We start from the raw sequence: 46,936 nt of genomic DNA, 5'->3' as shown, positions 1-46,936 counted from the left end.
GCAGCGCCGGCTATTGCCGATGGCCCGGCCACGGCCTTTGTCCGCCCGCATGAATTCGCCGCTGCCCCGGCCGGCAGTGCCGGGTTGCCCGTGACGCTGCGCCGGGTGCAACGCACCGGGGCGCTGATTGCGATGGAGGCGACGACGCAGGACGGCAGTATCGTCGAAGCGGCGTTGCAAGCTGTGCCGCCAGGCCTGTCACCCGGCTCGGCTTTGGTGCTGGTGCCGCTGGCGGTGCGCGCCTATTCGGCCTGATCGCGGCCAGCCCGGCGCAGCAGCACGCGCCTGCCATCGGGTGTCGTCAGGCTGGCCTGCCCCGTCACATCGAATGTGACGCTATCCGCTGCGCCCAGCACGCCCAGCAGCTTGGTCTCGGTATCCATGCGCGCTGGTTCGCACGCCATGCGCGTTGCCATCAGCGGGCCGACCGTCAGCCGCCCGGCCTCCAGCTTCCAGGGTCCAGCCACCCGGTTGCAGCCAGCGCTGCCCGAAAGACCATCGGCGGCAAAGCGCAAGCGGGGTGCGCCGGCCGGCACGCCGCCGCCATTGAGATCGGCCACCTGCCAGTCGCCCACCAATGTGCCGATGACCAGCGGCGGTTTGCCAGCGACAAGGCGCCCCGCTTCGGCCACTTCGCGCTTGCACCCCGCCAGCGCCAAAACGGCGACAACAACGGCCAGACAGGTGTGGATACGAGGGTTCATCATGCGCCCCTATTCCACCTGTGGTGCCAGGCTGGCAACCAGATCGGTCATCGCGCGCTGGTCGATGCGGATCGATCCGCCCTGCGGCCTGTCCAGATCGAGGATCAGCACGATGGTCATGGCCAGCAGCGCAAACAACACGCCGCTGGCCAACCGGTGGCGCTGCCCGCTGGCTTCGAACACATAGCCGAGCAGGAAGCTGGCAACTTGCGAATAGAGCACCAGCAGCACCAACACTTCGCCCGGCACCCGCGCCGCCACGGCCTTTTCGCGTGTTGTCGCGGTATCGAGAACGGCGTTTACCGAGGCGATGAGCGCGGTCGCTTGTGCCGTGCTGCGGTCTGGCGCCGTCGCGGCCGCCGCCATTTGCCAGATTTCACCGCGGAGCCGGGCGCCGGCCCGCAACCGCTCGGCCTGATCGGGTGAAGGGCTTCCCACTCGTGTTCTTGCATAGGCCGCCAACCGGTCTTGCAGGGCCGCGCCCGCCGGCGTTTCCACCAGCCCGGCGCGCAGCCAGGCCGTGCCGATATCGTTGGATTCCTGCACCACCAGCGCGCGCCGTTCGTCGAACCGGCCCAGCGCCATGGAAAAGGTAAAGCCGAGCAGCAGGGCCAGCAGCAGCAGCGCCGTCGACAGCACCTGGCCTTCGTCCTGGTCGCCATCACCGCCCCGCGCGAGGCGGTGATGTGCCCAGAACCCCAGTTCCGACGCCAGCAGGAAGCTGCCGGCCAGCAGCAGTCCGATGGCGGTCAGCGGCAGGGCGTCAAGCTGCGCAGCCAGATGCGAGATCAAGACCGGGCTTTGCGCAGTTCGTCACGGATTTCCGCCAGTAGGGCTTCGCTGGGTGTCGGGCCAGCGGGCGCTTCGGGCGCGGCTTCGGCGGGCTTCATCGCCTTGTTGGCCGCCCTGACCATCATGAAGATGACAAAGGCAATGATGACGAAATTGATCGCAGCAGTGATGAACTTGCCATAGCCGAGCAGCGCGACCCCGGCTTTTTTCAGTGCCTCATAATCGTCCGGCGAGCCGGCATAGTCGGCCGGGATACTGCCCAGCACGACAAAATGGCTGGAAAAGTCTGCGCCGCCGGTGACAAGCCCGATGATCGGCATGACCATGTCCTCGGTGAAACTGGTGACGATGGTGCCAAAGGCGGCGCCGATGATCACGGCCACGGCCAGATCCAGGACATTGCCCCGCATCAGAAACGACTTGAACTCTTGCAGCATTGTCCGCGTCCCCCCTTGAAATGCCGCAAATCGCCTTATCTTGATACAGTCGGCATTGCCCCGGACAATGCCATAGCCGCCGGCCCATGCAAGCCGGCTTTCGCGGAGATTGTGCCCGATGACCGTTTCCTTGCGTCGTGCAGCCCGAATGGGGCTGATTGCCGGCCTTGCTGCCACCGTATCCGCCTGCGGCGTCAATTCGATTCCCACCAAGGAAGAGGATGTGAAGGCCAAATGGGGCGATGTCGAAAACCAGTATCAGCGCCGCGCCGATCTGATCCCCAATCTGGTCGCGACCGTGAAGGGCTTTGCCGCCCAGGAAAAGGACGTGCTCGAAAGCGTCACCAAGGCTCGCGCCAGCGCCACGCAGGTGACCGTCGATCCCACAAAGCTGTCCGATCCGGCGCAGCTTGCGGCGTTCGACCAGGCCCAGGGCGCGCTGTCCCAGTCATTGGGGCGCCTGTTGGTCACGGTTGAAAAATACCCCGAGCTGAAATCCAACGAGAATTTCCTGCAGCTGCAAAGCCAGCTTGAAGGCACCGAAAACCGCATTGCCGTGGCCCGGCGCGACTATAATATCTCGGTGCAGGGCTATAACACCGAGATCCGCACCTTTCCCTCGGTCGTTGCCGCCAAGGTCATCTATGGCAGCAAGCCGATTGCGCCGTTCAAGGCGACCACCGTCAATGCCGAAAAGGCCCCTGAGGTGAAGTTCTAATCACCAGGTCCATCGCCCTGACCGCGCCGTTGCCCGCGACCGTGCCCGCGCCCCGTCTGGCGCAGGCCTTGCGCCTTGCTGCCGTGCTGCTGTCGGCGGCGCTGCTGTGGCTGGCGCTTGCCCTGCCGGCCCATGCCGAGCCGGCGTTCCCGAAACTTGCCGGGCGCGTGACCGACGCGGCCGGCATCCTGCCGGCGGACACGGTGGCGGCGCTCGATGCCCGGCTGGCAGCACTGGAGGCGGCGACCGGCACGCAGGTCGTCGTGGCCACCGTGCCCGACCTGCAGGGCTATGAGATCGAGGATTATGGCTATCAGCTGGGCCGCAGCTGGGGCATCGGCCAGAAAGACAAGAACACCGGCGCCGTGCTGCTGGTCGCACCGCGCGAGCGCAAGGTGCGCATCGAGGTTGGTTATGGCCTCGAAGGCGTGCTGACGGACGCCGTCACCAGCCAGATCATCCGGCGTGACATCGTGCCGGCGTTCAAGGCCGGCGACATGCCTGGCGGCATCACTGCCGGCACTGACGCGCTGGTGGCCTTGTTGCAACTGCCCGCCGACCAGCAGGCCGCCACTGTCGTCAGTGCGGCCAAGGCCGGCGATGCGCGCGGGCGCGGTGGTATCGGCTTTGGCACCATCGTCTGGATCGTCATCATCGCCATCTGGCTGATCACGGCCATCGCGCGCGGCAGTCGTGGCCGGCGGCGCGGCCCGGCGATCATCTGGGGGCCGGGCATCGGCGGTGGCTGGGACAATCGGTCGGGCGGCGGCGGCTTTGGCGGCTGGGGCGGCGGCGGTGGCGGTGGTTTCGGCGGCTTTGGCGGCGGCGGCGGCAGCTTCGGCGGCGGCGGGTCGAGCGGGAGCTGGTGATGCTGTTTTCGCAGGCCGACCGCGCCCGCATCGCGGCTGCCATTGCCGATGCCGAAAGCCGTACGGCCGGCGAGATCGTGGTCATCGTTTCCACCGCGCCGCAGCGCTATCCGGCCACGGCGCTTAGCATCGCCGTGCTTGCCGCGCTGGTCCTGCCGCTCATCGCCGTGCTGCTCGGTTGGTCACCAGCGGTGCTGTTTGCCGATTGGGGTGACACAAGCGCCACGGGGCGCGCATTGCGCCAGATCGAAGCCTTTGTGGCGGTGCAAACCCTGGTGTTCGGCTTTGCGCTGGCGCTGGTGCAGTTCGGCGGCCTTGCGCGCAGGTTGACCCCGCATGGCCTGCGACGCGACCGCGTGCACCGTGATGCGACCTTGCAGTTCAAGGCGCGCGGGCTGGAGGCCACTGCCGGGCGCACCGGTATCCTCATTTATGTCGACGAGCCCGAACATGTCGCCGAAATCATCGCGGACGAGGGCATTTTCACACGTGTCGCACCCGATGACTGGGCGGATACCATCACGGCGCTGACTGATGGCATCAAGGCTGGCCGCGCTGCCGATGGCATGGTCGAGGCGATTGCCCGTGCCGGCGCCGTATTGGCGCAGCATGTGCCGGTGATGGCCGGCGATATAAACGAACTGCCGGACGGCCTGATCGAAATCTGACCCTATCGGTGGGCGGTGAACACGAACGCCGGCGGCCAGTTGCGTGGCTCGAAGCGCACGGACAGATCTGGGAAGAACCGCCGCAGTTCCTTGAGCCAGGCCGTGGAATATTGATAGCCGACGAACGGCGCGCCCGGCGCCAACACTTCCAGCGTCGCGGTCAATATGCCTGTCCGGACATGGCGCGGCATGATTGAAAACGGCAGGCTGGACACGGCAACATCGACGCCCGGTTCGACATGGCTGGCCAGGGTTTCGGCTGATGCCGGCACCACTGTCAGGCGCGGATCGGCGATGTCGCGCGCCAGATAAGCGGCAAATTCAGGGTTGATCTCGAACGCTGTCACCCGTGCATCAGGCCCCAGCCGGGCCAGCAGCGCACGCGTCACCACGCCGGTGCCTGGGCCGAATTCCACGACATGGCGCACCTGGCTCCAGTCGAGGCCGCCCAGCAGCCGGCCCACCAGTCGCGGCGATGACGGGATGACCGAGCCGACCCCGCGCGGGTTGGCCAGAAAGCCCCGGGCGAACAACAGGCGTTGCCGCGCCCTGGCCAGATTGGAAAGCGAAGGTACCAAGATCAGGCCTTGGCGCTCGGCCGCTGGCTGACGCGGGTGCACCACTGGGCCACCCATGCCGCCTCGGCAGGCGCCGGCTGGCCGACCGTGGCGCCGAATTTGACAAAGCAATACAGCAGGATATCGGCAAGGGTGAACCGGTCACCGCACACCCATTGCCGCCCGGCCAGCAAACCGTCGAGCCAGAGCAGTTTTTCGCGCGCCATCGCCTTGAGCTGCGCGGCGCCTTCTGCATCCATCAGAGTCATGCGCGGTGCAAACATCGGCCGCCCCTCGGCGGCGCGAAAGCCATTGGCCATCGGTTCGACGTAACCAAGATCGATGCGGCGCACCCACATGCGCGTCTCGCAGCGTTCCTCGGGCGTAGCGCCGATGATCGACGGGCCTGAACCGATTTCATCGAGATATTCCGACAGCGCGGTGACTTCGGACAGCACAAGACCGTTATCCAGCGCCAGCGCCGGCGTGCCGCCGCTCGGGACCTTGGCGGAATAATCGCTCTGGCGGTTCTCGCCGGCGAGGATATCGATCTTGATGGTATCGAGCGTCACGCCCTTTTCGGCCGCCGCCATGCGCACGACATGTGGATTGGGGCCAACCGAATCGTAAAATCTCATCGTCAATCTCCCGTCGCAATTGCTATCGCCACCATGGCCGGCCCCGTCAACCGGCCCCGTCAACCATCCCCGTCAATTGGCAGCGGCCAGCGCCGCCGCCGTGCGCGCCTGCACTTCTGCCGTGATTGTCCAGCCGCGCGCCAGCCATGCCGCACCGATCGCAGCAATCACCGGCGGCACCAGGAACAGGAAGATCAGGCCGGAAATGGCCGTCTGCGTGTTGCCGGTGCCGGCCTTGGCGTCAAAGCCGACCATGTCGAGCACGATGTAGGACAGCCCCACCGGAATGGCATAGCCCAGCTTTTGCACCCCGACGAGCACGGCATAATATAGCCCGGCGTTGCTTTTTCCTGTGGCAAGCGTTTCGGCATCGGTGACATCGGCCAGCATAGCGCGGATCAGAAAGGCCGGCGCCACAGCCGGAATTCCGGCCAGCAGCATGCCCCCCGCCGCCAACCAGAAATTGGTCGATGGCAGCAGTACCAGCATGACATGCAGCACGGCATAGCTGCCGATCGACCACATCACCGCCTGATGCTTGGAGGTCCGCCGCGCGAACCAGCCCCATAGCGGCGCGCCGATCAGGCCGGCGGCAAAATAGAACAGCAGCAGCAGCCGTGCCGTTTCGGCGGGAAAGCCGCGCGCCGCCTCGAAGAAGAAGATCAGCAGCGCGCCGCCAAAGCCCGGCGCCAGGCTGGCGAGCAGGTCGATGAGCAGTACGCGGCGCAGCAGCGGCAATTTCAGCGCGGACCAGATATCGCGCCAGCCGTGCGGCGAGCGGTGGCGCGGCGGCCGTTCCGGCACCATTGTCGTCACCAAAAGCAGTACGGCGGGCAGCAGCGCGATCAATACCCAGCCCATGCCATGCACGCCCAGCGCCGGGCCGGGCGTCCAACCAAATCGCGGCGCCAGCACCCCTGCCAGCGGCGGCACCGCCAGCAGGCCGAGCAGCCCGATCATGTTGCCGGCCTGCCACCAGCCGAAGATGCGGCTGCGTTCGTGATAATCGGTGCTCAGCGCCTGGCCCCAGCTGGTATGGGCCACCTGCGCCGCCGAAAAGCCGGCATACATCAGGAACAGGCCGGCAAACGCATGCAGCGGTGTCAGCCCCGGTTGGGCAAAGAACACCACGAAAAGGCCTGCGAGCATGACCAGGCAGCCACCGAGCATCCAGGGCCGGAACCGGCCCAGCCGCGTGTCGGTCCGGTCGATCTGATGGCCGAACACGATATCGAGCGGCAGGTCGAGCCAGCGCACCAGCGAGAACAAGATGCCGGTCATGGCCAGGTCCAGCCCCAGCGTGCCGGCATAATAGGGCGGCAGATAGACCACCAACGGTAGCCCAACCCCGGTCAAGGGTAGACAGGGCGCGGCGAAGGCCGCCAGCGTCCGGCGTTTCAGATGCACGATATGCTCCCTCCCCCGGGCCCTTGCGAATGTGCGTTGCCAAAGGGTCTGGCGCAAGCCCGGATGACAGCGAATAAACTTTGCGCACGCCGCCGGCAGCCGCATACAGGAAAAAAGCCGATTGGGGAGAATGGCGTGCGGATCATCGTGGGACTGTTGCTGGGTGCCGCCATTGCCGCGCCGCTGCATGCCGAGACCTTTGCCATCAAGGCCGGGCGCGTCATCACAGACGCCGCACAGCCGGCGCGCGGGCCATCGACGGTTATCGTCACCGATGGGCGTATCACCGCGATCAACGACGCTGCGGCGCCGATTCCCGCCGGCGCCGTCATCATCGACCAGTCGGCGCGCACGCTCGCGCCCGGCCTGATCGATGCGCACGTCCATCTTACCGGCGATCCGGGCACGCCCTTTTGGCGCGAAGCGGTGGACACCGATGAAAAGGCCGTGGCGGTCGGCTTGAAGAATGCCGCGCTGACGGTGCGCGCCGGCTTTACCACCGTGCGCGATCTCGGCTCGTCGCGGCTGACGGCCTTTGCCGTGCGCGATGCCATTACCGAGGGCATGTTTCCCGGCCCGCGCATTGTCGCGTCCGGCCCGGCCATTTCGATCATCGGCGGCCACGGCGACGTTTCGGGCTATCGCCCTGAAGTCAACGCCGTGCTGGGCCAGGGCAACACCTGCACGGGTCCGGACCAGTGCGCGGCGCGGGTGCGCGAGGCAAGCCAGCGCGGCGCCGATGTCATCAAGATCACCGCCACCGGCGGCGTGCTCAGCCAGCAGGGCCGGGGTCTTGGCCAGCATTTCACCGATGCCGAAATGCTGTCGATCGTCACCACCGCCCATGGCCTCGGCCTGAAAGTGGCAGCCCATGCGCATGGTGCGCGCGGCATCGAGGCCGCGGCCCGCGCCGGCGTCGATTCCATCGAGCATGGCACCTTTGCCGATGACGCCGCGATCAAGGCGATGGTCGCCAGCGGCAGCTGGTATGTGCCGACATTGATGGCGCTGGTCGGCATCGACGAACGGCTGGGCAAGGGTGTGTTTACGGCCACCGTCGAGAAAAAAGTCCGCGAGACACTGGCGCTGCGCGGCAAGGCGCTGGCGGCTGCGACCCGTGCCGGCGTCAAGGTCGCGTTCGGTACCGATACCGGCGTGTCCGAACATGGCCGCAACGGCGGCGAGGGCGCCGAAATGGTCAAATATGCCGGCATGAGCCCGCGTGCCGTGCTGGTGTCGGCCACCAGCGCTGCCGCTGATCTGCTTGGCATTTCAGGCGAAACCGGCACGCTGGCGCCAGGCAAGGCCGCCGACATCATCGCCATGGACGGCGACCCATTGGCCGACGCCGGGCAACTGGCGCGCGTGAAATGGGTGATGGCGCGAGGCCGGGTCATCGACTGATTGGCGCTTGCCCGGCGTCAAACTGACCTATAATGACAACACAGCTGATTTCCGGAGTATCTGCGATGCGCCTGCGTCTTGTTCTTGCCCTTTGCACGAGCCTCACCGCTTGCCAGCCAGCGCTGGCCCAGACGGCGCCGGCACCCGCTGCGGCTGCTGCACAAACACCCGCAATCCGGCTGCGCGCCCTGTTCGATGCCAGCGACGAAGCCAGCCTCAAGCGCAACCCATTGAACGGCATCTTTCGCGGCGACCTGCGTTATGCCGACCGGTTCGGCGATTATCTGTCCGACGCCTATCTGGCCGGCGAGAAACAGGCCGCGCAGGACGACCTTGCGGCGCTGGCCGCCATCGACAGAACGGCGCTCAGTGCCAATGACCGGGTCAGCTATGACGTGTTCGGGTGGCAGCGCTCGACGGATCTGGCGGGCTATGACCCTGCGCTGATCGCGGCCACCGTGGTGCGGCCGATCGACCATTTCTTCGGCTTCCACACATTCTTCCCGGAACTGTCGTCGGGCGAGAGCGCGGCGCCCTACAAGACCGTCAAGGATTATGACAACGGCCTGTCGCGCATCGACGGCTTTGTCGTCGCCATCGATGCCAGCATCGCCCGCTTCCGGCAGGGCATGGCGGCGGGCGTGGTGCAACCGAAACTGGTTGTCACCAACGTCATCGACCAGCTCGACAACCTGACCGCCGGCGGCACCGATGCGTCCGTCATGATGAAGCCGGTGCAGACATTCCCCGATACCGTCCCCGCCAGCGACCAGGTGCGGCTCAAGGCGGCCTATGCCGAAAAGATCGGCGGGCAGGTCAATCCGGCCATGGCGCGGCTGCGCGATTTCCTGAAAGCCGAATATCTGCCGGTGGCGCGCGAACAGGTCGGCCTGTCGGCGATGCCGGGCGGCGCCAATCTGTATCGCTATCTCATCAAGTCCACGACCACGACGGACATGACGGCTGACGAGATCCACAATATCGGCCTGTCCGAAGTCGCGCGCATCACCAAGGGCATGGAAACGGTGAAGGCGCGCGTCGGCTTCAAGGGCGACCTCAAGGCATTCTTCGATTTCATCCGCAGTGATGCGCAGTTCAAATTCGCGACCAAGGAGGCAATGCGCGACGCATTTTATGATGTCGGCAAGCGCGTCGATCTTACCGTCGGTACCCTGTTCTCGACCATCCCCAAGACCAAGCTGGAAATCCGCCCGGTGCCGGCCTTCAAGGAAAAGACCGATGCCGGCGGTTCATACCAAGGTGGCACGCCCGATGGCTCGCGGCCCGGGGTTTTCTATTTCAACAGCTATGACCTGCCATCGCGCACCACGCCAGGCACCGAAACCCTGTTCCTGCACGAAGCGGTGCCGGGCCATCATTTCCAGATCAGCCTTGCGCAGGAGAATACCGACCTGCCGCCGTTCCAGCGCTTTGGCGGCAACACCGCCTTTGTCGAAGGCTGGGCGCTGTATGCCGAAAGCCTTGGGCCGGAACTGGGCATGTTCAAGGACGCCTATCAGTTGCAGGGCCGCTATGACGACGAAATGCTGCGCGCCATGCGGCTGGTCGTCGATACCGGCCTGCATTCAAAGGGTTGGACCCGTGACCAGTCGATACAATATATGCTGGACCATAGCGCCATGGGCAAGACCGATGCCACCGCCGAGGTCGAACGCTATATCGCGATTCCCTCCCAGGCGTTGGCCTACAAGATCGGCCAGCTGACCATCAGCCGCTTGCGCGCCAAGGCGCAGGCCGCGCTGGGAAGCAAGTTTGATATCAAGGGCTTCCACGCCCAGGTGCTGATGACCGGCGCGCTGCCGATGGCGGTGCTGGAAAAGAAGATCGACGACTGGATTGCGGCGCAGCGCGGCTGACCGCAGCCCTCAGCGCGGGCGCTCGGCGTCCCGCTCCAGTTCCCGCGCCGCCTTTCTAGCGGCCTTGCGGTCGCGTTCTTCTTGCTTGCGGATGGCGCGGCCGCGATCTTCATCGGCTTCGGACCGGGTGGTGGTGGCGCTGTCGACAATAACGGCGCCGGCCTTGAACGGCGCTGTGACAATGGTCTTTGCCACGCTGACACAGCCGCCGAGCAACATCGCGCCACCCATCATGGCAAGGAATCCGCGCATCGAAGCCATGCCCCTCCCAGCCGCCACAAGCATGCCCTCAGCTGATCGCTGAAAACGCCTTGAGCCGGCGCGCTGTTACCTGTGCAGCGGCATTGTCGCCCCGCGCCAGTGCCGCTGCAAGCTGTACGCCTTGCGCGCGCATCAGCGCTTCGAAGCCGTCAACCGCCGGCAATGCATCGATGCCCTTGAGCAGCGATGCGGCGCGCTTGGCATTGCCTGCGTCCAGATCGAGCAGCGTCACGGCAAAGAACAGCCGCGTCGATGGCACGCCCGGCGCCAACCTCAGCGCCTCGGCATAGCAGCGTTCCATTTCGGCCTTTTTGGCGCCCAGCACGGCGCCGGCCATGAAGCTGCCGACACTGGCAATCGAACCGCCATGCCAACCGCCCAGCGCGCCCCAGGCGAGAGCGTTCTTCGGATCGGCCTTGCGCACCGCTTCGAAGCGTTTGCGGGCATCCTTGGCCAGGCCGATGCCGCGCGTCAGCTGCGCGCGATAGCCGATGGCGACGGCTTTTTGCAGCTGCGCATCAAGGCTGCCGGGGGCCTTGGCCAGCGCGGCGTCGAAATCCTGCTCGGCGCGGGTGACGATGGCCAGCGCGACCGCCTTGTCGCGGGTTTCATAGCCGGCGATGGACAGTTGCGCCCGGCCCGCAAGGATCAGGCTGGCCGGCGTGGCCTCGGCGCGGCCATCGCGCACGACCACTGCCCATTGCCCGGCGCGAAAGGCCGATGCGGCATCGGCCAGCGCCGGAGTGGCGATCAAAAGGGCGGCAAAAGCCATAGGCAAGCTTGAACGCAACATCACACACCGTCCTGTTTCGACACGGCATCGGCAATCAATGCCCGTGTCTGAGCGAGGCCATATAACGCAATGAACGAACCCATGCGCGGGCCTTGCGACGATCCGATGAGAATTTCGTACAGCGCCTTGAACCAGTCGCGCAGGTTGTCATAACCGGCAGCCTTGCCGGCCTCGTAAACCTCGAACTGATATTGTTCGGCGCCGGCGTCTGCCGGCAACGCCGCCAATCGGGCATCGAGATCGCCGAGCGCGCGTGCCTCGGTGGCCGTGGGCGCGCGCCGCTGAAGCAGCGGCATGACGAAATCCCGCGCATAGGCAGCGGCATGATGCACCAACCGGTCGAGCATCGGATGGCTCGCCGGGCTGGCCTGCGGCGCATAGCGGCTGACAAAGCCCCATAGCCGGGCCGGGTCATCGGTGGCAGCCACCGACGCCAGGTTGAGCAGCAGCGAAAAGCTGACCGGCAGGTCGAGCGCCGGCGGCCGGCCTTCGTGGATATGGTGCGCGGCATTGCCAAGCTGCTGGTCGAGCGGCTGGTCGGGGTAGCGCGCCAGCGCATCGGCATAATCCTCGATGGCGCGCGGAATCACGTCATAATGCAGGCGCTTGGCCTTGCGCGGGCTTTGGAACATGTACAGCGCCAGCGATTGCGGCGGGCCATAGTCCAGCCATTGCTCGATGGTCAGGCCATTGCCCTTGGATTTGGAAATCTTCTGCCCATCCGAATCGAGGAAAAGTTCGTAATTGAAGCCTGCCGGCGGGTTTTCGCCCAGTACGCGGGTGACGCGGCCTGACAGCAGCACAGAATCGATGAGGTCCTTGCCGGCCATTTCATAATCGACGCCCAGTGCTGCCCAGCGCATCGCCCAATCGACCTTCCATTGCAGTTTGCAGGCGCCGCCCGTGACCGGAACCGTCACCATGTCATGGGTGCCGGGCCGCACATAGCTGACCGTGCCGGCCGCCACGTCATGCCCCGTGATCGGCACTTGCAGCACGATGCCGCTGATGGGATCGATGGGCAGGAACGGCGAATAGGTGGCGCGGCGTTCCGGGCCCAATGTGGGCAGGATGACGTTGATGACCTCGTCATAATGCGCCAGTATCTTCAACAGCGTCGCATCGAACATGCCGGACGCATAGCAATCGGTCGATGACAGGAATTCATAGTCAAAGCCGAAGCTGTCCAGAAACGCCTTGAGCCGGGCATTGTTGTGCGCGCCAAAGCTCGGATGAGTCCCGAACGGATCGGGCACCTTTGTCAGCGGCATGCCCAGGTTGGCGCGCAGCATTTCGGGGTTGGGAATGCCGTCGGGCACTTTCCTCAGTCCGTCCATGTCGTCGGAAAAGGCGATGAGCCGCGTCGGCACGCCCGGCGCCATCGCTTCGAACGCGCGGCGCACCATGGTGGTGCGCACCACTTCGCCGAATGTGCCGATGTGCGGCAGGCCCGACGGGCCATAGCCGGTTTCGAATATCACGGCCTTGCCGGTCGGCACGCCATCGGGATAACGCGCCAGCAGTTTGCGCGCTTCCTCATAGGGCCAGGCCTTGTTGATCAGGGCTGCTGCCGCAAGTTCGGTGGCGCTTGTCATCGGTCCCGTCTATCGCTGTGTCCCATGTGCTTTGGCGGTGAACATGCAGGTGTGCAAGCAGTGAAGCGCCGCGCAAGCGGCGCGGGGCAAGCGGTGAAGCGCCGGGGCGGCTGCGCATGATCGGCATTCCCGCGCTTGTTGCCACGCACGCCGGTGCCTGGATCGCCGATGGTGATGGCGTGGTTGCCGCAGTCGGGCGCGGCGCCGCCATCGCCCGCGCCGCTGAGACCCCGCATCTGTTGCTGAACGCGCCGGTCACCGCCAGCCGGCTCGGCTATCCCGAACTGTCGGGGCTGGACCTGCTGGAATTGTTCGCATTCGTGCATCCGGCGCGCTTTGCCGTGCCAACGCCGCGCGGGCTGGCCACTGCGCTGGGCATCGACCCGCCGGCGGGGGACAGCGACGCCGGTTTTCTGGCGCGCGCTGCTGATGCGATGATCGACAGCTGCGATGATCCGGCCTGGCCGCAGCGTGCCGGCGCCTGGGCGATATTGCAGTCCTTGGGCCGCGCGCGCTGGCCATGGGCCACCATGCTCGCGCGGCGGGTCCGCCGGCCCGAGCCGCCGGAACGCAGCGTCTTTTCCAGCATCGCGCGCTGGGACGAGGCGCCGCCGCGCCCGCCGCCGCGTGCCATCACCCTGACCGATGATGACGTGACAGGGGTGCTTGGTGCCATGCTGGGGCCAGGCGCGGAACGCCGCGAGGGGCAGTGCGGCCTGGCGCTGGCCGCTGCGCAGATCTTTGCGCCGCGCGATGCTGCCGGCGCTCCGCACATGGTGCTGGCCGAAGCCGGAACCGGCATTGGCAAAACCATTGGCTATCTGGCGCCGGCCCGGGCGTGGTCGGCGGCGGCCGATGGCGCCGTCTGGCTGTCGACCTATACCAAGGCGCTGCAACGCCAACTGGATGCCGAGGCGGCGCGCGCCTATCCCGATGCCGAGGCGCGGCGCACGCGCGTGGTGGTCCGCAAGGGCCGCGAGAACTATGTTTGCCTGCTGAACCTCGAAGATGCCGTGCAGGGCGGCTTTGCCGGCCGGGCCGCCATCTTTGCCCGGCTTGCGGAACGCTGGGCGCAGTATAGCCGTGACGGCGACATGGTCGGCGGCGACCTTCCCGGCTGGCTGCCGGCGCTGTTCGGCCGCACCAGTTTTTCCGGCCTTACCGACAGGCGCGGCGAATGCATTCATGCCGCTTGCCCGCATTACCGCAGTTGTTTCATCGAGCGCGCGACCCGGGCATCCGCCGGTGCTGACATGGTCATCGCCAATCATGCGCTGGTGATGATCAATGCCGCCGGTGGCCGCGCCGAAAGCGGCAGCATGACCCGGCTGGTGTTCGATGAAGGCCATCACCTTTATGATGCCGCCGACGCGACCTTTGCCGTGGCGCTGTCGGGACGTGAAGCCGTGGAATTGCGCCACTGGCTGCTGGGACCGGAACGCAGCACGCGCGGCCGGCGGCGCGGTCTGGCGGCGCGGCTTGCCGATCTCGCCAGCTATGAACAGGCCGGCGCCGATGCCGGGTAGCACGTCATAGGCGCGGCCTCGGCGTTGCCGGCCGAAGGCGGGCTGGCGCGGATCGTGCAGGACACGCCCGAAGGCCCGATCGAGAGCCTGCTTGCCGCCGTGCGCACGCAGGTGCTGGCGCGCAGCGAGGGCTGCGCCCAGGCCGATGCCGGCTATGGGCTTGAAACCGAAATCGCCGATGTGCTGCCGGTGCTGGTCGATGCCGCCGGCGCCGCCATCGCCGCGCTGCAACGCATTTGCCAGCCGTTGCTGGCGCTGGAATCGCGCATCAAGGCGTTGCTCGACGACCCGCCCGACTGGCTTGATGGCTCGGGCCGCGCCCGCATGGACGGCGCCGCCGCCGGCATCCGGCAACGCGCCGACTTGATCGGCGCCTGGCAGCAATTGCTGACAAGGCTGGGCGGCCCGGCCGACCCGCGTTTCATCGACTGGCTCGAACTCGCGCGCGCCGAAGGGCGCGAGCTGGACATCGGTATTCACCGCCGCTGGACCGACCCGATGCTGCCCTTTGCTTCGGCGGTGCTGGCTCCAGCGCACGGCGTGCTGGTCACATCGGCGACGCTGCGCTCCCGGCCCGATGCCTTGAGTGATGACTGGACCGATGCCGACGCCCGCTCCGGCGCCGTGCATCTGCCGCGCCCGGCCCGGCATTTCGCCGCCGCCAGCCCATTCGACTATGCCGGCAATGCCCGCGTGCTGGTGGTTACCGATGTCAAACGCGGCGATGTTTCGGCGCTGGCCCAGGCCTATCGCAGCCTGATCGAGGCGGCGGGCGGCGGTACCCTTGGGCTGTTCACGGCGATTTCCCGGCTCAAGGCGGTCAACGCCCGCATCGCGGACCCGCTCGCCCGCGCCGGATTGCCGCTGTATGCCCAGCACGTCGATCCGATCGACACTGGCACGCTGGTTGATATCTTCCGTGCCGAACCGCGTGCGTCCTTGCTGGGTACCGATGCCTTGCGCGACGGCGTTGATGTGCCCGGCGAATCGCTGCGCCAGGTCATTATGGAGGGTGTGCCATGGCCGCGTCCGACCGTATTGCACGGTGCCCGCCGGGCGGCCTATGCCGGTATTGCCGGGTCAGGCGGCGGCACGGCCTATGACGACCGGGTCAGCATGGGCCGGCTGGCACAGGCGTTCGGGCGGCTTATTCGCCGCGCCGATGATCGCGGCACCTTCGTGCTCATCGGCCCGGCAGTGCCCAGCCGGTTGCTGGGCGCCTTTCCGCAGGGCGTGCCGATCAGCCGGGTGACTTTGGCGCAAGCGACCGAAATCGTGCGCGCCGGCTTTACGGATGCCCCCGGGCAAGGCCATGGTGCGCCCACACCCCAGACCAGGAACGAGTGTTGAAGACGCTGACCCTGCTGCGCCACGCAAAATCGGGCTATGACGATCCGTTGCTGCGCGACTTTGACCGGCCATTGAACGATCGTGGTCGCCGGGCGGCGACGCGAATCGGCGGCTGGCTGCGCAACGCACAGGATCGCGGCACCATGCCCGACATCCGTCATGTCATGGCCTCGCCGGCGGTGCGCGTGCGCCAGACCATCGAAGGGATTGAATCCGGACTGGGTCGGCCGCTGGCACCGATCTATGAACGCCGCATCTATCTGTCCTCGTCTGCAACGCTGGTCGAACTGGTGGCGGGTTTCCCCGATGACCAGGCCCATGCCATGCTTGTCGGTCATAATCCGGGGCTGGAGGACCTGTTGCTTGAACTGGTGCCGCCCGGCGGCGCATTGCGGGCCGAGGCCGAGCTGAAATATCCCACCGCCACCCTTGCCCGGCTCGACATCGCCATCGACCGCTGGGCCCAGATTGGTGGCGGCCGCGCCGAACTTGCGCATTTCATCCGCCCGCGCGACCTTGATCCCGCATTGGGCCCAGACGACTGATTTTGAAGCGGCATTGCGCGCGGGGCCCGTTGCCTGCCGGGTGCGCAGAGCCTTGTTGCCTGCCCGTGCTACCATGCTATGGTTGCCTCCCGATGAGTTGGGGGGGAGTGCCATGGCGGCAAACAGCGATCGCATCGGCAAGGTTACGACCACGCCCGACAAGGGGCTGCTGCTCACTGGCATGACAGCCGTGGAACGGCTCAGCGAGCTGTTCCGCATCGAGCTTGAAGTCGTCAGCCGCGGTGGCCCTGCCGACCTGCACCCCTCGCTGGCCAAGCCGGTGACCGTCAGTTTCACTGGGCAAGACCATGTTTCGCGGCATTTTCACGGCATTTTGTGCGAATATTCGGAACTGGGCCGCGAAAATGATGATGAGGATTTCCTCTATCGGCTGGTTGTGCGGCCCCAACAGTATCTGCTGTCGTTGAACCGCAAATCACAGATCCATTTCAACAGGACCATGGCGCAGCTGGTGCAGATGCTCGGCAACCAGCAGCAGAAATTCAGCGCCAGCTATCCAGCCACCGAATATCGCGTCCAGTATGACGAGAGTGATTTTGCCTTTGTTTCCAGGCATATGGAACGCGAGGGCATTTATTATTTCTTCGAACATACCGACAGTGCCCACAAACTCGTCGCTGTCGATGCCCCCGCTGCCCATACGCCGATGGACCCGCCCAAGGCGCGGCTTGGCGGCGGCGCGATGGGCGACGACAAGGAGGCGGCGCTGTGGTCGCTGCACGAAACCCGCCGCGTCGCGCCCACCGGCTATTCGGTGGATGACTATGATTTCACGACGCCGACCCGCAATCTCAAACAGCAGAAACAGATCGCCAATGTCGCCTCTGGCGCCAACCGCTGGCGCAGCGCCCAGGCCGCCGACGTGTCCGGTAATATCGCCGAACGCTATGAATATCCCGGCAATTTCGGCACGTCGACGCTGGCCAATGGCACCCGCTATGCCACCGTCCGCATTGAATCCGACCGGGCCGATATGGCGCGCAGCGTTGCCGAGGGCAATTTGTTCGCTGCTGCTGTGGGCCGCAAGCTCAAGATCGCCTTTGACGAAAGCGGTGCCGGCCATTCGTTCATGGCGGAAACCGAATATCTTGTTGTCGGCACCCGTCATGTCTACCGGGCCTCGGGCTTTCGGTCGGGCGGCGGCGGCACCGAGGACATGCGTGTCGAACTGGAACTGATGCCGGCGCGCCACCCGTTCCGTCCGCCGCTGTCCACGCCGATGCCGCGCATTCAGGGCCCGCAGACCGGCGTTGTCGTCGGCCCGCCCGGCGAGGAAATCCACACCGACAAATATGGCCGTGTGAAGGTGAAATTCTTCTGGGATGTGCAGCCCTATGAGGCTGGCGGCACGGTGCCGGACCGCAGCATCTTCCTGCGCGTCGTGCAGACAAGCGCCAGCAAGGGCTTTGGCGCGTTCATCATCCCGCGCATGGGCGATGAAGTCATCGTCGAATTCCTCAATGGCGACCCCGACCGGCCGATCGTGACGGGCGCGGTTTATAACGAGGACAATCTGCCGGCCTTTGGCACGGCGCCGGCCAATCCGCTGCAGGGCATCCGGACCAACAGCACCAAGGGCGGCGGCGGCTTCAACGAAATCCGGCTGGACGACACCAAGAGCAGCGAAGTGTTCTCCGTGCAGGCCCAGAAGGACCTCAAGACCCTGGTGCTCAAGGGCGATGAAACTCGCGACATCAAGGAAGGCAATCGCACCACCACCATCGACAAGGGCGATGAGACCATGTCGGTGAAAACCGGCAAGCGCACCACGACGATCAAGGCCAACGAGACGCTGACCGTCGAGCAGGGCAACCGCGCCGCCGAAATCAAGATGGGCAACGACAGCCTTAAGATCGCCATGGGCAACCGCACCATCAAGCTCGACCTCGGCAAGGAGGAGACCGAAGCGATGCAGAGCATCGAGTTCAAGGTCGGCCAGAGCTCGATCAAGATCGACCAGATGGGGGTCACCATCAAGGGCATGATGATCAAGGTCGAAGCCCAGATGATGTACGAATCCAAGGGCCTGATGATGAAGCAGGAAGCCAGCGCCATTCACATTGTGAAGGGCGCCATGGTGATGATCAACTGATGGCCAGCATTGCCCCATCCCGCCCCTGGCCGCGCGTCAAATGGACCCGCGCCGGGCAACTTGCAGCCATTTTCGATGGGCTTGTCGAACTGGACGGCCTGACCGAAGCGCCGCCGCAGGAGGCATTTTCCGTGCTGCGGCAGCGCGACATCCATCAGGCGACGCGGTTCATAGCGCATTGCCTGCCCCGGCTTGATGCCATCGCATGGGCGGCTGGCTGCCTGGCCGCCATGGACAATGTCACCAGCGCGCGCCGTCTGGCTGCGCGCAAGGCCGTGTCGCGTTGGCTTGCCGAGCCGTCCGATGCCAATCGCCGCCTTGCCTATCAGGCCGGCGAGGCCGCCAGCTTTGCCACGGCCGAGGGTGCCGCCTGCCTGGCGGTGTTCCTGTCTGGCGGCAGCCTGGCGCCGCCCACTCAGGAGCAGGGTGTGCAGCCCGCGGCTGGCAATTTCGGCCAGGCCGTGGCCGGCGCCGTCATGCTGGCGACCCTCAACGACGATGCCCCCCGGTTTGCCGAGCGTCTGGCCCGTGCCCTCGACACCGCTGAACAGCTTGCGGCGCAAGACCGGACCTAGGACCGACCATGAGTTGCACGCTGACCATCGAGAATGTTTCAAGCCTGGCATCGGGCGACCCTTGCACCATGGTGCTGAGCGAACACGGCCTTGTCATCGGCCGCGCTGCTCATGCCGACTGGACTCTGCCCGACCCCCGCAATTTCGTGTCCTCGCTGCACGCCGAGGTCGATTTCGTCGATGGCCAGTATGTGCTGACCGATCGCAGCACCAACGGCACGTTCGTCAATGGCGGCGGCGCGCGCCTTGCCGGCCCGTATGTGCTGCGCCACGGCGATCTCGTCACTATCGGCGGCTATGAAGTGCGCGTCAGCTTGAGCGGCGCCGCAGGTGCTGCGGCCGGCGGCGGGGCCTCGCCGTTTGCCACGGCCGGCGGCGGGCTCGACTGGCTGGCGGCGGCTGGCAGCGGCGCCAGCCGCGCCGCCGACACATCGCGTTTCGGCAAGGAGGCGCCCAAACCGCTGTTCCAGTCCGGTGCCGATCCGCTGATGGCCAATTTTGCGCCGCCCCCGCCAGCGGCGGCCGACCCATTCGGCCTGTCGTCAGCGCCAACAGTTGCGCCAGCGCCGGACCCGTTCGGCCTGTCGCCGCCGCCAGCGCGGCCCCCCGCAAGCCCTTCTCCTGCTGCCGACCCCTTTGGCCTGTCCGGTCCAGCGCCTGCCGCCAGTTCTTTCGGCGCGCCGCAAAGCAGCCCGCCGGCGGCTGATCCTTTCGGCCTTGGCGGCGGGTCCGCTGCTGCGCCTGGCGCCCCCTTCGCGACGCCGCCCGCCGCCCCGGCACCGGCGGCGACCGCTGCCGACAACCCCTGGGCGAAACTGCACGCCTTTGATGCTATTGATTTCGCCACTGCCGCGACCACTGCGGCTGCGCCGCCGCCGGCCATGCCTCCGCCGGCTGCGAATGCTTCGGCGCCAACTGCTGCACCCTCTGTATCTGGCGATGGCGGTGAGGCCTATGCGCAATTCCTCGCCGCTGCCGGGCTGAAACCCAAGGATGTCGGCGACGTGTCCGCCGCTGCTGTGCTCGAATCGGCCGGTCGCCTGCTGCGCCAGACCGCCGATGGCCTCATCCGCCTCCTTGATGCCCGCGCGCGCATTCGCCACCAGTTCGGCGTCGGCGCGCAGGTCACCAGCTTTCAGGCCAAGGGCAACAACCCGCTGAAATGGACGCGGTCCCCCGAACAGGCTGTGCGCCAGCTGGTAGGGGAACCCGACGCCGGCTTCCTGACCGGGCCGCAAGCCGTGCAGGGCGCGTTCGAGGATCTACAGGCGCATGAAGTGGCCATGCTGGCGGCCATGCAGGAAGCCTTGGCGGCGACCGTCCAGCGATTTGCCCCCGATTCGATCCGCGCCCGCGCGCAAGCGAAAGGCGGCTTGCTCCCCGGCGCCAAGGAAGCCGCGCTGTGGCGGGCGTTCGAGACCGAATTTCGCGCCATGGCCGCCGAAAGCGAAGCGGCATATCTTGACCTGTTCGCCCGCCAGTTCCGCGCCGCGTACGAACGCAACATCAAGAAAGGCTGACCATGCCCGGACCGCCTGCCGCCCGCATCACCGACATGCACGTCTGCCCGATGGTCACCGGCATCATTCCGCATGTCGGCGGGCCGATTGCGCTGGGCTGTTTCACGGTGCTGACCGGCATGCTGCCCCAGGCGCGCGTCGGCGACATGGCGGTGTGCGTCGGCCCGCCGGACACGATCGCTCTGGGATCGTTCACGGTCATCGTCGGCGGCATGCCGGCGGCGCGCATCGGCGACATGACTGCTCATGGCGGGGCAATCGTGCTGGGCTGCTTCACGGTTTTGGTCGGCTGATTCAGAACACCGGGTCGTGAATCCCGCATTCGGTCTTGTCCCAGCCGCGCCAGCGGCCTGAGCGTGGGTCTTCGCCGGGCTGGACCTGGCTGGTGCAGGGCATGCAGCCGATGGACGGATAGCCCTGCGCCAGCAGCGGATGGCGCGGCAGATCGCGGGCCGTCATGTACGCTTCGATTCGTGCAGGGTCCCAGTCGGCGAGCGGGTTGATCTTCAGGCGTCCGGCATCGATTTCGAAACGCGGCAGGGTGGTGCGGCCAGCCTGAAAGCCCTTGCGGCCTGAAATCCAGGCTGAAAATGGCGCCAACGCCCGGCCCAGCGGCTCGACCTTGCGCAATGCGCAGCAGCCATCGGGGTCGTAGCTCCAGCGCAAGGACGTCTGGTCGCGCGCCGCTATCAGGCGCGGGTCAGGGCGGAACACGCGCAGGTCATTCAGGCCGAGCCGCTCGGCCAGCATGTCGCGATACGCAAGCGTTTCGCCGAACATCTTCTGGGTGTTGACGAAGATCACCGGCACATCGCGGTCCACCGCCGCCACCAGATCGAGCAGCGCCGCCGATTCGGCACCGAAGGACGAGACGACCGCAACCTGGCCTTTCAGAGTACCGCCAAGCAATTGCGCGAGCATGGCAGCGGTATCCATGCCGGCATAATGCGCAGTCAGGTGCGCCACATGATCGGCGGTGAATGCAGGCGCCGTGTCGATGACATCGATCTGGCGCGCCGCCTCAGCCATGGCGCAGCGCCCAGATCGGTGGCCGGCCATCAGCGGCCTTCATATAGACATTGGAATAGCGTTCGCGCGTCAGTTTCGTGACCGCCGGATCAAGTGGTTTGACGGGCGCAAAGCTGTCGAAGCCAACGCGGACCATGAAGCCGATCTGATCGACCAGCACATCGCCCTGCGCGCGAATTTCGCCGGCATAACCTGCCTCGCGCAGGATACGCGCCGCCGAATAGCCGCGCCCATCGCGAAACTTGGGAAAGCCGATCTCGACCAGCGCCAGCCGGGCAAGATGCGGGACCAGCACGCGCGCATCGTCGCCAGGCTCCAGCCGGACAGCAGCGGTATTGGCGCCGGCTAGGAATTCGGCCAGCGGCACCGGTGCATCGGCCACGACGTCATCGGTGCGCAGGCGCAAATTTGCATCAGCCATATACGGCCTCCTTGAAGGGTGCGGCGCCGAGCCGGCGATAGGTATCGAGAAAACGTTCGGACGGCCCGGCGCGCACGGCGCGATAGCGGTCGATGACCTTGGCGACGGCGTCCACGATGCCGGTTTCGTCCAGCCCCGGACCAAGGATCTTCGCCAGCGAGGCATCTTCGGCGCCTGATCCGCCAAGCAGCAATTGATAGGCTTCCTCGCCCTTTTTATCGACGCCGAGGATACCGATATGCCCGGCATGGTGATGGCCGCAGCCGTTGATGCAGCCTGACACCTTGATCTTCAACTCGCCGATATCGCGCTGCTCCTTGATATCGTTTTCGAACATCGCAGCGATCTTCTGAGCGATCGGGATCGAGCGCGCATTGGCGAGCGTGCAGTAATCAAGGCCGGGGCAGGCAATGATATCGGTGACCAGATCAAGGTTGGCTGTCGCCAGCCCGGCGCCGTCCAGTGCCTGCCACAGTGCATACAGATCGGCCTTGCGGACATCGGCAAGCACCAGGTTCTGGCTGTGCGTGACGCGGATTTCGTCATTGGCATAGCGCTGTGCCAGATCGGCGATCAGGTCCATCTGCGCCGATGAGGCGTCGCCGGGAATGCCGCGCTTGGGCTTCAGGCTGATGGTGGCGATGGCATAGCCCGGCTGTTTGTGGGCGTGGACGTTCTGGTCCACCCACAAGGCAAAATCCGGGTCGGACACATCGATGCTGTCCGGCGCCGCCGTGTCATAATCCGGGCCGCCGAACTGGGCGATGATACGGTCAAGCTCAGCTTGGGGCGCATCCAGGCCCAGCGGCTTCATCGCCGCCCATTCGGCTTCGACCTGGGCTGTGAATTCGGCGGCGCCAAGCTCGTGCACCAGGATCTTGATGCGCGCCTTGTAGATGTTGTCGCGCCGGCCATGGCGGTTATACACCCGCAGGATCGCCTCCATGTACGACAGGTAATCCGCCATCGGCAGCCAGTCGCGGATGACATGCGCCAACATGGGTGTGCGCCCCATGCCGCCGCCGACATGGACGCGAAAGCCCATCTCGCCGGTATTGTTGCGCCGCAATTGCAAGCCGATGTCGTGCAGTTGCAGCGCCGCGCGGTCGGTGTCGCTGGCAGTGACTGCAATCTTGAACTTGCGGGGCAGGAAGGAAAATTCCGGGTGCAGCGTCGACCATTGGCGCAGCAGCTCCGCATAGGGGCGCGGATCGGCGACTTCATCGGCGGCGGCGCCGGCAAACTGGTCGGAACTGATGTTGCGGATGCAGTTGCCGCTGGTCTGGAAGGCGTGCATTTCGACGCTGGCCAGGTCGGCGAGCAGGTCGGGGGTCTGTTCGAGCTTTATCCAGTTGTACTGGATGTTCTGGCGCGTGGTGAAATGGCCGTAGTCGCGGTCATATTTGCGCGCGATGTGCGCCAGCATCCGCATCTGCGCGCCAGACAGCGTGCCATAAGGAATGGCGACGCGCAGCATATAGGCGTGCAATTGCAGATACAGCCCGTTCATCAGCCGCAGCGGCTTGAATTCATCCTCGGTGATTTCGTTGCGTAGCCGGCGACCGACCTGCTCGCGGAATTCCGCGACGCGGGCGTCGACAATGGCCTGGTCGAATTCGTCATAGCGATACATCAGATACTATCCACGGGCAGGCTGGGCAGGGCAAAATCAGGGCGCACGCTGGGGCCGATGGCGCGGACCCGCTCGCGGGTGCTGCGTGGGCGCCAGCCGTCAGGGGCGGGGTCGGCATCGATCAGCGTGACATCATTGATGCGCTCGGCAGCCACAAGGCGCGCGACAAGGGCGTCACCTTCGTCGCCGTTGGCACTACCTTTTTCGCCAAAGGCGACAGCATCACGCAGGTGCAGGCTCCAGTCGCTGCCGTTCCACCACAGCACATCGCCGGTTTCGAGGCGGTTTCCAGTCAATATGCGGGGCATGGCAGGGCCTTTTGTTGGATGTGCGGCGTGAGGCCGAGTGCGGCGACGTCGCCAACGATGATGAGGGCGGGCGAGACCACGGCCTCACGAGACACCAGCCCCGGCAGGTCGGCAAGCAGCGACCGCAACACGCGCATTGTCGGCAATGTGGCGCGTTCGATGACGGCGACCGGCGTATCGGGGGCCAGGCCATCGGCCATCAGTTTCTCGGCGATCTGCGCAGCGCCCGACACGCCCATATAGATGACCAGGGTGCGGCCCTTGCCAGCCAGCCCGGCCCAATCCTGCTGTGACAGGCTGCGGCATTCGCCGGCCACAAAACTGACCATCGAGGCATGGTCGCGGTGGGTCAGCGGCATGTGTGCCGCTGCCGCCGCACCCAGTGCCGACGACACGCCTGGGATGACTTCGACCGGGACGCCGGCGGCTTGGCAGGCCTCGACTTCCTCGCCGCCGCGCCCGAAAATGAACGGATCGCCGCCTTTCAGCCGGACGACGATATGGCCGGCCAGCGCTTCGCGCACCAGCAGCCGCCCGATATCCTCTTGCGGCAGGGTGTGGCGCGCCCGGCGCTTGGACACATCGACCAGCCGGGCGCCGGCGGGCACCATCGCCATGACATCGGCGCCAACAAGACCATCATGCACGATGACATCAGCCGCCGCGATGGCGCGTGCGGCGCGCAGCGTCAACAGATCGGCAGCGCCGGGGCCGGCACCGACGAGCACTACGCAGCCAAGAGAATGAGGGACGGTTTCCATGTCGTGGACATAGGCCGCAGCGCGCCGGCTTGCAGCGAACGCTTTCTTTGGCGCGGCCTAGAGAATTTACGCCGATGCGGCTGGGCAAAGCCGCAGGTGGCAAGCAGCCATGTCCGTTGCGCACCGAATGCTGACCGGAATCGACCGCCGCCCGGAACAGAAAAAGGGGCGCTGTCCCGGTCCGGAACAGCGCCCCTTCATGCTTTGGCGCCGGGTGTCAGCCGAACGTGCGCTGCCACCAGCCCTTTTTGGCCGTGCCCGACGGCGCCGCTTGAGCTGCGTCTGCGGCCAGCTCCGTTGTCGCTTCGGCGATTTCGCCCGGCTCGGCGTCGGCGGGCGCCGCTTCGGCCTTCTTGCGGCTGCGGCGCGGCTTGGGTGCCGCTTCGGCAACAGGTGCCGGTGCAGCTATTTCCGGTGCTGCTGCCGGCGTTTCGGCTTCTGCAACCGGGGCGGCCGCTTCGGCCTTGGGCGCGGCCTTGCGGCGGCGCGATGCCTTGGCCGGTGCGGCTTCGACTTCGGCGGGCGCCGGCGCTACCGGCGGCGCTTGCGTGATCACGGCAGCAGTTGGCGCGGCTTCGTCCGCTGCGGCGGCTGCCGGCTTGCGGCCACGGCGGCTACGCGCCGGCTTGGCTGCGGGTGCATCCGCGTCGGTCGGTGATGCTGCAGGCGGCGCGTCGGCGTCGCCACCAGCGTCGTGGCCGGCTTCTGTGCCTGCCTCACCAGTGCGTTCGACGCCACGGCGGCCGCGGCGGCCACGGCGACGGCGCTTGCGACGCTGGCCGGCATCACCATCGGCGTGCTCGCCGGCTGTTTCACCATCATCGTGGTCGTCATCGCCATCAGCGACATCGCCGGCGTCGGCCTGCTCGGCGCCTGTGTCTGCTGAAGTGTCTGCTTCGGCGGCATTATCCTCGGGCGCGCCCTCGTCCTTGCGGCCACGACCGGTGCGGCGGCGGCGGCGCTTGCCGCCGCGCGCATCACCGCGATCACGGCTTTCGCCGGCCTGATCACCGCCGTCATCCTCGTCATCGCCGTCGGTTTCGACATATTCGTCGGCATCCTCGACGCGCACAATGGCGGGCAGGGTCTTCATCTCGACCTTGCGGGTCGGCGGCGGGCCACCGGCGTCGATCTCGAAATTCGGACCGATCAGCGAATCTTCGGGGCGCGTGACGATGGTGACGCCGTAAAGCTCTTCGAGTTCGGCCAGTTCGATGCGCTTGCGGTTGAGGATGTAAACGGCGACTTCCTCACCGGCGCGCAGCACGAACTCGCTGGCGCGGCCACGCAGGGCCTCGGCCTCGAGCGCGCGCAGGGCGGCAAGCGCAGCAGACGAGACCGACCGCACCATGCCGGTGCCCTCGCACATCGGGCAGATGTGGGTCGAGGCTTCGAGGATGCCGGTGCGCAGGCGCTGCCGGCTCATTTCCATGAGGCCAAAGCTGGAGATGCGGCCGATCTGGACGCGGGCGCGGTCGTTCTTCAGCGCTTCCTTCATCGCCTTTTCCACCTTGCGGGTGTTCGACGAGTTTTCCATGTCGATGAAATCGATGACGACCAGTCCGGCCATGTCCCGCAGGCGCAACTGGCGACCGATTTCCTCGGCGGCTTCGAGGTTGGTCTTGGTGGCGGTTTCCTCGATGCCATATTCGCGCGTCGACCGCCCGGAGTTGATGTCGATCGCGACAAGGGCTTCGGTCGGGTTGATGACGATGTAACCGCCCGATTTCAGCTGCACGACCGGCTGGTACATGCCCTCAAGCTGCGATTCGACACCGAAACGCTGGAACAGCGGCACATTGTCGGCATATTCGACAACCTTGGCCGCATGGCCGGGCATCAGCATCGACATGAAGCGATGGGCCGCTGCAAAGCCTTCTTCGCCCTCGACCAGCACCTGTTCGATCTCGCGGTTGTAGATATCGCGGATTGCCCGTTTGATGAGGTCGCTGTCCTGATGGATCAGCGCCGGCGCCTGGCTGGTCAAAGTGCGTTCGCGGATCTCGTCCCACAGCCGGGTAAGATAATCGAAATCGCGGCGAATTTCCTCGGACGAACGCTTGAGGCCGGCGGTGCGCACGATGGCGCCCATGCCCTGGGGCAGTTGCAGATCGGCCATGATGGTCTTGAGACGCTTGCGGTCGGCCGGGTTGGAGATCTTGCGCGAAATGCCGCCGCCATGCGCGGTGTTGGGCATCAGCACGCAATATCGGCCGGCAAGGCTCAGATAGGTGGTCAGCGCTGCGCCCTTCGAGCCGCGCTCTTCCTTGACGACCTGGATCAGCAGCACCTGGCGGCGGCGGATGACTTCCTGTATCTTGTAGCGGCGGCGCAGGGACTGGCGCTTGCGGCGCAGCGCGTCGGTCGGCTCGTCATGGTGGCCGCCGGTTTCGAGCACGTCATCGGACTCGTTTTCCTCGTCGGCGTCATGATGATGGTCATCGGCCGCAAGCTCGGCCTCTTCGCGCAGCAATGCTTCGCGGTCTTCGCGCGGGATCTGGTAATAATCCGGGTGGATTTCGCTGAAGGCCAGAAAGCCATGGCGGTTGCCGCCATATTCGACAAAGGCCGCCTGCAAGGACGGTTCGACGCGGGTGACCTTGGCGAGATAGATGTTGCCCTTGAGCTGCTTTTTATCAGCAGCTTCGAAGTCAAATTCCTCGATTCGTTGGCCACCCACCACTGCAACCCGGGTTTCTTCTGGGTGGCGGGCATCGATCAGCATGCGTTGTGACATTGAAATGCTCCATGACGCCCGCTGCGCCGGCAAATGCATGGGCGTGGGGGCGCGAATCAAGATGGCCGGACGCGGTCGCGCCTCTGGCCGAGGGAATAGGGATGGAAATGAGGCAGGTGTGGGCCTTGATGTCCGATGCCGGCCAGCAAGGGCGGCGCGAATCGCGCGGGGCCCCGTTCTGGCTATAGGTCAACAACATCCGGTCCCTTCATGTGCAGCCCAGGCTCGACCAAGCCTGACCCAGTCTTTCCGGCGGCATTCGCCAAACGCAGGGCCGATCTATCGGCTGCAGCGCGAAAATGCCGGAAATGGCAGCGGGATACCCGCCGTTGAAAACATGCGTAGCAGCGAGTGCAACGTCGCGCAAGCGCAGGTGTCGGTGTCGGTAAAGGCGGCGGCGATGGCGTGGACTGCGACAGCAGCCGGAAGCGGCAACTTGCTGCGTACAACACGCAAAAGGGGCGCGAGCCTGAACCCGCGCCCCTCTGGCTGCCAGTTGGCGGGAAACCCGCCGCTCGGCTTAACGCGAGTAGAATTCGACGACGAGGTTCGGTTCCATCTTCACGGCATAGGGCACTTCGTCCAGCGTGGGGATGCGGACATACGTGGCCTTGGGACCTTCGACGGACACATATTCCGGCACGTCACGCTCGGCCAGGCCCTGCGCTTCGAGCACGAGTGCCATTTCCTTGGCGCGGCTGCCCAGTTCGATGACGTCGCCGGGCGATACGCGAGCCGAGGCGATGTTGCAGCGGCGGCCGTTGACCAGAATGTGACCATGGTTGACGATCTGGCGGGCAGCAAAGATCGTCGGCGCATATTTGGCGCGGTAGATCACCATGTCGAGGCGCTGTTCGAGCAGGCCGATCAGGTTCTGCGAGGTATCGCCCTTCATGCGGACGGCTTCGGCATAGACCTTGCGGAACTGCTTTTCGGTCACATCGCCGTAATAGCCCTTGAGCTTCTGCTTGGCCTTCAGCTGGATGCCGAAGTCCGAAACCTTGCTCTTGCGGCGCTGGCCGTGCTGGCCGGGACCATATTCGCGCTTGTTGACGGGCGATTTGGGGCGGCCCCAGATATTCTCTCCGAGGCGGCGATCGAGTTTGTACTTGGCACTGGTGCGCTTGGTCATGAAAATTCTCTTTGCTATATCTGCGACAACGAATGTCCCGGTCTCGCCCAACATGCCTGTTGCGTGCTGCGGCCACCGCTTCACCGGGGTGCGGGGCCAGATGCGAAGGGGGCGCGGCTAGGGCATTGCGGCGCTTGAGTCAAGTTTTGACCACGCTTCGGAGCGAGTCCATGACCCTAATTTCTTGACTCTTGCCCGTTCAGCCGTCAGGAGGCTTCTTTCCCGAAAAAGCCGGAGTTTTCGTCCCATGGCGCGCGTTACCGTTGAGGATTGCGTCGACAAGGTTTCCAACCGTTTCGACCTCGTTCTGTTTGCCGCCAATCGTGCTCGCGCCATTTCTGCCGGTGCCGAAATAACCATCGACCGTGACCGGGATAAAAATCCCGTTGTTGCCCTGCGCGAAATCGCCGAGGAAACCGTTCGCCCGGATGGTCTCAAGGAAGCGATCGTCCTGTCGATGCAGAAGGTCCAGGCCGACGACGATGACACACCCGATGTCATCGGCTCGCTGTCGGCATCGGCCGAAGCGCTGCGCATCACGGCTGCCCAGCCGCCGCGCAACCAGAACATGGGGCCAGATTACGAGTGAGCCGGACTGCGTCCAGCGCGCAGCGCTGGATGCGGACCCGGTGAACGGTCGGCCAGCGGGGCGCCGTGCGCTCTGGCGCGGTGAACTCGTCTGACGTTAGCCCGGGCTTTGCCCGGGCTTTTTCTTTCTTGCCGCACCCGGCCCCTTACCGCTTGAACCCCCCGCCATTCCCCCGCACATTGCCAGGAATGCTGCGCCAGTATGAACTTGTCGAACGGGTCAAGGCCTATGACCCCGATGCGGATGAGGATCTTCTCAACCGCGCCTATGTGTTTTCCGTAAAGGCACATGGCTCGCAACTGCGCGCCAGCGGCGACCCCTATTTCAGCCATCCCATCGAAGTGGCGGGTATCCTCACCGACCTGAAGCTCGATGACGAGACGATCGCCACGGCCATCCTGCACGACACCATCGAGGACACGGTGGCCACCGTGGAGGAGATAGAGCGGCTGTTCGGGCCTCGGGTGGCCCGGTTGGTCGACGGTGTCACCAAGCTGTCGCGGATCGAGGCGCAGACCGAAAGCGAGCGCCAGGCCGAGAACCTGCGCAAATTCCTGCTCGCGATGTCCAACGATATCCGTGTGCTGCTGGTCAAGCTGGCGGACCGTCTGCACAACATGCGCACGCTGCATTTCATCAAGTCCGAGAACAAGCGCCGCCGCATCGCCCGTGAAACGATGGACATCTATGCGCCGCTGGCCGAGCGAATCGGCATGTACGGCTTCATGGACGAGTTGCAGGAGCTGGCATTTCGCGAGCTGGAGCCGGACGCGCACCGGCTGATTGCGCTGCGGCTGGAGAAACTGCGCACCGGCGACAAGGACGTCGTGCACCGAATCGCGCGCACCCTTGAAACCTTGCTGTCGGCCAAGGGCGTGCTCGCCGAGGTGCAGGGCCGCGAAAAGCGCCCGTTTTCGATCTGGCGCAAGATGCAGGGCCGTCAGCTGGGTTTCGAGCAATTGTCCGACGTCATGGCGTTTCGCATCGTCGTGGATGATGATGCGGAATGTTATCGCGCGCTGGGTATCGTCCATGGCCGATGGCCGATGGTGCCTGGCCGTTTCAAGGACTTTTTGTCGACGCCCAAGCGCAATGGCTATCGGTCACTGCACACAACGGTGATGCACGCCGAGAACAGCCGCATCGAAGTGCAGATCCGCACGGCGCGCATGCACGAGGAGGCCGAGTTCGGGCTGGCCGCCCATTGGGCCTACAAGCAGGGCGGCGAGGGGGCCGGTGCGCGCGAGGCCTATCCGTGGCTGGATGATCTGCTCGAAGTGCTGCAGGATGCCGCCAGCCCCGAAGAACTGCTCGAAAACGCCCGCATGGCGATGTTTCAGGACCAGGTGTTCGTGTTCACGCCCAAGGGCGCGCTTTATCAGCTGCCGCGCGGTTCGACGCCGGTGGATTTTGCCTATGCCGTGCATTCCGATCTGGGCGACACCTGTGTCGGCGCCAAGGTCAATGGCCGGGTGGTGCCGCTGCGCACCCGGCTGGTCAATGGCGACCAGGTCGAGATCCTGCGATCAAAGACCAAGGCCCCCGACCCGGCCTGGGAAGGCTTTGTCGCCAGCGCCAAGGCGCGCGCGGCGGTGCGCCGCCATGTCCGTCTGAAAAGCCGCGAGGAAAGCCTCGCCATGGGCGAAAAGCTGCTGGATGCATTGGCGGATCATCTTGGTATCGTGCTGAATGACGAGATTGTCGGCCCGGCGCTGGGTCGGCTCAAGCTGCACGACCGGGCAGCACTGTACACCGCAATGGCCCGCAACATCATTTCAGACTCGCAGGTCGCCGATGCCCTGGTGCCGGGGTCTGGCGCGGCGCAGAAACCGAAGAAAACGCGTGGCAAGGCTGCGGCCACGGCCCTGTCGATCCACGGTCTGACACCGGGCGTTGCGTTTGAGCTGGGCGAATGCCGGCCGATCCCGGGCGACCGCATCGTCGGTGTGCGGCATCCTGATGGTCCTATCGTCGTGCACACCATCGATTGCGCGTCCCTTGCCGATGAAAAAGGCGAATGGCTGGAAGTCAGCTGGGGCCCGGAAACTGCCGGTGCTGCGGCGCGGCTGGCGATTGTCGTCCACAACCAGCCGGGCGCACTGGCCAGCCTGGCCGCCAGCCTCGCGGCGAACAATGCCAATATCGTCAACCTGAGCCTCAAGCACCGCGACCGCGAATTCCACACCGACGTCATCGACATCGAGGTCGAGGATGTCCGCCACCTGACCGGCATCATCGCCGCCCTGCGCCAGGTAAAGGCGGTGGTCAGCGTCGAGCGCCTGCGCGGCTGACGCCAGCAGAACAGCCCGAGCGCCTGCGCGGCTGGCGCGAGCCAACATGATTTTACCGAAGTGGCGCCCTGACGCAGTTGCGGGCGGCGCTGGCTCTGCTAGTCCGGACATATGAACGATGACGATATCCTCGCTGAATTCCGCAGCGCCGATGCCCTGCTCGAAGGGCACTTCATTCTGTCCTCGGGGCTGCGCTCGCCGCGATATCTGCAATGTGCCCGGGTGCTGATGGATCCGGCGCGCGCCGCCCGGCTGTGCGGCGCGCTGGCCACAAAGCTGCCCGCGGGCCTTGATATTGCCGCCGTGATCGCGCCGGCGATGGGCGGGCTGATCTGCGGTTACGAGCTGGCGCGGGCGCTGGGCGTGCAATCGATGTTCGTCGAACGGCCCACCGGAACCTTCGAGCTGCGGCGGGGGTTTCGGCTCGAACCCGGCACGCGCGTGCTGATGATGGAAGATGTCGTCACCACCGGGCTGTCCAGCCGCGAGGCGATTGCCGCCATCACCGCTGCCGGCGGTATTGTCGTCCATGCCGCTTCGCTGGTGGACCGTTCGAACGGCACGGCTGATCTTGGCGTGCCGTTCACACCGCTGATCCGGCTGGATGTGCCCAGCTACCCCGCAGATGCGCTGCCATCGGCGCTCGCCGCCATCCCTGCGGTGAAGCCAGGCAGCCGCGCGGCATGATCGCGGCGCTGGCACTGGCCATGATTGCGATTGTGCCCGAAGCATCACCGGCCGGGCGCGTCGCGGCGTTGGCGCAGAGCCAAGGGTTTCAGGGCGAAATCCTGGTGGCGACCGGCGGCAAGGTCGTGCTCGATCACGGCTTTGGAACAGCCGTGCCCGGAACCAGCTTGCGTGCGCGCCAGCCATCGGATTTCCGTCCCGGCGATATCTGGCGGTTCGCTTCGGTGACCAAGCAGATCGTCGCCGCCATCACCATGCAGGAAGTGGCGGCGGGGCGGATCGCGCTCGATGCGCCGGTCACCCGCTATCTGCCCGGTTTCAAGGGGCCGACCGGCAGCAAGATTGCCGTGCGGCAGTTGCTGCGTCACGAATCCGGCCTGCCCAACCCGGATGCGGACCCGGCGACCTTCACGCCGAGTTTCAAGGGCCAGCTCGATCCCCTGACCGGCGTCTGTGCCGGGCCGGTGCGCGACGCGCCGGGCGCCAGTTTCGATTATAACAATTGCGATTACATCGTCGCCGGGCGGCTGCTGGAGGCGGTGACGCACCAGCCGCTGGCGCGGCTGGTTGCCACTCGTATCGCTGGGCCTGTCGGCGCCCGCTCGCTGGCTGTTGCCGGCCCGGCGCGCCAAGGCTTTGTGGATGGCAAGCCGGAGCCGGCGGTCAGCGTGGCCGCCTATGCCGGTGCCGCCAGCCTTACCGGCACGCTGGCCGACTTGTGGCGGTTCGATCAGGCGCTGATCGACGGCAAGCTGCTGCCGGCCGCAGCGCGCGCGCAAATGTGGGATGGCCAGCCGAAACTGGGCTTTGCCGCGCTGGGCGGGTGGGTGTTTTCGGTGCCGCTGCGAGGCTGCAAGGATGCCGTTCGCATTGTCGAGCGGCGCGGCCAGATCGGCGGCGTGCAGGTCCGCAATTTCATCCTGCCCGACCGCAATATCGTCGTGATCGCCGCGACCAACCGCGCCGAAACCGATTTCGGTGAAGTCTGGATGGGCAGCGGCCTGTCGTATGAACTGCTCAGCAACGCAGCCTGCGAGTTTGATATATGACGTCTCATCTCCGGCTTGGCGTGAACATCGACCATGTCGCCACCATCCGCAACGCGCGCGGCGGGCTGCATCCCGATCCGCTGCGTGCTGCCGAAGTGGCTGCGGCGGCCGGCGCGGACGGCATCACCGTGCATCTGCGCGAGGACCGGCGCCATATCACCGATGCCGATCTCGACCGGTTGAGCATCGGCGTGGCGCTGCCGATCAACCTGGAAATGGCCGCGACCGACGAAATGCTCGGCATCGCGCTGCGCCACCGGCCGCATGCCGCCTGTATCGTGCCGGAACGCCGGGCCGAACGCACCACCGAAGGCGGATTGGACGCTGCCGGACAGCACAACACGCTGGCGCCGATTGTTGCCCGGCTGGTCGATGCCGGGATGCGCGTCAGCTTGTTCATTGCGCCCGAAGAACGCCAGTTGGAGGCCGCTGCCCGGCTGGGTGCGCCGGTGGTGGAACTGCACACCGGACCCTATGCGCATGCGACTGGCGACGCCGTTGCCGCCGAACTGGAGCGGCTGGAACGCGCCGTGGCGCTGGGCGCTGCCATGGGGCTGGAAATTCATGCCGGCCACGGGCTGACCTATGACAATGTCCTGCCTGTGGCCCGTATCGCGGCGCTCGCCGAATTGAACATCGGGCATTTCCTGATCGGCGAGGCGGTGTTCACCGGGCTGGATGCCGCCATCCGGCGCATGCGCGGCCTGATGGACTTGGGCCGGGCGGCGTGATCGTGCCGGCTGGCCTTGTCGTCATCGGGCTTGGCTCGGACCTGTGCAACATCGACCGTATCCAGAACAGCATCGACCGTTTTGGCGCGCGCTTTCTGGACCGGGTGTTCACCGAAACCGAAAAGGCCAAGGCCGACCGCCGGCTGATGACCCGCACCGCCACCTATGCCAAGCGCTTTGCCGCCAAAGAGGCCTGTTCCAAGGCGCTGGGCACGGGGTTTCGGCGCGGCGTGTTCATGAAGGACATGGGCGTCGTCAACCTGCCGAGCGGCCAGCCGACGCTGGCGCTGACGGGCGGGGCGCGTGACAGGCTGGCGGAACTGACGCCGGCAGGGCATAAGGCTGCCATTCACCTGACGATCACGGATGATCATCCATGGGCGCAGGCCATCGTGCTGATAACTGCGAGTCCCCTATGACCGAGGCTGTGATGAAGGCGACCAAGAAGCCGACCAATTGGGCGCATGAAGCGTGGCAATTGGGCCTGCTGGCATTGGCCGTGCTGGGCGTGCATTCGGCGGTTGCCAAGCCGTTTTACATTCCGTCGGCGTCCATGCTGCCGACGCTGCTGATCGGCGACCGGCTGATCGTCACCAAATACCCCTATGGCTATTCCTATCTGTCGCCGTCGCTCAATGTGCTGCCCGAAATGTCGGGGCGTTTGTTTGGCAGCCTGCCGGCACGCGGCGATATCGCGGTCATAAAATCACCCATCGCCAAGGATGACTGGATCAAGCGCGTCATCGGCCTGCCCGGTGACACGGTGCAGATGAAGGACGGCCAGCTGTGGCTCAACGGCGTGGCCGTGCCCCGCGTGCGCGTTGCCGACACCGAAGTGAAGGTATCTCCCAATAGCGACTGCATGACCATCGTCGACTCCCAGTACCGGGCCGTCAATGCCGTCGGTGAAGCGGTGTGCCGTTACCCGACCTATCGCGAAACGCTGCCGGGCGGTGCCAGCTATGTGACGCTGGACCTGGCCAACCTGCCGCAGGACAATACTGAGCCGGTTATCGTGCCCGAAGGCCGGGTGTTCCTGATGGGCGACAACCGCGACAACAGCGAAGACAGCCGCTTTCCCGCCGAAGTCGGCGGGCTGGGTCTGTTGCCGCTGGAAAATGTGGTCGGCCGCGCCGAATTCACGACTTTCAGCCTGGATGGCTCGACCGAATATCTCAACCCGGTCAGCTGGTTCAAGGCGCTGCGCAGCGACCGCTGGTTCATCGGCCTGCGCGACTGAAACGCAAGACAGGGGCACGGACAATGCTGCGGACGACACTGATTCTTTGCTTGCCAATTGCGGTGATGCTTGTGGGCTGCGACGATAAAGGATCGCCATTTCGATCCGAACCGATCAAGGCCACCACACTTGAAGGCAAGATTCGGGGCAGCCGGAACGGCGGGGAGGAGGTCCGCGTGTGGCGCGACCCTGCTACCGGGTGCCAATATCTGATGTGGGAGCGGCGGCGTGAGGGCAGCATGACACCGCGCCTGATGCCCGATGGGCGCCCCATGTGCGGCCCTGTCCAGAGCGCAGAATAGGGCTTCTTCGTTCCCATCGATTGCCGGCTGCCGTGAGCAGCCCGTGCCAACGCTCAGCTGGCCGGGCGGACGGCCAGCAATTCGATGTCGAATTCCAGCACCGCGCCGGGCGGTATGACCCCGCCCGCGCCCTGTGCGCCATAGCCAAGCGACGGCGGCACGACGAAATGATATTTGGAACCGACAGGCATCAGCTGCACGCCTTCGGTCCAGCCGGGAATCACCTGATCGAGCGGAAATTGCGCAGGCTGGCCGCGGCTGTACGACGAATCGAATACCGTGCCGTCAACAAGGCGTCCTTCGTAGTGCACCAGCACAGTGTCGCTGGAGGCAGGGCGGGCGCCATTGCCGGTGCGAATCACCTGATATTGCAGCCCCGAGGCCGTGGACACGACGCCGGGCTTGCGGGCGTTGGCTGCCAGATACTGCATGTCGAGCTGGCGGACCGATGCGACCTGCGAACGGGTGCCGAGCCAGACGAACATGAGGCTGAAGCCGATGATGACCAGCGCGGCCACGATCCATTTGCCTGCACCGCTGCCTGCACGGGCCGCATCATTGCCGGTTGCCATGTTCGTATCCCTGATCTTGTCTGGTGCCGCCGGCGCCCGATTCGGGGCTGCCGGCCGGCAAAAACAGTCTTACTTGCTGCCGTCGCGTTCGGCGCGCTTGCGCTCGAGCTTGCGGGCACGGCGAATGGCGGCGGCCTTTTCACGGGCGCGCTTTTCGCTCGGCTTTTCGTAATGACGGCGCAGCTTCATTTCGCGGTAAACGCCTTCGCGCTGCAGCTTTTTCTTGAGCGCGCGCAGCGCTTGATCGACATTGTTGTCGCGAACCACGATTTGCATGCAGCCGTCTCTCCATTCACGTCGCCGGAGCTGGCACAGCGCCGACGCTTGTCAATTGTTGGTTGATTCCGGCAAGCGAACCTGCCCGAGCGAACGGGGCGCATAGCAGAGGCCCCGCAGGGACACAAGCGAAGCCCGCACCCGGAGCCCGGCTCCCAAGCTATACCAGCCCGAGCGCCAGCAACCGCGCAGCCGCCTCGGTCCGGTTGGTGACGCCCAGAATGGCAAGCAGCTGCGCCACATGGGTCTTGGTCGTCGAAGGGCTGACCCCAAGCGTGCGGGCAATGTCCTTGTTCGGTCGGCCAGCAGCCAGCAGGCGCGCCACTTCGGCCTGGCGCGGTGACAGGCTGGGGCGCGGCGGACCGGGCTCCGGCAGTCCCAGCCAGTCTGGCAACACAGTGCCGCCGGCCAGCGCCATGTCGATGGCCGCGATGACCATGGCGGGCGTTGCAGTCTTGGCGAGGCAGCCGGCGACGCCCATGGCCAGCAGATCCTGCATCAGCGCGGCATCGCGCGTCCCCGTGACGATCAGGATGCGCGCAGCGGGCGCCGCCTTGCGAATCGCCGCCACGCCGACGCGCGGGGTCGCCCCCGGCATGCCAAGATCGAGCAGGCAAAGGTCGGGCTGTCCGGCAGAGGCGGCAATCGCGGCCTGCCCGTGGTCGTGCGCCGCCGTTATGCGTACTGCCGGCCAATGTGCTGCAACGGTCGCTGCAAGCGCGGCGGCATAAAGCGGATGGTCATCGCAGATCAGGCAGTGCTTCATGTCTTATTCGGCCGCGATGGAAAAAGGGGGGAGCGCGCCGCCTGCCGGCAGGCCTATCATGAAAGCCGCGCCGCGCCGCCACCGCGGTTCGAATTGCGCCTTGCCGCCCATCAGCGCCAGCTGGCGGCGCACCGATGCCAGGCCCAGCCCGAAGCCGGCCGATGCGCCCGACCCCTGGGCAAAATCATCGAACAGGCGGGCGGTATCGGCGTCCGCAACGCCCTTGCCGTCGTCGATGGCCCAGATCTCCACCATGGTACCGCGCCGCCGTGCGGCCAGCTGCAGCCGGCGCGCGCCGGAATGGCGGATGGCATTGGCGATCAGATTGCCGAGCGCCCGGTGCAGCAGGGACGCGTCGGCCATGACAACTGCCGTCGTGGGCGACGCCCTGAGTGCCAGCCCAGCGGTGTCGGCAGCCGGGCGGTGCTGCTGCATCGCAGCTGCAAGCACCGGCCCGACGGCAATTGGTTCCAGCCGGGCTGTCACGGCACCGGCATCAAGCTGCAAGTAATCGAGCATGGATTCGAGCAAGCCGCCAATGGCAGAAAATGCCGCGCGGGCGCCGCCGATTGCCGCGTCTCGGGCCGCCCCATGCTGCGACAGCGCCAATTCGAAATACAGGCTGGCGGCCTGTGCCGGTTGTTGCAGGTCATGGCTGGCGGCGGCGATCATCCGGGTCTTGGCGTCGCGCTGCGCGGCCACAAGAGCAAGCGCATCCTGCATGGCCGATTCTGACCGGGCGCTGGCGAGCTGCGCCTCGAAAGCGGCCAGCACCGACGATCGGACCAACGTGCGCAGCCCCAGCAATGTCAGGCCGATCAAGACCAGGAACAGGGCAATCCAGCCGGAATAGGGCGCGCCCTGCCAAAGGGCAAAGCCTGCGCTGGATGCGGTGAGCATCATCACCTCCCAGGCCGGCACGGGTACGCCGGCATTGGCGGTCATGATGCCGGTGGCGACATACCAGAGATAAAGCAGGGTCATCAGCGATTGCAGTTGCGGGTCGGCTGCCGACATCAGCAGCCACGGCGTGCAGGCGATGCCGATATTCAGCCCGGTCTGGGCATGGGCGCCCAGCCGGGTCCAGTAATGCACGGTGTCATGGTCATCCGGCTGCCGGCGGTGGAACATCACCATGGCGGCTACCCAATAAAAGATCACGCCGGCCATGCTGCCGATCCACAGTGCCAGCAGCCAGGACGGGCGGACCTTGTCACCGAACATGTGCTGCACGAAGACCAGCACGCCTGCCATGATGATCATGCCGACGATGCTGAGCCGCGATCCGGCGCGCACTTCCTTGGCCATGACGGCAAGCCGCATGCCTGCGTCTGAACTGTCCTTGGCGGTGATGGTGATTGCCCCCTGCATGCCCGAAACATGTTCGGGTATTTGCAAGGCCTGCGCAAGATGGCCGATATCCGATTGGCCACATGGCTCGGCCATCTGGCCGACGCTCCTGCACGTACGCGATGTTAGCATCACCCGAAGGGCAGTTGGTCGGGGGAGCCAGATGAACAGGACACAGGCAGCACTTGCAGGCGCGGTGTTCGCGGTCTGGGTCGCGGCACCTACAGCGGCGGCGCAGGCTCCGATCTTTGGCGTGTCGGTCAACACCAGCCTGCGCACCTGCAACGGCGTTCCATCGTCTCAGGAGTGCCCCGGCGGATCCATCGTCAAAGTCTCGCGGCGCGGCGGACAGGGAATGAACACTGTCTCAGCCGAAGTGCTCGGCTTGGTCGCCGGCACCAAGCTCGTCTCTCGCGGCTTTGGTTCTGCCGAACTGCGGCCGGGCGGATTGCCGCGATTGAAAGCGCTTTCGTCGGCAAAGGGGGACAACTCACGTGTCGTCGGTAGCGGAGAGGCCTGGCAGACCTTCACCTACAGCGGTCCTGCCGGCATCGAATACCGACTGCAGGGCCAGATCGATTATCGCGGCAAAAACGCCAGCCCGGCCAATGCTCTCATGCCCGGCGGCAGCAGCTACACCGCCTTCATCGGCATATGGGATCTCGCGGCTTTTCCGATCAATCCCGGCGCACCGCCGTTTTTCGGGCTGGCGGCCTATAATCCGGGCAGTTGCGGTGTGACGCCCGGCCTGCTCGGCTATGCGTCCGCTGAAGGCGTGTCGGCGGGTGTGCCGACCAGCTTCACCCTCACCACCAGGGCCTGCAATGGCGGGCTGCTGACCCTGAATGTCGGGCAGCAGTTCGTGGTTCACAGCAACATTGCGCTGTTCTCGAACCGCGGCGGCTTCATCGACGCCAGCCATACCTTCACCACCGTGATCGATCCGACGCTTTCGGCCGAGACGCTGGCGGCGCTGGCATCCGGGCTGACGGCGCACGGTGCCGGCGTGCCTGAGCCCGGCAGCTGGGCGCTGCTGATTGCCGGGTTCGGTCTGGTCGGCGCTATGATGCGCCGGCGCAGCCGCGTGGCGTGCGCTGCTGCCTGAGGCTTGCGGCAATCGCGGCGCTGGAGGCGGCGGCGGGTTGCGGTTATAAGAGCGCATGACCGATGACCTGCCTCTTGCCGAACTGCGCCCGCGCCTGATTGCAGCCATGCTGCCGCATATCGCCTTTGATGGCTGGAGCGATGCCGCGCGCGATGGCGCGGCGCTGGATGCTGGCATCGACCGTGATATTGCCGCCATGGCGCTGTCCGATGCCGCCGCCATGCTCGATGCCTGGACAGCGCGCACCGATGCCGTGATGACACAAGCCATGGTCGCCGGCCACAACATGAAAATCCGCGACCGCATCAAGCTGGCGCTGACCAGCCGGCTGGCTGCAAATGACCGCGAAGCGACGCGCCGGGCGCTGGCGCTGCTGGCACAGCCGCAACATGCCGGTCTGTCGGCAAGGCTGCTGTGGCGCAGTGCCGATGCCATGTGGCGCGCCGCCGGCGACACCGCCACCGATTATAATCATTACACCAAGCGGGCGATCCTGTCGGGTATCTATGCCGCCACATTGCTGTTCTGGATCGACGATGACAGCGCGGATGCAGCCGCGACCATGGCGTTCATCGACCGGCGCATCGACGGCGTCATGCGCTTTGAAAAGGCCAAGGCCCGCATCGGCAAGTTGACGGCCAATCTGCCGGATCCGGCGCGCTTTCTGGGCCGGCTGCGGTATCCGGCGGTCTGAACAGCCGTTCTGCACTGGCGCCATATTGCTGGCGCTGCCGGGCGCTACATGATAATCGCTCGCAACTTCCTAGCCGAGCGCCCCGCAGCAGATGCCCTATATCAGTCTTGAATCGCTGGCGCCCGGCCAGGCCGCGCTGATCACCGCGATCGACCGCGAGGGCCTTGACCCAGTGACGGCGCTGCGCCTTTGCGAGCTGGGCTTTGACGAAGGCGTCGATGTCGAATTGCTGCACCGGGCGCCCTTTGGCGGCGATCCGCTGGCCGTGCGCGTCGGCAACATGGTGGTGGCGTTGCGGCTGGAAATGGCCCGGCTGATCGAGATCGAAACCGAAACTGCGGATCAGATCGAGGATCAGGGCGCATGAACGCGCCGCTGCCCCATGCCATGCCGGTGCCGGTCGCCGCGCCGGTTGTCGCACTTGTCGGCAATCCCAATGCCGGCAAGACCAGCCTGTTCAATGCGCTGACCGGCAGCCGCCAGAAGGTCGGCAACTATCCCGGCGTCACCGTCGAGCGCAAGGCCGGGCGGCTGGCACTGCCCGATGGCCGCATCGCCGAAGTCATCGACCTGCCCGGCACCTACAGCCTTGAGCCGCGTTCGCCGGACGAGGCCGTCACGCGCGACGCCGTGCTGGGACGCCTTGCGGGCGAGCGCCGAATCGATGCGATCATCGCGGTCGTCGATGCCACCAATTTGCGCAACCATTTGCGTTTTGTGCTGGAGTTGAAACGGCTGGGCCTGCCGATGGTCGTTGCGCTCAACATGGTCGATCTGGCGGCGCGAGACGGTACCCGCATTGACGAGACCGCACTGTCCGCGATGCTGGGCCTGCCGGTGGTGGCGACGGTCGCGGTCCGCAAGCGTGGGCTTGAGGCGTTGGGCACTGCGGTGTCGGGGATCTTGTGCGGCGCGGTGCCGGCCATTCCGGCCGATTGGCAAGGCGACATCCGTGCGCTGCAACGCGAGGCCCGCAGCATCGCCGAGCGTGTTGTCAGCGGCCAGGGTCTGGCCCGGCGCTGGTCCGACCGTATCGATGCGTTTGCGCTGCATCCCGTCTGGGGTCCATTGCTGCTCGCCGGCATCCTGTTCTTCATGTTCCAGGCGGTGTTCAGTTGGGCCGAGGCGCCGATGTCGGCGATCGAAGCGCTGGTTGCTGCGGCGCAAGGCTGGCTGGGCGGTGTGTTGCAGCCGGGCTGGCTGCGCTCCCTGCTGGCCGATGGCGTGCTGGCCGGCGTCGGTGCCGTGGTGGTGTTCCTGCCGCAGATCCTCATCCTGTTCCTGTTCATCCTGTGCCTCGAACAATCGGGATATATGGTCCGCGCGGCCTTCATCATGGACCGGCTGATGGCGCGGGTCGGCCTCAATGGCCGGGCGTTCATTCCGCTGCTGTCCAGCTTTGCCTGCGCCATTCCCGGCATCATGGCGACACGCACCATCGATTCGCCCAAGGACCGGCTGACCACCATCCTGATCGCGCCGCTGATGACCTGTTCGGCGCGGCTGCCGGTCTATGCGGTGATTATCGCTGCGTTCATTCCCGACCGCAGCGTGGCAGGCCCCATCGGCTTGCAGGGCCTTGTGCTGTTCTGCCTGTATCTGTCCGGTGTCGGCGGCGCCCTGGTTGCTGCTGCCGTGCTGCGCCGCACGGTAACGCGCGGGCCAAGCCCGAGCTTTTTGATGGAAATGCCCAAATATCAATGGCCGGCGCTGCGCGATATCGGCATCGGCCTGTGGTCGCGGGCCTGGGCGTTCCTGGAACGGGCCGGCACCATCATCCTGGCTTCGACCATGGTGCTGTGGGTGCTTGCCAGCTACCCGGCGGCGCCGGCAGGGGCTGACCGGCCCGCCATAGACTACAGCATCGCCGGACGCATCGGCACGGCACTGGAGCCGGTGTTCGCCCCCATCGGCTTCAACAAGGAAATTGTCATCGCGCTGGTGCCCGGCATGGCGGCGCGCGAAGTGGCGGTGGCAGCGCTCGGCACCGTTTATGCCCTGCAAGGCACCGATGAGGACAACACGCAGGGCCTTGTCGAGCGGCTGCGCGGCACCTGGCCGCTGCCGACTGCGCTGGCGTTCCTGGCGTGGTTCGTATTTGCGCCGCAGTGCATTTCGACGCTGGCGATCACGCGCCGCGAAACCGCGAGCTGGCGCTGGCCGATCTTCATGTTCAGCTATCTGTTTGCGGCGGCCTATGTCGCGGCGGGCGCGACCTTCTGGATCACGTCCGCGCTTTTGTGACCAATAAAGTCCGGCCGGCAGCACGGGGGAGGTGCCGCCGGCCGGACAACATCACCGGACCCGGGAGTTGTCCGTGATGTCAGGCGCTGAGGCGCGCCTGTGCCGGGCGCTGGCGGCGACGGGCGGCGCCGACAAGGCCGAAGCCCATGATCAGCAGCGCCCAGCTTGCGGGCTCGGGGACCGAACCGGCTGTCAGGCCGACAATGCCCGAAGCGCCGATGCCGCCGACGAGCGTGCTGGCACCCGTCGAGAGGCTGATGCGATAAAAACTGTCGCCGAAGTTGAAATAGCCAAGGCCGGTGCCGCCCGAAATGTCGAAGCCCAGCGACTGCGCATTGTCGAGCGGCAGGCCCAGTGACTGGAAGGCAGCGCCGCCAAGGCTGGTGGTGACATAGGTTCCGGCATTGGCATTGGTGGCGCGCACAAGCCCGCCGCTGCGAGCGTCGATACCATAAAGCGTCGTCGTCAGCGCGCCGGGGCGGCTATTGGTATAGGCCGCGGCAAGCAGGTCGAAAGGCACGGCGCCGTTCAGGGTCAGGCTGGCGTCGGTGATGGTCCCGGGCGGCATGATGTTGGGATTGATGCGCAGATTCTGGTTGGAATCGCTGACAAGGCGCAGCCGGTCGACCGTCGGGTTGAAATCGACGCCGAAGCTGCTGCCTGACAGCGCCGCGCCGATCTGGCCGAGATTGGTGGCGGCATAGCCGTTGCCGCCGCCGGCCAGCCGGTACAGATTGCCGCTACGTCCGACGGCATAGAGCTTGCGGTCTGCCGGGCGCAGGTCGATCCCGATCAGCGTGTCGCCGATGGCAAGCCCGCTGATGGCGGCATTGGATTTCAGCGTTCCGGGGGTGGCCGCATCAAAGCTGACAAGACGGTTGCCGCTGGTGACGGCAAATACGGTTTCGGCCTGGGCGGCTGTGCCCGAAGCCAGCAGGGCCAGCGCCGTGGCCGCCGTGCGGATGGCTGTCGATGATATCATTTCCCTGACACTCCCTCGTCATGTCGCTGGCCGGCACCATAGCCGCAGCTACAATCGTCCAGATCTACGAGGCCGTGACAGCGACAGATGCACGAAGCGCCGCAAAACAGCGGGTTGGAGCCAAAATGTCGCAGCGGGCGCCCTGCAAGGCAGGCCGCCGGTTCAGCCGGGCCGGCGGGCGCCGAGCAGCGAGCGCACGCCGAGGCCGAGCGCCAGCATGCCGAAGCTGATGAGGCAGCCGGTCCAGCCGACATAGAGCACCGACGACACCAGCACATACATCGACCCGGCGCTGAACATCAGCGGCACCAGCGGATAGAACGGCACGCGGTATGGCCGCGCGATATCGGGGTGGCGCTGGCGCAGGCGTATCACCGACAGGCCGGTCAGCGACAGGAACAGCCAATATACGGGCGCCATATAGTCCACCATCTTGGCAAAGCCGGTGCTGTTGGCGCCCCACACGACAAGGCACAGCGATACCGCACATTGCGCCCAGATGGCGGCGCGCGGCACGCCGGCCTCGCTGTCCCACTGCGCCAGCCGGGCCAGCGCCGGTTCGTCGCCGGCGGCGGCATACAGGGTGCGCCCGCCGACGATGACCAGCGCGTTCAGGATGGCAAGCGCCGCGATGGTGACCGCCACGACCATCACGACCTGGCCGACGGGGCCAAAGGCGCGCGCCATCAATTGCGCTGCCGGCGCGTTGCTGGCAGCAAGGCCATCGCCGCCAAGGCCCGACAGATACGCCCAATTGGCAAGCAGATACAGCGCGGTAACCAGCCCCATGCCGCCGACCATCGCCAATGTCATGTCGCGCGGGCGCCTGACCTCTGATGACAGGGTGGCGGCATCGTTGAACCCGCCAAAGGCCAGCATGACAAACACCATGGCCGCGCCGAAACCGCCAGCATCGAAGCCGCGCGGCACTGCGGGCGTGGCCAGCGCCGGCGTGCCGCTGGCCATCAGCGCGGCGGCGGCGGCGCCCAGTGCCAGCAAGGCCAGCACATCGATGCTGACCAGCACGACCTGGCTTTTGGTGCTGGTGCGCACCCCGAGCAGGTTGAGCGCCGTCAGCGCGATGATAGCACCGCCGGCCACCAGTCCGCGCGCCAACGGCGTCAGCGGCACCAGTTCGGCGATGTAATCCGCCGCGACAAATGCCAGCATGGTCGAGGACGCGGTAAAGATCACGGAAAAGCGCGACCAGGCAAACAGGAAGGCCGTGGTCGGCCCGAACGCCTGCCGCAAAAACCGATAGTCGCCGCCGGGGTGCGGAAAGGCGGTGGCCAGTTCGGCATAGCAAAGCGCACCGGCCAGCGCGAACAGCCCGCCGATGGCCCAGGCCGCGAGAATGAGCGTTTCATTGCCGATGTTGGCGGCAACAAGACTGGCACTGCGGAAGATTCCGGCGCCGACAACCATGCCTACCACGACAGATGCCGCCGCAAACGGCCCCAGCACGCGGCGCGGGGCTGATTTGGCCGACATTTCGTCAGATGGCGACAGGATCGTGCCTTTCGTGCAACGTTTTCCCCGCATGACAGACGTGTTGCAGGCGGTGCAAGCAATTCTTGTTTCGCGCTGGGTGACGCTTGCGTTAAACCGCTGGGGAAATCGCGATTTGACCGCTTCGAGGGACCGACATGACCATGCGACCGATCCATTTTGCCCTGCTGGCCGCCACCGCGCTGACATCGCTGTCGGCCATGCCGGCCTGGGCCGCCGCCGACGAGGATGACACCATCATCGTCACCGGCACCCGCGCCAAGGACCGCACCATCACCGACAGCCCGGTGCCGGTCGATGTGCTGACCGCCGATGCGCTGACCCAGTCGGGCACCACGGGCGAACTGGCCCAGGCCATCCAGAACCTGACCCCCAGCTTCAACTTCCCGCGCCAGTCCAATTCCGGCGCCGGCGATGCCGTGCGCGCGGCGCAGTTGCGCGGCATGTCGCCCGACCAGACGCTCGTGCTGGTCAATGGCAAGCGCTACCACACCACGTCGTCGCCCAACCTTGATACCAAGATCGGACGCGGCACCACGCCCGTCGATTTCAACACGCTGCCCATCAATGCCGTCAGCCGCATCGAAGTGCTGCGCGATGCCGCCGGCGCCCAATATGGCTCGGACGCCATTGCCGGCGTCGTCAATGTCGGGCTGGACCGGTCGGATTCGGGCGCGTCGTTCGGCGCCACCTATGGCCTCAACGTCACCAATCCCGGCGTGCTCGACGACAATATCACCGACGGCCAGACCATGTTGCTCGACGCCAAATTCGGCTTCAAGGTCGGCGAGGACGGGTTCCTGTCGGTCGGCGGCGATTATCTGTACCAGCAGGGCACCAACCGCGCCGGGCGCGATCAGGGCGGCCAGTTCCTGACGAACGGCAGCTATTCCGACCCGCGCAACGACCGTTTCTTCGGGCAGCGGCTGTTCAAGGTCGGCGACCCACAGGTCGATGGCGGGCATCTGTGGTACAACACAGAATTCGCGGTTGGCGACCTGCGCGCCTACAGCTTTGGTATCGGCCATCTGCGCCAGGCGACCGGCGCCAATTTCTTCCGCTGGCCGGTGATCGTCGATGGCCAGGGCAACAATTACGTCAGCCCGGTGCAGCCCGGCGGGCTTGATGGCTTCCGCCCCGAAAGCCGCATCAAGAACGGCGATGTCTCGCTGACCGCCGGCCTCAAGGGCGAGGCTGGCGCATGGCGGCTGGATGGCAGCGCCACCTACGGCGTCAATGCCATCACCCAGCGCCTTCGCAATTCGGTCAATTACTCACTGGGTGCGGCCTCTCCGACCAGCTTCCTGATGGCGCGCAGCCGTTTTGACCAGGTGACGCTGAACTTCGATGCGGCGCGCGAATTCGAGCTTGGCTTTGCCAGCCCGCTGACGTTCGCCACGGGTGTCGAATTCCGCCACGAACGCTGGCGCTCCAGCCCCGGCGAACTCGCCTCTTATCAGGTCGGGCCGCTTGCCGACCCCGCCGGTCTTGGCCTTGCGCCCGGCGCGCAGGCCGGGCCGGGCCTGACGCCCGAGGATGCGCGCACCCTCAAGCGCCAGGTCTATGCGCTCTATGCCGAAGCATCGGCCGAAGTGGTGGACACGCTGTTCGTCGATGTCGCCGGCCGGCTGGAATATTATTCCGATGCCGGCGCCGCGCTGGCGGGCAAGGCGGCGGCGCGCTGGGAATTCACCCCCGGCATGGCGCTGCGCGGTTCCGTGTCGAACAGCTTCCGCGCGCCGGCGCTGGCGCAGCAGGGCGTTTCGTCCACCTCGCTCAACTTCGGGGCCGGCGGCACGCTGCGCCGGGTGGCGACCCTGCCGGTGGACAGCACGCCGGCTCGGTCGCTGGGCGCATTGCCGCTCGACCCCGAACGCAGCTTCAACCTGTCGGCCGGCATAACCGCCTCGCCGATGCGCGGGCTTCGCCTGTCGGTCGATGTGTTCCGCACGCTGGTGAACAACCGCATCACCTTGTCCGAACGCTTCGACCTTGGCGGCGTGTCGCCGGCACAGCGGACGGCGCTGGGGCTGGGCAGCTATGATGCCATCAACTTCTTCACCAATGCCGTGGACCTGAAAACACAGGGCGTCGAAGCCGTCATCGCTTATTCGACCGAGGCGCTAGGCGGCAATCTCAACGTCAATGCCGGCTATTCCTATTTCGAAAACAGCATCCG

General features: G+C 65.8%; 46 protein-coding genes and 1 pseudogene. 25 read left to right on the top strand and 22 right to left on the bottom strand.

Annotated features, from left to right (window positions below):
- The coding region (locus RMQ73_RS09200) for a hypothetical protein (RefSeq protein ID WP_310497875.1) at nt 1-255 on the top strand (255 nt) is incomplete at its 5' end.
- On the opposite strand, the gene RMQ73_RS09195 is transcribed toward RMQ73_RS09200, so the two are convergent.
- Genes RMQ73_RS09195 through mscL form a run of 3 tightly spaced genes read right to left on the bottom strand, consistent with a single transcriptional unit; the run spans nt 243 to nt 1,933 of the window.
- Nucleotides 243-707, bottom strand: a complete 465-nt coding sequence (locus RMQ73_RS09195; RefSeq protein WP_310497873.1) for an META domain-containing protein — start codon at nt 705-707, stop codon at nt 243-245. The genes RMQ73_RS09200 and RMQ73_RS09195 overlap by 13 nt on opposite strands.
- A 6-nt stretch (nt 708-713) precedes the next feature.
- A complete protein-coding gene (locus tag RMQ73_RS09190; RefSeq protein WP_310497871.1) occupies nt 714-1,496 on the bottom strand; it encodes a hypothetical protein in 783 nt (260 codons plus the stop codon).
- Nucleotides 1,493-1,933 (bottom strand): large conductance mechanosensitive channel protein MscL, encoded by a 441-nt coding sequence (gene mscL, locus RMQ73_RS09185; RefSeq protein ID WP_310497869.1) that lies wholly within the window; start codon nt 1,931-1,933, stop codon nt 1,493-1,495. The genes RMQ73_RS09190 and mscL overlap by 4 nt, the downstream gene beginning before the upstream one ends.
- Before the next feature lie 118 nt (nt 1,934-2,051).
- Between mscL and RMQ73_RS09180 the strand changes: the two genes are divergently transcribed.
- The 3 genes from RMQ73_RS09180 to RMQ73_RS09170 are packed head-to-tail and all read left to right on the top strand — an operon-like array spanning nt 2,052 to nt 4,188.
- Complete coding sequence (locus RMQ73_RS09180; RefSeq protein ID WP_310497868.1) at nt 2,052-2,651, top strand: LemA family protein; 600 nt, start codon at nt 2,052-2,054, stop codon at nt 2,649-2,651.
- 41 nt (nt 2,652-2,692) lie between these two features.
- Nucleotides 2,693-3,520, top strand: coding sequence for a TPM domain-containing protein (locus tag RMQ73_RS09175; protein WP_409049858.1), 828 nt, complete (start codon nt 2,693-2,695; stop codon nt 3,518-3,520).
- The gene (locus RMQ73_RS09170; protein ID WP_310497867.1) at nt 3,520-4,188 is read left to right on the top strand and encodes a hypothetical protein; all 669 of its coding nucleotides are present in this window, start codon (nt 3,520-3,522) and stop codon (nt 4,186-4,188) included. The genes RMQ73_RS09175 and RMQ73_RS09170 overlap by 1 nt, the downstream gene beginning before the upstream one ends.
- A 2-nt stretch (nt 4,189-4,190) precedes the next feature.
- On the opposite strand, the gene RMQ73_RS09165 is transcribed toward RMQ73_RS09170, so the two are convergent.
- The 3 genes from RMQ73_RS09165 to RMQ73_RS09155 form a co-directional block, all read right to left on the bottom strand.
- A complete protein-coding gene (locus RMQ73_RS09165; RefSeq protein ID WP_310497866.1) occupies nt 4,191-4,766 on the bottom strand; it encodes a methyltransferase domain-containing protein in 576 nt (191 codons plus the stop codon).
- A gap of 2 nt (nt 4,767-4,768) precedes the next feature.
- Nucleotides 4,769-5,383, bottom strand: a complete 615-nt coding sequence (locus RMQ73_RS09160) for a glutathione S-transferase family protein (RefSeq protein WP_310497864.1) — start codon at nt 5,381-5,383, stop codon at nt 4,769-4,771.
- A 72-nt stretch (nt 5,384-5,455) separates the two neighbouring features.
- Nucleotides 5,456-6,790, bottom strand: coding sequence for an MFS transporter (locus tag RMQ73_RS09155; protein ID WP_310497863.1), 1,335 nt, complete (start codon nt 6,788-6,790; stop codon nt 5,456-5,458).
- A gap of 135 nt (nt 6,791-6,925) precedes the next feature.
- Here RMQ73_RS09155 and RMQ73_RS09150 point away from each other — a divergent pair, with 135 nt between their 5' ends.
- Both RMQ73_RS09150 and RMQ73_RS09145 read left to right on the top strand, forming a co-directional pair.
- Entirely contained in the window at nt 6,926-8,194 is a 1,269-nt protein-coding gene (locus RMQ73_RS09150; protein ID WP_310497861.1) for an amidohydrolase family protein, read from the top strand.
- Between the two features lie 65 nt (nt 8,195-8,259).
- The gene (locus RMQ73_RS09145; protein ID WP_310497859.1) at nt 8,260-10,071 is read left to right on the top strand and encodes a DUF885 domain-containing protein; all 1,812 of its coding nucleotides are present in this window, start codon (nt 8,260-8,262) and stop codon (nt 10,069-10,071) included.
- A 9-nt stretch (nt 10,072-10,080) separates the two neighbouring features.
- Here RMQ73_RS09145 and RMQ73_RS09140 read toward each other — a convergent pair whose 3' ends face one another.
- From RMQ73_RS09140 to RMQ73_RS09130, 3 genes are read right to left on the bottom strand one after another with little or no spacing between them, the layout of a single operon-like run.
- Nucleotides 10,081-10,323 carry a hypothetical protein gene (locus RMQ73_RS09140; protein ID WP_310497857.1) on the bottom strand — a complete coding sequence of 81 codons (243 nt, stop codon included), beginning with the start codon at nt 10,321-10,323 and terminating at the stop codon, nt 10,081-10,083.
- 37 nt (nt 10,324-10,360) lie between these two features.
- Nucleotides 10,361-11,104, bottom strand: a complete 744-nt coding sequence (locus tag RMQ73_RS09135) for a hypothetical protein (RefSeq protein ID WP_310497856.1) — start codon at nt 11,102-11,104, stop codon at nt 10,361-10,363.
- A gap of 20 nt (nt 11,105-11,124) precedes the next feature.
- On the bottom strand, nt 11,125-12,720 hold the full coding sequence (locus RMQ73_RS09130) for a lysine--tRNA ligase (RefSeq protein WP_310497855.1): 1,596 nt from the start codon (nt 12,718-12,720) through the stop codon (nt 11,125-11,127).
- A 116-nt stretch (nt 12,721-12,836) separates the two neighbouring features.
- Here RMQ73_RS09130 and RMQ73_RS09125 point away from each other — a divergent pair.
- From RMQ73_RS09125 to RMQ73_RS09100, 6 genes and pseudogenes are all read left to right on the top strand, one after another.
- A pseudogene (locus tag RMQ73_RS09125) lies at nt 12,837-15,596 on the top strand (ATP-dependent DNA helicase).
- Nucleotides 15,593-16,141: a histidine phosphatase family protein gene (locus RMQ73_RS09120; protein ID WP_310497854.1), complete on the top strand. Its 549-nt coding sequence runs from the start codon at nt 15,593-15,595 to the stop codon at nt 16,139-16,141. The pseudogene RMQ73_RS09125 and the gene RMQ73_RS09120 overlap by 4 nt, the downstream one beginning before the upstream one ends.
- A gap of 112 nt (nt 16,142-16,253) precedes the next feature.
- The gene (locus RMQ73_RS09115) at nt 16,254-18,254 is read left to right on the top strand and encodes a type VI secretion system tip protein TssI/VgrG (protein ID WP_310497853.1); all 2,001 of its coding nucleotides are present in this window, start codon (nt 16,254-16,256) and stop codon (nt 18,252-18,254) included.
- Nucleotides 18,254-18,829, top strand: coding sequence for a DUF6931 family protein (locus RMQ73_RS09110; RefSeq protein WP_310497852.1), 576 nt, complete (start codon nt 18,254-18,256; stop codon nt 18,827-18,829). Before RMQ73_RS09115 ends, RMQ73_RS09110 begins: the two co-directional genes overlap by 1 nt.
- An 8-nt stretch (nt 18,830-18,837) precedes the next feature.
- Entirely contained in the window at nt 18,838-20,349 is a 1,512-nt protein-coding gene (gene tagH, locus RMQ73_RS09105; protein ID WP_310497851.1) for a type VI secretion system-associated FHA domain protein TagH, read from the top strand.
- Between the two features lie 2 nt (nt 20,350-20,351).
- On the top strand, nt 20,352-20,642 hold the full coding sequence (locus RMQ73_RS09100) for a PAAR domain-containing protein (RefSeq protein WP_310497850.1): 291 nt from the start codon (nt 20,352-20,354) through the stop codon (nt 20,640-20,642).
- Between the two features lies 1 nt (nt 20,643).
- Here RMQ73_RS09100 and RMQ73_RS09095 read toward each other — a convergent pair whose 3' ends face one another.
- The 7 genes from RMQ73_RS09095 to rpsD form a co-directional block, all read right to left on the bottom strand.
- Nucleotides 20,644-21,378, bottom strand: coding sequence for a phosphoadenylyl-sulfate reductase (locus tag RMQ73_RS09095; protein ID WP_310497849.1), 735 nt, complete (start codon nt 21,376-21,378; stop codon nt 20,644-20,646).
- On the bottom strand, nt 21,371-21,799 hold the full coding sequence (locus RMQ73_RS09090; RefSeq protein ID WP_310497848.1) for a DUF934 domain-containing protein: 429 nt from the start codon (nt 21,797-21,799) through the stop codon (nt 21,371-21,373). The genes RMQ73_RS09095 and RMQ73_RS09090 overlap by 8 nt, the downstream gene beginning before the upstream one ends.
- The gene (locus RMQ73_RS09085) at nt 21,792-23,432 is read right to left on the bottom strand and encodes a nitrite/sulfite reductase (protein WP_310497847.1); all 1,641 of its coding nucleotides are present in this window, start codon (nt 23,430-23,432) and stop codon (nt 21,792-21,794) included. Before RMQ73_RS09085 ends, RMQ73_RS09090 begins: the two co-directional genes overlap by 8 nt.
- Nucleotides 23,432-23,728 (bottom strand): DUF2849 domain-containing protein, encoded by a 297-nt coding sequence (locus RMQ73_RS09080; RefSeq protein WP_310497846.1) that lies wholly within the window; start codon nt 23,726-23,728, stop codon nt 23,432-23,434. Before RMQ73_RS09080 ends, RMQ73_RS09085 begins: the two co-directional genes overlap by 1 nt.
- Nucleotides 23,725-24,501, bottom strand: coding sequence for a uroporphyrinogen-III C-methyltransferase (gene cobA / locus RMQ73_RS09075; RefSeq protein ID WP_310497845.1), 777 nt, complete (start codon nt 24,499-24,501; stop codon nt 23,725-23,727). Before cobA ends, RMQ73_RS09080 begins: the two co-directional genes overlap by 4 nt.
- Nucleotides 24,502-24,718: 217 nt before the next feature.
- The gene (locus RMQ73_RS09070) at nt 24,719-27,238 is read right to left on the bottom strand and encodes a ribonuclease E/G (RefSeq protein ID WP_310497843.1); all 2,520 of its coding nucleotides are present in this window, start codon (nt 27,236-27,238) and stop codon (nt 24,719-24,721) included.
- 520 nt (nt 27,239-27,758) lie between these two features.
- Nucleotides 27,759-28,370, bottom strand: coding sequence for a 30S ribosomal protein S4 (gene rpsD / locus RMQ73_RS09065; RefSeq protein WP_310497841.1), 612 nt, complete (start codon nt 28,368-28,370; stop codon nt 27,759-27,761).
- A gap of 247 nt (nt 28,371-28,617) precedes the next feature.
- Here rpsD and rpoZ point away from each other — a divergent pair, with 247 nt between their 5' ends.
- The 8 genes from rpoZ to RMQ73_RS14280 all read left to right on the top strand — a co-directional run bounded on the left by rpoZ (nt 28,618) and on the right by RMQ73_RS14280 (nt 35,259).
- On the top strand, nt 28,618-28,959 hold the full coding sequence (rpoZ, locus tag RMQ73_RS09060) for a DNA-directed RNA polymerase subunit omega (RefSeq protein ID WP_310497840.1): 342 nt from the start codon (nt 28,618-28,620) through the stop codon (nt 28,957-28,959).
- Between the two features lie 188 nt (nt 28,960-29,147).
- Nucleotides 29,148-31,250 (top strand): bifunctional (p)ppGpp synthetase/guanosine-3',5'-bis(diphosphate) 3'-pyrophosphohydrolase, encoded by a 2,103-nt coding sequence (locus tag RMQ73_RS09055; RefSeq protein WP_310497839.1) that lies wholly within the window; start codon nt 29,148-29,150, stop codon nt 31,248-31,250.
- Between the two features lie 111 nt (nt 31,251-31,361).
- Nucleotides 31,362-31,937, top strand: coding sequence for an orotate phosphoribosyltransferase (pyrE, locus tag RMQ73_RS09050; RefSeq protein WP_310497838.1), 576 nt, complete (start codon nt 31,362-31,364; stop codon nt 31,935-31,937).
- Nucleotides 31,934-32,986, top strand: a complete 1,053-nt coding sequence (locus tag RMQ73_RS09045) for a serine hydrolase domain-containing protein (protein WP_310497836.1) — start codon at nt 31,934-31,936, stop codon at nt 32,984-32,986. The genes pyrE and RMQ73_RS09045 overlap by 4 nt, the downstream gene beginning before the upstream one ends.
- The gene (locus RMQ73_RS09040; RefSeq protein WP_310497835.1) at nt 32,983-33,717 is read left to right on the top strand and encodes a pyridoxine 5'-phosphate synthase; all 735 of its coding nucleotides are present in this window, start codon (nt 32,983-32,985) and stop codon (nt 33,715-33,717) included. The genes RMQ73_RS09045 and RMQ73_RS09040 overlap by 4 nt, the downstream gene beginning before the upstream one ends.
- The gene (gene acpS, locus RMQ73_RS09035) at nt 33,714-34,136 is read left to right on the top strand and encodes a holo-ACP synthase (protein ID WP_310497834.1); all 423 of its coding nucleotides are present in this window, start codon (nt 33,714-33,716) and stop codon (nt 34,134-34,136) included. The genes RMQ73_RS09040 and acpS overlap by 4 nt, the downstream gene beginning before the upstream one ends.
- Nucleotides 34,133-34,957: a signal peptidase I gene (lepB, locus tag RMQ73_RS09030; protein ID WP_310497833.1), complete on the top strand. Its 825-nt coding sequence runs from the start codon at nt 34,133-34,135 to the stop codon at nt 34,955-34,957. The genes acpS and lepB overlap by 4 nt, the downstream gene beginning before the upstream one ends.
- Before the next feature lie 23 nt (nt 34,958-34,980).
- Nucleotides 34,981-35,259: a DUF6440 family protein gene (locus tag RMQ73_RS14280; RefSeq protein ID WP_409049857.1), complete on the top strand. Its 279-nt coding sequence runs from the start codon at nt 34,981-34,983 to the stop codon at nt 35,257-35,259.
- A gap of 53 nt (nt 35,260-35,312) precedes the next feature.
- Here the strand turns inward: RMQ73_RS14280 and RMQ73_RS09025 are convergent, their stop codons facing one another.
- The 4 genes from RMQ73_RS09025 to RMQ73_RS09010 form a co-directional block, all read right to left on the bottom strand.
- Nucleotides 35,313-35,831, bottom strand: a complete 519-nt coding sequence (locus RMQ73_RS09025; protein WP_310497832.1) for an FKBP-type peptidyl-prolyl cis-trans isomerase — start codon at nt 35,829-35,831, stop codon at nt 35,313-35,315.
- 69 nt (nt 35,832-35,900) lie between these two features.
- Nucleotides 35,901-36,107: a 30S ribosomal protein S21 gene (rpsU, locus tag RMQ73_RS09020; RefSeq protein WP_310497830.1), complete on the bottom strand. Its 207-nt coding sequence runs from the start codon at nt 36,105-36,107 to the stop codon at nt 35,901-35,903.
- A gap of 160 nt (nt 36,108-36,267) precedes the next feature.
- Nucleotides 36,268-36,873, bottom strand: coding sequence for a response regulator transcription factor (locus RMQ73_RS09015; protein ID WP_310497829.1), 606 nt, complete (start codon nt 36,871-36,873; stop codon nt 36,268-36,270).
- Between the two features lie 3 nt (nt 36,874-36,876).
- Nucleotides 36,877-38,319 carry a HAMP domain-containing sensor histidine kinase gene (locus RMQ73_RS09010; RefSeq protein ID WP_310497828.1) on the bottom strand — a complete coding sequence of 481 codons (1,443 nt, stop codon included), beginning with the start codon at nt 38,317-38,319 and terminating at the stop codon, nt 36,877-36,879.
- 67 nt (nt 38,320-38,386) lie between these two features.
- Between RMQ73_RS09010 and RMQ73_RS09005 the strand changes: the two genes are divergently transcribed.
- The 4 genes from RMQ73_RS09005 to RMQ73_RS08990 all read left to right on the top strand — a co-directional run bounded on the left by RMQ73_RS09005 (nt 38,387) and on the right by RMQ73_RS08990 (nt 42,266).
- Nucleotides 38,387-39,328, top strand: a complete 942-nt coding sequence (locus RMQ73_RS09005) for a PEPxxWA-CTERM sorting domain-containing protein (RefSeq protein ID WP_310497826.1) — start codon at nt 38,387-38,389, stop codon at nt 39,326-39,328.
- Nucleotides 39,329-39,383: 55 nt separating this feature from the next.
- Complete coding sequence (locus RMQ73_RS09000) at nt 39,384-40,022, top strand: COQ9 family protein (RefSeq protein WP_310497825.1); 639 nt, start codon at nt 39,384-39,386, stop codon at nt 40,020-40,022.
- 91 nt (nt 40,023-40,113) lie between these two features.
- Nucleotides 40,114-40,389, top strand: a complete 276-nt coding sequence (locus RMQ73_RS08995) for a FeoA family protein (protein ID WP_310497824.1) — start codon at nt 40,114-40,116, stop codon at nt 40,387-40,389.
- Nucleotides 40,386-42,266 carry a ferrous iron transporter B gene (locus RMQ73_RS08990; protein ID WP_310497822.1) on the top strand — a complete coding sequence of 627 codons (1,881 nt, stop codon included), beginning with the start codon at nt 40,386-40,388 and terminating at the stop codon, nt 42,264-42,266. Before RMQ73_RS08995 ends, RMQ73_RS08990 begins: the two co-directional genes overlap by 4 nt.
- A gap of 79 nt (nt 42,267-42,345) precedes the next feature.
- On the opposite strand, the gene RMQ73_RS08985 is transcribed toward RMQ73_RS08990, so the two are convergent.
- Nucleotides 42,346-43,248, bottom strand: coding sequence for a DUF4394 domain-containing protein (locus RMQ73_RS08985; RefSeq protein WP_310497820.1), 903 nt, complete (start codon nt 43,246-43,248; stop codon nt 42,346-42,348).
- A gap of 162 nt (nt 43,249-43,410) precedes the next feature.
- Nucleotides 43,411-44,739, bottom strand: coding sequence for an amino acid permease (locus tag RMQ73_RS08980; RefSeq protein WP_310497819.1), 1,329 nt, complete (start codon nt 44,737-44,739; stop codon nt 43,411-43,413).
- A gap of 155 nt (nt 44,740-44,894) precedes the next feature.
- Here RMQ73_RS08980 and RMQ73_RS08975 point away from each other — a divergent pair.
- A partial coding sequence (locus RMQ73_RS08975; RefSeq protein ID WP_310497818.1) for a TonB-dependent receptor domain-containing protein occupies nt 44,895-46,936 on the top strand: 2,042 nt, incomplete at its 3' end.

This window comes from Sandarakinorhabdus sp. (assembly GCF_031430775.1).
Classification (GTDB): Bacteria; Pseudomonadota; Alphaproteobacteria; order Sphingomonadales; family Sphingomonadaceae; genus Sandarakinorhabdus.
This window is presented reverse-complemented; position numbering and strand designations above follow the sequence as displayed.

Coding starts and splice junctions, on each gene's coding strand:
- lepB (WP_310497833.1), top strand. CDS start 34,133: ATGACCGAGGCTGTGATGAAGGCGACCAAGAAGCCGACCAATTGGGCG.
- RMQ73_RS09110 (WP_310497852.1), top strand. CDS start 18,254: ATGGCCAGCATTGCCCCATCCCGCCCCTGGCCGCGCGTCAAATGGACC.
- RMQ73_RS08980 (WP_310497819.1), bottom strand. CDS start 44,739: ATGTCGGCCAAATCAGCCCCGCGCCGCGTGCTGGGGCCGTTTGCGGCG.
- rpsD (WP_310497841.1), bottom strand. CDS start 28,370: ATGACCAAGCGCACCAGTGCCAAGTACAAACTCGATCGCCGCCTCGGA.
- pyrE (WP_310497838.1), top strand. CDS start 31,362: ATGAACGATGACGATATCCTCGCTGAATTCCGCAGCGCCGATGCCCTG.
- RMQ73_RS09160 (WP_310497864.1), bottom strand. CDS start 5,383: ATGAGATTTTACGATTCGGTTGGCCCCAATCCACATGTCGTGCGCATG.
- RMQ73_RS09000 (WP_310497825.1), top strand. CDS start 39,384: ATGACCGATGACCTGCCTCTTGCCGAACTGCGCCCGCGCCTGATTGCA.
- rpoZ (WP_310497840.1), top strand. CDS start 28,618: ATGGCGCGCGTTACCGTTGAGGATTGCGTCGACAAGGTTTCCAACCGT.
- RMQ73_RS09140 (WP_310497857.1), bottom strand. CDS start 10,323: ATGCGCGGATTCCTTGCCATGATGGGTGGCGCGATGTTGCTCGGCGGC.
- RMQ73_RS09015 (WP_310497829.1), bottom strand. CDS start 36,873: ATGAAGCACTGCCTGATCTGCGATGACCATCCGCTTTATGCCGCCGCG.
- RMQ73_RS09040 (WP_310497835.1), top strand. CDS start 32,983: ATGACGTCTCATCTCCGGCTTGGCGTGAACATCGACCATGTCGCCACC.
- RMQ73_RS09010 (WP_310497828.1), bottom strand. CDS start 38,319: ATGGCCGAGCCATGTGGCCAATCGGATATCGGCCATCTTGCGCAGGCC.
- RMQ73_RS09170 (WP_310497867.1), top strand. CDS start 3,520: ATGCTGTTTTCGCAGGCCGACCGCGCCCGCATCGCGGCTGCCATTGCC.
- RMQ73_RS09085 (WP_310497847.1), bottom strand. CDS start 23,432: ATGTATCGCTATGACGAATTCGACCAGGCCATTGTCGACGCCCGCGTC.
- tagH (WP_310497851.1), top strand. CDS start 18,838: ATGAGTTGCACGCTGACCATCGAGAATGTTTCAAGCCTGGCATCGGGC.
- RMQ73_RS09100 (WP_310497850.1), top strand. CDS start 20,352: ATGCCCGGACCGCCTGCCGCCCGCATCACCGACATGCACGTCTGCCCG.
- mscL (WP_310497869.1), bottom strand. CDS start 1,933: ATGCTGCAAGAGTTCAAGTCGTTTCTGATGCGGGGCAATGTCCTGGAT.
- RMQ73_RS08990 (WP_310497822.1), top strand. CDS start 40,386: ATGAACGCGCCGCTGCCCCATGCCATGCCGGTGCCGGTCGCCGCGCCG.
- RMQ73_RS08985 (WP_310497820.1), bottom strand. CDS start 43,248: ATGATATCATCGACAGCCATCCGCACGGCGGCCACGGCGCTGGCCCTG.
- RMQ73_RS09055 (WP_310497839.1), top strand. CDS start 29,148: ATGCTGCGCCAGTATGAACTTGTCGAACGGGTCAAGGCCTATGACCCC.
- RMQ73_RS09135 (WP_310497856.1), bottom strand. CDS start 11,104: ATGGCTTTTGCCGCCCTTTTGATCGCCACTCCGGCGCTGGCCGATGCC.
- RMQ73_RS08995 (WP_310497824.1), top strand. CDS start 40,114: ATGCCCTATATCAGTCTTGAATCGCTGGCGCCCGGCCAGGCCGCGCTG.
- RMQ73_RS09005 (WP_310497826.1), top strand. CDS start 38,387: ATGAACAGGACACAGGCAGCACTTGCAGGCGCGGTGTTCGCGGTCTGG.
- RMQ73_RS09180 (WP_310497868.1), top strand. CDS start 2,052: ATGACCGTTTCCTTGCGTCGTGCAGCCCGAATGGGGCTGATTGCCGGC.
- RMQ73_RS09130 (WP_310497855.1), bottom strand. CDS start 12,720: ATGACAAGCGCCACCGAACTTGCGGCAGCAGCCCTGATCAACAAGGCC.
- RMQ73_RS09115 (WP_310497853.1), top strand. CDS start 16,254: ATGGCGGCAAACAGCGATCGCATCGGCAAGGTTACGACCACGCCCGAC.
- RMQ73_RS09045 (WP_310497836.1), top strand. CDS start 31,934: ATGATCGCGGCGCTGGCACTGGCCATGATTGCGATTGTGCCCGAAGCA.
- cobA (WP_310497845.1), bottom strand. CDS start 24,501: ATGGAAACCGTCCCTCATTCTCTTGGCTGCGTAGTGCTCGTCGGTGCC.
- RMQ73_RS09095 (WP_310497849.1), bottom strand. CDS start 21,378: ATGGCTGAGGCGGCGCGCCAGATCGATGTCATCGACACGGCGCCTGCA.
- RMQ73_RS09025 (WP_310497832.1), bottom strand. CDS start 35,831: ATGGCAACCGGCAATGATGCGGCCCGTGCAGGCAGCGGTGCAGGCAAA.
- RMQ73_RS14280 (WP_409049857.1), top strand. CDS start 34,981: ATGCTGCGGACGACACTGATTCTTTGCTTGCCAATTGCGGTGATGCTT.
- RMQ73_RS09195 (WP_310497873.1), bottom strand. CDS start 707: ATGATGAACCCTCGTATCCACACCTGTCTGGCCGTTGTTGTCGCCGTT.
- rpsU (WP_310497830.1), bottom strand. CDS start 36,107: ATGCAAATCGTGGTTCGCGACAACAATGTCGATCAAGCGCTGCGCGCG.
- RMQ73_RS09090 (WP_310497848.1), bottom strand. CDS start 21,799: ATGGCTGATGCAAATTTGCGCCTGCGCACCGATGACGTCGTGGCCGAT.
- RMQ73_RS09145 (WP_310497859.1), top strand. CDS start 8,260: ATGCGCCTGCGTCTTGTTCTTGCCCTTTGCACGAGCCTCACCGCTTGC.
- RMQ73_RS09070 (WP_310497843.1), bottom strand. CDS start 27,238: ATGTCACAACGCATGCTGATCGATGCCCGCCACCCAGAAGAAACCCGG.